Genomic DNA, 55937 nt, shown 5'->3' with positions numbered 1-55937 from the left:
GCCCCTCGGACCACAGTAATTTGGATGGCAATGTCATTGCATTCTCCATGTTGATCGTTGGAATCATGCTGCCTTGCCAGTGTGAGGTTGCCAGTTTGAAAGTTCTTGATGTTGCGCAGCAACCCTGCGCAATTGTTGCGCAAACGCAATTTACCTCTGAGCAAACGCTCGGATACTGGCCATTCCGCGTGAAGACACAGGAAAAGAGAGATGGAGGACTTGCTGCCGTATTTCGAACGCGAGCTGGTGATGCTGCGGCGACATTGCCGTGAGTTTGCCGAACGCTACCCGAGAATCGCCGGCAAATTGCACATGTCGGGCGAGTCTTGCGAGGATCCGCACGTCGAACACTTGATCGAATCGGTGGCCATGCTGGCGGCACGCATCTCGAAACGGCTCGACGACGACTATCCGCAATTTACCGAAGCCCTGTTCGAAGCCCTGTTCCCGCATTATCTGCGTCCCTTTCCATCGTGTACCATCGTGCATCAGCCCGCCCCAGCGGCTGGAGCGGGTGTATTGCACCTGCCTGCGGGCAGTGAAATGGACGCCACGCCGGTGCGCGGCGTGCGCTGCCGCTTCAAGACTGCCTACGGCATCACGACGGGAGCATCGGTACTGGAAAGTGCGGTGTTCGATGCGATGATCAAGCCGCCGGCAGGCGTACGTCTGCCGGCATCCGCCAGTTCCTCGCTGAACATCGGCATCCGGCATCTCGACACAGCGCCCGCGTCACTGCGCGTTTTCATCGATGGCGAAGCTTCTTTTTCCGCCGCCTTGCGCGATGCCCTGTTCATGCATGCGGTCTGCGCTTTTGTGTCCATCGACGCGGTGCAATGGATGACCTTGCCCGTCGTGCCGTTGATGCCCGTCGGCTTCGGCGACACGGATGCCTTGATACCTTTCGGTGCCCGTTCGCAGCCGGCCTACCGCATCCTGAGCGAGTATTTTGCATATCCGGAAAAATTCAATTTCTTCGACATCGATATCGCGGCGCTGAGTGCCGCGCTGCCGCCTGCTTGCCAGCGCTTTACCCTGCATCTGTGCATGGCCGGTTTGCGACCCGATTCCGCTGCGGCGCGCATGTTGTCCAGCATTTCCAGCGACAACTTAAGGCTGGGCTGCAGTCCGGCGGTCAATCTTTTCCGCCAGGAAGGCGTACCGATCGCCGTCACACGGCAGAAAACCGACTATTCCGTGCTGGCCCATGCTACCCATGCCCATGGTTACGAAGTCGTCACTGTCGACGCGGCGCGCTTATTGCGCCAACGCGGAGGGGAAAGCACGCTGACCGAATTTCGCCCGCTGTACAGCCTGCGCCATGGCGAAGGTGCGGCGCAACAAGGCCACTACTGGGTCGTGCGCCACGATACGGATTTAGCCATGAAAAGTCCCGGCCATGAAAAGAAAATCACGCTGGTCGATAGCGACTTCAATCCCCTTATCCACGAAAAAGCCAGCTTGTCGCTGTCGCTGACATGCAGTAACCGCGATCTTCCCCTGGCGCTCAAATACGGTCAGCCGCAAGGAGACTTGCAACCGTGCGGCGGCGGACCCGCACTGCACATGCTGCGACGACCCAGCCAGCCGCGACGCTTTTCGCCGGGCGCGGGCCTGCACTGGCGCCTGATTTCGCACCTGACATTGAATCATCACGCGCTGGTCCAGGAAGGCCTGCCGGCGCTGCGTGAACTGCTGACACTGTATGACTTGTCTCAATCGGCAAGCTCGCAACGCCAGATCCACGGTATCGTCGCGCTCGCGCACTCGCCGACCACGGCATGGCTGCGGCACAAGCGCGGTACCTCGATGGCGCATGGCGTGGAAGTGCGCATCACGCTGGACGAAGAAGCGTTCGTCGGCACCAGCATGCACCTGTTTGTGCAGGTGATCGATCACTTCCTTGGGCTGTATGTGCAAATCAACAGTTTCATCGAGCTGGTGGTGCTGTCAGGGCAAAGCGGAGAGGAGCTGATCCGATGCAAACCAAGAAGCGGCCTGCAGAATCTGGTGTAGTACAACACTTGCTGGCCGAGCCGTACCGCTACCAGTTCGTGCAGGCGGTGCGTATTCTGCTGTGCTGGCTACGCCAGCAGAACGTGTCCCATGCGAAAGCCTTAGGCCAGGTGTTGCGCTTCAAGAATAGCCTGTCCTTGAGTTTTCCTGCCAGTGAAATCGAACAGCTCTCGCTCGACGACAATGAACAGCTGACCTTGACACCCACGTTCATGCGTTTTCTGGGCGTCGGCGGCACCTTGCCCCTGCACCACTCGGAACGCATCGCCGCCTACCGCTTTTCGAGCAAAGACGCTGGCGTCTCGGCCTTTCTCGATATCTTTTCGCACCGCATGGTCGCACTGTATTACCAGGCGTGGGAAAAGTATCGACTGGAAGCCACGCTCCAGACCCAGACAAGGGATGCGCAACTGCCATTGCTGATGGCACTGGCCGGCGTGCGGCGCAATGCGCTGCCGCCGAGCGGAGAAACTGATGCCGTGACGCAGCACGTCGCGGCCTGGTACGCGGGTCTGCTGCGCTGCCGCCCCGTCTCCGCGCAAGCGATCGGCCCCGCGCTGGCCGAGTACTGCGGCGTCCCCGTCACCGTGCAGCAATTTGTCGGTGGCTGGGACTATCTGGAAAAAAACCGGCGCAGCCTGTTGGGCAGTGTCAACTTTACCCTGGCGCGCGGTGCAACGCTTGGCCTGCGGCTGTGGCGCCAGGACATGCGCGTCTGCCTGCATATCGGCCCGCTGGATCCCGCTGGCCTGCAACGCTTCCTGCCGCGCAGCACGGGCGCGGCGGCACTGGCAAAGATGCTGATGCTGTTTGGCGTACAGGACTTGCAATATGAAGTACGACTGATATTGAGTCCGCCATGTATTACCCCCCTGCTCCTGAGTTCCAACCCTTCAGAAAGACGGTGCCTGGGATGGACGACGTTCTTGCAGACAGCACAAGGCAAGGTGCGCGGCGCCGAAGTGCGTTATTTGCTGCCACTGGCTTGAGCAGTTCCTATCTGGAAAGCGAGGCAAACATGAAACATGCGGGACGCGGCGTCATCCGGCTCGGAGACGCAACCGATCACGGCGGCAAGGTCACCAGCGCCTCATCCGGCAGCACCGTGATGGGCAAGACAGCGGCACTGGCCGATGACACCACATTCTGCCCCAAGTGCAAGGGCAATTTTCCGATCATGCCGGATGGCGCCGGCGCAAGACACATGGGCAAGCCGTACGCCTATGACGGCGACGCCACCGCCTGCGGCGCCCACCTGATCACATCTTTGTAACGGAGGCAGGCCATGCATGCAAGCATCCAGGCGGCACTCTCGGCCTTCGACCTCGCCGCACAAGAACGGCGCCTGCTGAAGATCGAGTTCCCCCATGAAGATGGGCCTGCCGGCGCCATCCTGCTGGTCAATTCGCTCACCGCCAGGGAAGAGGTATCGCGCGACTTCCGTTTCGAGGCCGAATTGCTGTCCGATGACGCGCATATTGCGCTCAAGGCCATGATGGGCCGCATGGTGAGCATTTCCATGGTGCGCGACGATGGCACGCTGCGCTACTTTAACGGCTATGTGGGCGAGTTTTGCCTGCTGCGCGCCGATGGCGGCTTTGCGTGGTACCGCATGGTGCTGCAACCGTGGCTGGCCTTTGCCCGGCTGCGCCAGGACAACGTGTCCTTTCATGGCCAAAGCGTGATGCAGCTGACCGAAACGACGTTTGCCCACTACGAACAGCGCGACTGGAAAACCAGCATCCATGGCGACGATCCGCAAATCACCTGCGCCAACCAGCACAACGAAACCGACTACAACCACCTGCACCGGCGCTGGGAAGCGCTGGGCTGGCATTACTGGTACGAGCATCGCGCCGATGGCCATACGTTGTGGCTCGCGGACAATACCACCTTGGCTGACATGATCGCCACGGCGGCCGGCGACGGCGCCATGCGTTTTCACTCCGAGTCGGGTTCCATGGAAGACGATGGCTTGCGACAGTGGCAAGCCGTGCGCCGGATCGGCTCCGGGCAGCTGACCTTGGCCAGTTTCGACTATAAAAATCCGCAGCCACGCCTTGCCAGCGGCTACTCCCTGAACCGCCAGGGCGATGTATTTGCCCACGAACTGTACGAAAACACGGGTGCCTATGGCTACAAGAATGTCGATGATGGGGAAGCTCTGGCACAACGCCGCATGGAAGAAAGCGACCATCTGCGCCAGTATTTCGAGGCGGCCGGCAATCACCGTGGCGCACAGCCCGGCCTTTGCTTCCGGCTCGACGGCCATTTCAGCGCCGAGGAAAAACGCTGTCAGCCTGGTGAAGAGCGCCCGGACAGTATCGCCGGACGCGAATACCTGATCCTGTCAGTCGAGCATCGCGCCAGCAATAATTATCAGGTCGGCCCGAACGCCCCCTCCCACTACGTCAACAATATGCTGTGCGTGCGCCGGGACATCCGTTGGCGGCCGGGCCGTGGCTACAACAGCACGCCATGCATCGTTGCCGGCGTGCAGACGGCACTGGTGGTCGGGCCGGTCGGGGAGGAAATCCATACCGATGCGCTGGGACGCATCCGCCTGCAATTTCACTGGGACCGCCTGGGGACATTCGATGAGCGCAGCTCGCCATGGATACGGGTCATGATGCCGATGGCAGGCCCGCAAATGGGACAAATCGCCTTGCCCCGTGTAGGCCAGGAAGTCGTCGTGCAATTCCAGGACGGCAATATCGACCATCCCATCGTCATCGGCGTGGTCTACAACAGCGCCAATCCGCCGCCGTGGCAGCTGCCGCAGCAGCGTGCCCTGTCCGGCTTGCGCAGCCGCGAGCTGGGCGCCCGCAGCGCCAACCATCTCGTGCTCGACGATACCAAGGGGGCGATCCAGGCACAACTGCGCAGCGAGCACCACGATAGCCGGCTTTCGTTGGGCAACATCACCCGCATCGACGACCATGCCGGCCGCAAGGAAGCACGCGGTGTGGGCTTTGAATTGGCCAGCAACGCCTGGGGCGCCCTGCGCGCAGCCAAGGGCATGCTGATCACCACCGAAACATCAACTGGAACGGGATTAGTCAAACAGCTCGACGAAACACAAGCCCGCCTGGCGCAGGCACGCCAACTGCAGCAAGGCTTGGCCGGCATGGCCGTTGATGCGGGGGCGCAAGACAGCGCCGCACAACAGGGCGCCGTGGCCGATTCCATCCAGCGGCAAAACACTGCCATCAAGGGCGCCGGCGGCGATTTCCCGGAGCTGTCCGAAGCGCATCTGCTGCTGGCCAGTCCGGCCGGCATCGAGTTGAGCACGGCCCAGTCCATGCACCTGGCCGCCAGCGAGCATGTGGCGCTCAGCAGCAGCAAGCATGTTTCACTCGCCAGCGGCGACAGCATGTTTGCCAGCATCGCCAAGACCTTCAGCCTGTTCGTGCACAAGGCAGGCATGAAACTGATCGCGGCCAGCGGCAAGGTGTCCATCCAGGCGCAAAGCGACGAGGTGGAAATCCTCGCCCAGAAAGTCTTGTCGCTGATCAGCGAGGCGGACTGGGTCAACATCAAGGGCAAGAAAGGCATACGCCTGCACGGCGCCAACCATATGCTGGAAATCAGCGACAAGGTGCAGTTTTTCACCTCATCCCCCGTACTCTTCAACGGCAACCTGGAAACCCTGGCGCCGAAGAGCGTGTCGCAGGAATTTAATGAACGGCCACACAGCAGTTTTGATCAGGAAGTGTTGCTGGTGAACGCCGACGATACGCCAGCCGTTGGCGTTGCTTTTGAACTCCTGCGCGATGACGGCAACATGGCCGGCAAAAGCGCGGAAGACGGTTCCACGCAACTACAGAAATCCACCGGCATGGACAGCTACATCATTCGCTATAAGGGAGAACTGCCATGAGCAAATGTGATGACTTGAATAACCGCGGCAATCATCCTGCGAAGTTTGGTCAAGGCGTGGGAGGCTGGGCGGAACTCGCCGTTTCGATGACGGAAACAAAAGATACCGCCCGACACGACGTCACTGTGCCGCCAGGCAAGGTAATTCCTGTTATTTTCCTGCCAGGCGTGATGGGCAGCAATCTAAGGATGAGCAAGGTTCGCCAGGAAGAATTGCACCGTCTAGACAATCGGGCCTGGCGGCCAGACGATATGATGGGTGCGGGAGGCAAGGCCGCTGTCCTCACAAGCAATGGCCTGGGTGGCTGGTTCAAAGATGCATCGCCACGGCAGCGTCAATTAGTGTTTGACCCCACTGAAACCGAAGTCGAGTACTACCACTATACGGAAAGCAACAGCCGCTTCGATCCCGATGGTGCGGAAACCAAAGCTGCAGATGCACGGCATCAAAATGTGCCAGACAGCTTTACCCCCATTCCTCCTTTGATGGGAACGAACAGGATAGCGACAACATCACGCCCGATTCAAGGCAAAGCCTGTTCGTATCAAAGCCCAGCACAAATAGCTCGTTGGCGAGGATGGAGTGAAGTGTTATTTGCAGGTGCGTACGGAACAATGTTACGAACAGCCGAATTGCATCTCAATAACATGATTTCCGACGGCAAGCCACATCCTGTCTGGCGTCAAACAAGTGGCCTTGGCGCACTGCTTTTGCAAGACCCAACAAATTTTGGCGCGTCATCTGGCAAAGCCATTACCGTCAGCGATTTAAAGAAAATTTCTCCTTGCTGGTACCCAGTGCATGCGATGGGCTACAACTTTATCAAGAGCAATGGGGTATCCGCCGTCACTATTGCAGAGCGACTACGCGGCCTGGTCAAAGGCTACCAGCAACGCGGATTCAAATGTAACGAAGTCATCATCGTCACACATAGCATGGGGGGCTTGCTGGCCCGGGCATTGATACACCCCAGCTATGGAAAGATGCTTGATGATAAAGATGTGAAAATCCTGGGCATTTATCACAATGTGATGCCAACCATTGGAGCCGCAGGGGCGTATAAACGCATGCGTTTTGGCTTTCAGGAAAGAGAAGGTTCTATAGCAGAAATAGAAGCCAAAATTCTGGGCATCGACGGTATGCATGCTACCGCCATTCTGGCTAACGCACCAGCGCCACTGGAAATGTTGCCAGGTGCGGCATATGGCCAGAATTGGCTGAAAATTGTGGATGCACAGGATAAAGTTTTATGGAGCTGGCCTCGCGATAAGGCCACTGCACTGGAAAGCATTTACCTTCAACCCGCCAATGCATGGTGGAGGCTAATCAACCCAAAATGGGTAAACCCCGCCGACCTCCCTCGTGAAAAAGGTGGAGGTATAGAAGAAACAATGAAGCGCTTAAGAAAATCCTCAGAATTTTTATCATCCATAGAGAAAACGTTTCACCCAAACACTTATGCAAGCTATTGCGCATCGAGGAATTTTTTAAGTTATGGCGATGTCGTATTTAAATTAATTGACGGCCTTCACAGCGGCTCCAACGATCCATGGAATAAATTTGAACCGCTACCTGAAAAATGGAAGTTACTTGAAGATGATTGCAAGGGGCAACTCCTCGTCCAGGCCGGAGGAAAAAACTTAAAATTAAAGCTACAGTCAGCCAGTGCACGCGGTGATGGGACGGTACCGTCAGACCGTTCTGCAAGGCACATCACAGGCACACTTTTCGTACATGGCATGGCGGAAGCGAACGGTTATGACCACCAGAACAGTTATGCCGATACAAATGTAATGGCATCCATGCTGTATTCCATCGTACAAATTGCCAAGACGGCAAAATGGGATTAAGCCATGAATAATAACATAAAGAAAACAATTTTTCTCACGATTACATTTATTGCGATGGTATTTCTATCCGCCTATGCGAAAAAAAATTCAGCCAAGGAGATCATCATGCCTGAAAATTTCAAGCTCAGCAAACGCTTGGATGCGCTATTTTTAAAAACAAAAATTGTATGCTTCGGACGCTATGCCCTAGAGGTTCCGCAAGAAGCACAACTCATATCAGGAGGGACAACAATTCTTTCAGAAATTAAAACCATACCAGGCGGAACAACAGAAAAAAACGAACGAATAGCAGAAGAAATTGAAAAAATAAAAAAAAATGACCCAACCTCTGAAATTATATATGATGGAAAAGGGCCTATAGAAAATAGCTGGCAACTTCAATATTACGATGGGAAATTTTCCAAGGAAGATGGCGATCTATTCTTCAAGACCTACGCCATAAAAGGAAACCACATATTTATTCTTGACGGATCAAAAAGAAAAGATGAAACAATAGCAGACTCCAAACGAAATCAAATGGTCCGCGCCAATAACTTACGTCTGCGCGATGAAAATGAAGTTCCCAAGGAACCTGGCTATTGCGTAAAAAATGGTTTCATGAGCGACGACAAGTATGACAATCAAGAAATGGCGGACGCAGGTCTATATTTTCCCAGCCTGCCAGACGTGACATTTTCCATCACTGCGAACAAAGACGCCTACGGTGATTATCCTCCTGCTGAATATGACGCAAAAGTACGCGGGAAATTATCATTGCTTGCTCGTATCCAGGAAGCAAAAGACCAGCAAGGCAAGAACTACCCTCCTCGCACGCTGCTACGCGAAGGCAAGCGTGACGTGCAGCACTGGCATGGCGAGGAATCGTTGATACGGCGTACCGATGGCGTGCATGATTTTGAATGGACGCTGGTGGGTACGCCGCGCGATATCGCCTATCCAGCGGTATTGGAAGCATCCATGTACACCAAAGTCGCCCACAACATGGTCGGCGCCGCCGAAGCCGCGTCGCTGACGGACGAAGAGGCCATCGCCTTGTGGGACAAGCTGCTGTCGGGCTTGAAGTTCCGGGTGAAAGTGCCGGGTGCGCCGCCGGGCTCGTACTACATCGATCCGGACAAGCCGGCACAGTGACGGCTGGATAAGCTCAGGCTGGCGCCATGCCAGCCATTGCGCTAGCATGCTCCTTTTGCCTGGAAAGCTTCCATGCCCATCACCCTGCGCCCCGCCCTGCCCCTTGACATCGACGCCCTGTGGGCCCTGCGCACGGTGGCCGTGCGCGGCAGTTGCGCGACGCATTATGCGCCGGAGCAAATTGCTGTGTGGACGGCCTCGCCCGTGCCGGACGCATATGCCGCCATGCTGGTTGCGGGTAGCGGCATTGTGGCGATGCAGGACGAGGCCATTGCCGGCTACGCCATGCTGGATGTAGATAAACATGAAGTAGACGCTGTCTTTGTCGATCCCGCGCGCGCGGGACTCGGCATCGGCAAGCGCCTGCTGGCGGCGTTGGAAGACCTGGCGCGCGGGCGCGGCATTGCTCGCCTGCACCTGTCCGCGTCGCTGAACGCCGTGCCGTTTTACGCGTCGGCCGGCTTTACGGCCTTGCGCGAGGAAGCGTATGCACACCCCAGCGGCATCAGCCTGGCCAGCGTGGCGATGGAAAAGGCGCTGGCGGCGGCCTGAGCCGTCAATCGTCTGCCGCAGCCGCTTCGGACTCGGCCAAGCATTGCTGCAGCTTCGCGATCAGGGCACGCACTTCGTCGTCGCCCAGGTCCAGCGGGTCGCCCTGCGCGCCCACGGCGATCAGGCAGATGGCCGAGCCGTCGTACCAGGCGTCCAGGCGTTCCTTATCCTCATTCATATTGCTCTGACTCATGTTGCAAATCTCTCAGTAAATCAGCAGGCACCGCGATGCTGGCGCTGCCTTGCGGCACGGGAAACACGGAAGCCAGCTGGTCAATACTCATCATGCCAGGCAGCCATTTATGCAAAAAATCGCCGAGCGCGATGGCGCACGGCTGGAAATCCGCCCAGTCGCCGCTGGCGCACGCTTGCGCGTATGCGGCTTCCGGCCAGAACGGGATGGCGACGTGGCCATGGGCTTGCGCCGTAGCCCAGCCAGCATGGTACAAGCCCCACACTTCTTGTGTATCGGTGACCTTGCGCACGCAATAGTCGTAGCGCTGCTGCGCCGGCAACTGCATCACCTGTTTGATTTTTTCAGGATGCACGGTTTCCCCCTACCCCGTCCCAGACCCGTAACTCCGGCCCGCACCAGCCCGTCACCATGTCGAGGGCGTCCAGTATCGCGTCTTCCAGCGGCCCCTCTTGTGTGGCGAGACGCAGTTCCTGCAGCAAACTGGCCACTTGCGCCGCCGTCACGCCGCTGGCGTGGTAGCGCAGCAGGATGGTGCGCAGCGTCAATAAACCTGCCCTGGCGTCCAGCGCGGCCAGCAAATCCCTGTCGATGTCGGCAATGATGGTTTGCAGCATCAATCCGCCTCCCACGCGATGGCGTCCGGCCGCGCGCCGCCTGTCCTGAAAAACGCGAGGAAGGCACGCTGGCATTGTTCCACCTCCACGCACCACGCTTCCGGATACACGTCCACCTGGCCATTGGCCAGCAGGTAGCTGCATTCGCCCGTTTCCTCTTCGTCTCCCAAGGAGTGAAAACTCAGGTCGTCCTGTCCCGACAGATACATCAGCCAGGCATTTCCGCCATTGCGCAGCATGCACAGGGCCGGGCCCTGCTCCGCATCCGTGGCCATGGTCAGCCACAGCTCGCACTGGGCCAGCGCACGCGCTTCCAGCAACGCCTGTTCCAGCGCAGCGACGGTGTCAACAACACGCGCTTCGCCATGCAGATTCAATTCCATCGTCATGCTTTTTCTCCGCTCAGGTCATCCATGGCCAGCGCCGTGCTCAGGTACAGCTTGCCGCTCAGGTCGTGCAGCAGGCTGCTCTGGCGCAGGCGGTCCATCACGGGACCCTTTACTTCGGCCAGGTTCAGGCTGATGCCGCGCTTGGCCAGCGTGCTGTTGAGTTCGATCAAGCCCAGCAAGGCCGTGCTGTCGATCTGGTTGACGGCCGACAGCACCAGCACCAGGTGGCGCGCCGTCGGGTGTCCCCGCAGCTCGTCCTCCACCCTCTCCGTGACGGCTTCGACGTTGCCGAAGAACAGGCCCGCATCGATGCGCAGCAGCAAGACGTCCGGCAAGGTTTGCGCTTCATAGCGCTCCACGTTGCGGAAGTGCTCGCTGTTCGGAATACGCCCCAGCACGGCGATGTGCGGGCGGCTGGCGCGCCAGATCAGGGTGCCCATCGACAGCAGCACGCCGATCACGACGCCAGCTTCCACGCCCAGCACCAGCACGCCGGCCGTCGTCGCCAGCAGGGCCAGCGCATCGCTGCGGTCGTAGCGCCACGACAGTTTCAAGGTGTCCCAGTCCAGCAGGCTGCTGACGGCAAAGATGATGGTGGCCGCCAGCACGGGCAGCGGCAACAGGGCCAGCCAGCCCGTGGGCGCCACCAGCGCCAGCGCCAGTAGCCCCGCCGTGATGATGCTGGCCAGCGGCGTGTTGGCGCCCGCCTGGAAATTGACGGCCGAGCGCGAAATCGAGCCAGTGACGGGGAAGCCGCCCGACAGCGCACTGGCCACGTTGGCCGCGCCCAGGCCCAGCAGTTCGCGGTTCGTGTGCAGCTTTTCACCGCGCTTTTGCGCCAGGGTCTGGGCGGCGGACATGCTCATCAAGAAGATGATGAAGGCGATCAGCAGCGCCGGCGACAGCAAGGTGCGCCAGTGGGCGCTCGAGGTGGCCAGGTTCAGGCCGGGCAAGCCGCTGGGCACGTGACCCGTCGTCTGCACGCCCATCGCTTCCAGGCCTCCATAAGCGACCAGCGCGATGCCGGCCAGCACCAGCGCCATCGGCGCCAGGCGCGCGCCCACGTCGGCCGCCACCTTGCCCAGGCCGCAGCGTTGCAGCAGGCGCGACAGATAGCGCTTGGCCAGCCACAGGAACAGCAGGCCGGACAGTCCCAGCACGAGGCTGGGCGTATGCCAATGGGGCCAGGTGGCGCCCAGGAGCGGCGTGATCTGCCCCAAGATGATCAGGATCGCGGCGCCATTGCTGAAACCGCTGATCACGGGGCGTGATAAAAAACTGGCCATGAAGCCCAGGCGCAGCACGCCGCACAGCAGCAGGACGAGGCCGCTGATGAAGGCCAGCTGGGCGGCCAGCACGATGTACAGGGAGGAGCCGGGGTCGGCCAGCGGCGCCAGGGCGGCGGCCGTCATCAGCGAAACGATGGCCATCGGGCCCACCGATTGCGTCATGCTGCTGCCGAACAAGGCGTACAGCACGGGCGGCAGGATGCTGGCGTAGATGCCCACCACGGGCGGCAAACCCGCCACCAGGGCGTAGGCCATGCCTTGCGGCACCATCATCATGGCGACGACGATACCGGCAGTGATGTCTCCGGCCAACAGAGGACGCCGGTATTGCCTGAGCCAGAGCAGCATGGATGATCCCAAAATCTGAAAACCGAAGCCTATCATGCGACGAGGCCGGCTGACAGGGGGACGTGCTTACTCTTGCAGCAATTGCGCCTTCACGGCGTCGAGGATTTCCGCCGATAACACCTCGTCATCGACGCAGCGCGCCAGCACCATGGCGCCCACCATGGCGGCAAACGTCGAAATGGCCTGCTGACGTCGCGCTTCCGGTGCGCCTTCGGGCATCAAACCTTGCAGCAAGGCGAACTGCTGTTGCGTCGCCTTCGTAAACACGGGACGCGCGCCGGGCGACATGCGCGCCGCATCGACGCCCATGGCAGCCGCCGGGCAGCCGCCGCCGGGGTGGTCGCGGTGCCGGGTGGTCAGGTAGTTGTCGATAATCGCCGGCAGCGCCCGCTGCGGGTCGCTGGCGACTTTTGCCCGCCAGCCATCCAGGGATTTCTCCAGGGCATGCTGGCACGCCTCGATCATCAAGTCTTCCTTGGACGCGAAATGGCCATAGAAGCCGCCATGCGTGAGGCCCGCGTTTTTCATCAGGTCGGCCACGCCGATACCGTCGTAACCCTTTTCGCGGAACAATTTGGCCGCCACCTCCACGATGCGCTCGCGGTTCAGCGCCGCCTGCTCCCTGCTTACTTTCATGCTGCCCTCCTACATTTATGTCAACCATCATATAACTTTGCGCCCGTTTGCGCCACTCTGTTAGCAAGCGCACCGTTTGATGCGCATGCCGCGCCGATACTGGACCTTCGTTTACAAGGAGGCCAGCATGAACGAGAACAAGGACCAGTCCGCCGGTAATTTGCAGCGCACCATCCAACATGAGCAGGATCAGCACGACAGGCAGCGCGACGCCGCCAAGCCAGGCAAGGAAAGCAAGCAGCCCGTGCAGACGGGCCGCGACAGCCAGCCTGTCCCGCCCCTGCCCGCCCAGCATCTGGACAAGCCGGGCATCGAAGGACAGATGCAGCTCAGACCCCGCTTCCTGGCGCCCGACTACTGCGGCAGCGGCAAGCTGGCCGGCATGGTGGCCGTCATCACGGGCGGCGATTCGGGCATCGGCCGCGCCGTGGCCGTGCTGTACGCGCGCGAAGGGGCCGATGTCGCCATCATTTACCTGAACGAGCATGAAGACGCCCACGAAACCCGCCGCTACGTGGAAGCGGAAGGCCAGAGCTGCCTGCTGATTCCCGGCGACGTGCGCGACCAGGGCTTTTGCCAGCAAGCCGTCAGCCAGGTGATGGCCAAGTTCAACCATATCGACGTGCTGGTGAACAATGCCGCCTTCCAGGAACACGCGGAGTCCTTGCTTGACCTGAGCGAGGAACGCTTCGACCTCACCATGAAAACCAATGTCTACGGTTACTTTCACATGGCCAAGGCCGTGCTGCCTCATTTGCAGCGCGGTGCGTCCATCATCAACACCGGTTCCGTGACGGGCTTGCAAGGCTCGAAGCATCTGCTCGACTATTCCACCACCAAGGGCGCCATCCATGCATTTACCATGGCGCTGGCCGGCAACTTGCTCGACAAGGGCATCCGCGTCAACGCCATCGCGCCCGGGCCCGTCTGGACGCCGCTCAATCCGGCCGACAAGTCGCCGGAAGAGATCGAGACATTCGGTCAGGACACGGACATGCGCCGCCCGGCCCAGCCGGAAGAGCTGTCGCCCGCCTACGTCTTCCTGGCCTCGCCCGCCTGTTCCAGCTACATCAGCGGGATCGTCCTGCCCGTCACCGGCAGCGTGGGGGAATAGACGATGGCGCGCGCGCTGTGGAAAGGCGCCATCAGCTTCGCCCTCGTGCACATCCCCGTCGAGCTGGTTTCGGCCAGCCTCGACCATGAACTGGACTTGTCCATGCTGGACCGGCGCGACTTCGCCCCCATCGGCTACAAGCGCTACAACAAGCAGACGGGCAAGGAAGTCGAGTGGGACGACATCATCAAGGGCTATGAATACAAGACGGACGAGTACGTGGTGCTGTCCGATGAGGATTTACGGCAAGCCAATGTGAAAGCCACACAAACCATCGACATAGACACCTTTGTCGACGCAGCCGAAGTACCGCTGACCTTTTACGAGCACCCGTACTATCTGCTGCCCGCCAAGGGCGGCGAGAAAGTCTATGCCCTGCTGCGCGAAACCTTGCGCAAGGCCAACAAGGTGGCCATCGCCAGCGTGGTCATGCGCACCAAGCAGCATTTGTGCGCGCTCGTATGCGTGGGCAACGCCATCGTCCTCAACACCCTGCGCTATGCCGATGAAATCCGCCCCACGGATGATTTGGACTTGCCGCCCAACACCATGAGGGCGGCAGGTATTTCCGACAAGGAACTCAAAATGGCCCTGTCGCTGGTCGAAGGCATGAGCGAGCCGTGGGAACCCGCGCAATACCACGACAGCTACCGCGAAGACGTGCTGGCGCTGGTCAAGAAGAAAATCAAGGCCAGGCAGACCAAGACCATCACGCCGCCCGCGCCCGCGCCCGAAGAAGAGCAAGACAGCAACGTCATCGACCTGGTCGCCCTGCTGCAGCAAAGCCTGGGCAAGAAAGCGCCCGCCGCGCCGGCCCGCAAGCGCGCGGCCTCATCCAGCACGCGCAAATCGGCGCCCGCCAGGCGCAAGGCGGCCTGAACCACCGACGCGGTGCGGGAGAGTCTTCAATGATATAAATGCATTGACTTTGATCAAGCTTCTCGCTACGTTATGCACAGGCCTGCCAGCCGGCAAGCCCTGTCATGCGTGCGGAAAAAATGGATGCCGAGTTAGATCAGCTTATCCTCAGCGGCGCCCCGGGCGGCGTTGTCATCACGAACGAAGACCATGTCGTCGTGCGCTGGACGGTCGGGGCGCAGCGCATTTTCGGCTATGCCAGCGACGAAGCGCTGGGGCACACATTGTGGGAACTGATTTCTCTGCCGGGACAGGCCGAAGCGGCGCCGCTGATCGAGGAACAGCTGACCTTGCACGGCAGCTACGACCGCGAATCGCTGCGGCGGCGCAAGGATGGCGAACTCATCTACGTCGACGTGGCCTGCCAGACGGCACAGGCCGGGGCGGACGCTCCTCGCTACCTGATTTCCACCATGAAGGACACGACCTTGCTGAAGGCGGCGCGCGACGCCCAGTTCGTCGACGTGCGCTACCGCATGCTGTTCGAGTCGACGCCGGACAGTGTCATCATGGTCAATGCCACGGGCGCCATCGTGCTGGCCAACCAGCAGGCGCAGCGCCTGTTCGGCTACGCGGAAGGCGAATTGAATGGCAGGCAAATCGATAGCCTGCTGCCGCAACGGCTGCGCCATTCGCACGTGGCGCACCGTTCGCGCTATTTCGACCAGCCGCGCACGCGCACCATGGGCGCCGACCTGGAATTGCTGGGCTTGCGCAAGGACAACATCGAGTTCCCTGTGGAAATCAGCCTGTCGCCGATCCAGACGGAGATCGGCACCTTCGTCATCAGCGCCATCCGCGACGTCAGCGACCGCCGCCGTGCCGAGCAGAAGTTCCGCGGCCTGCTCGAATCGGCGCCGGACGCCATCGTCATCGTCAACGGCGATGGCGAGATCGTGCTCGTGAACTCGCAAACGGAACGCCTGTTCGGCTACTCGCGCGCGGAACTGCTCGGGCGCAACGTGGAAGTGCTGATCCCGGCCCGCTATGCACATGATCACCCGCGCCACCGCCAGTCCTTTTCCACGGCGCCGCGCGCCCGCTCCATGGGCGCCGGGCTGGAACTGTACGGCTTGCGCCGCGACGGCACCGAGTTTCCCGTCGAAATCAGCCTGTCGCCGCTGGAAACGGACGAAGGCGTGCTGGTCTCGTCGGCCATCCGCGACATCACGGAGCGCAAGCGCATCGAACGCACGCTCAACGAACAGAAGATCGAACTCGAGCGGGCCAGCCAGGCGAAGGACCGCTTTCTCACCAGCATGTCGCACGAGCTGCGCACGCCGCTGAACGCCATCCTCGGCTTTGCCCAGCTGCTGGCCAACGAATCCTTGCCCGCCACCGTGCCGCAAAAGCGCGCCTTCGTGCAAAACATCGTCACCTCGGGGCGCCACCTGCTCACCCTGATCAATGAAATCCTCGACCTGGCGAAGATCGAATCAGGCAGCCTGAGCCTGTCGATGGAAGCGGTGACGCTGCCCGCACTGATCGAGGAAGTGCGCGTGATGGTGGAAGAGCAGGCGCAGCAGCGCCAGATCCACCTGGTCTTTCCCGCCTGCGAGCCGCTGACCATCAGGGCCGACCATACGCGCCTCAAGCAAGTGCTGCTGAACCTGCTGTCTAACGCCATCAAGTACAACCGCCCGGCCGGCAAGGTGGAGCTGGAAATCTCGCAGCCCGATGCGCAACGCGTACGCATCGCCATCCGCGATACGGGCAAGGGACTGGACGAGGCGCAGATGGCCGAACTGTTCCAGCCGTTTAACCGCCTGGGACAGGAGGCGGGCAGCGAGGAAGGCACGGGCATCGGCCTGGTCGTCACCAAGCGCCTGGTCGAACTGATGGGCGGCTGCATGGGCGTGCACAGCTGTCTGGGCGTGGGCAGCGTGTTCTGGATCGAACTGGGCACCACGGCCGCGCCGCCCGCCAGCCGGCTACCGGAAACGGAATACCTGCCCGAGCCCGCCGGCGACGTGGACAACGACACCGGCCAGGCACTGCTGCTGTACGTGGAAGACAATCCGGCCAGCCTGCGCCTGGTGGAAGACATCGTCAGCTTCCTGCCCCACCTGCGCATGATCTCGGCCACCGACGCGCGCCAGGGCATCGCGCTGGCGCTGGCACGTCATCCCGATGTCATCCTGATGGATATCAACCTCCCCGGCATGAATGGCAACCAGGCGCAGCGCATCCTGCGCAACGATACGCGCACGGCGCACATCCCCGTCATCGCCCTGACGGCCAACGCCATGAAGGGCGATATCCGGCATGGCCTGGCCGCCGGCTTTTTCCGCTACCTGACCAAGCCCGTCGAGATTCCCCAGCTCAACGCCGCCATCGAGGAAGCCCTGCAGCTGGCGCGCGCCACCCTGCCGCTCAGGCCGGAGGAGTAAAGCCCAGCTTTTTCATCGCAGAGTCGAGGCCTTTCGCGCTGCGCGCATAGCCGTCCCACGGCGTATTGCCCACGTCGAGCCGGTCGTGCACATTGGCCACGTTCCACTGGTCGCCCGCCGTCAACTCGTCGAGTTCCTCCCAGGCCAGCGGCACGGAAATGCCCAGCCCGGAACGCGTGCGGGCCGACCATGCGCACACGGTGGTGGCGCCCCGGCCGTTGCGCAAATAATCGATGAAAATCTTGCCGACGCGGTTGGCCGGACCGCTCTTGACGACAAAACGCGCCGGGATGTGCTGCGCCATGTGGGCCACGATGGCTTGCGAAAACGCCTTTACCGTGTCCCAGTCATGTTTCGGACGGATCGGCACGACCACGTGCAAGCCCTTGCCGCCGCTCGTTTTCAGCCAGGCGGGCAAACCCAGCTCCGTCAGGAAGGCGCGCAGCAGCACGGCCGCTTCGCGGATGGCGGGCCAAGCCACGCCCTTGCCCGGGTCCAGGTCGAACACCAGGCGGTTCGGCGTGTCGTAGGCGCTGGCCAGCGCGTTTTGCGTGTGAAATTCCACCACGTTCCACTGCGCCGCCGACAACAAGCCCTGCAAGCTGGCCACTTCCAGCATGGGGGGATGTTCCGGGTCCAGCCGTGCATCGAGCTGTTTGACACCGGGCATGGTCGACGTATCGGCATGTTTTTGGAAAAACAGCTCGCCACCGACGCCGGCGGGGGCGCGTACGAGCGACACGGGCCGTCCGCGCAGGTGCGCGAGCATCAGCTTGCCCACCAGCGCGTAATAACAGACCAGGTCGATCTTCCTGGCGCCACTGTCCTTGTCGATCACGCGATCAGCATGGCTGACCTTGAAACTGGCCGGCAAGACGCTGTCCGGCATGGGTTTGCTCTCCATCCTCTTCTCCTTCTCGATGCGCCGCGCCCGCTCGCGCACGATGGCGGCCGGCTTTTTATCTTCGCGCAAGCCGTGAAACACGGCGTGGCGCACGGCGCCGCCGCTGGTCCATTGCGCAAAACTCACTTCGGCCACCAGCTGCGGCTGGACCCAGATGGGCCTGCGCACGCCGCCCGCCTTGCCCGCGAACGGACTCGTATCGGCAAGCAGTGCGTCGAGCCGGCGCCGCAAGTCGCGCAGGCTGGCGTCATCGAAGCCGCTGCCCACATTGCCCGTATAGCGCAGCTTGCCCTGGGCATCGTGCACGCCCAGCAAGAGCGAACCGATGCCCTCGCGCGCGCCCTGCGGCGCCGTATAGCCGCCGATGACGAATTCCTGGCGCAGCCCGCACTTGAGCTTGATCCAGTCGCCCGAACGCCGCGTGACGTAGGGTGAACCGCGCCGCTTGCCGATCACCCCTTCCAGCCCCAGGCGGCAGGCGTGGGCCAGCAGCTGCTGCGGCGCGGCATCGAGCGCGTCGCTGAAGCGCACCAGGGGCGACGCGGGAAAGCTCTGCAGCAGCTCTTGCAGCAGCGCCCTGCGCGCCTCGACGGGTTGGCCGCGCAGATCATGGCCATCGAAGTACGGCACGTCGAACAGGTAATACGCGATCTCGCTGCTTGTTTGCGCGTCGAACGCGCGCTGCAAGGCGCCGAAATCCGGGTGGCCGCTGGCGTCGTTGACGACGATTTCACCGTCGTACCAGCCCGGCGGCAAGCCCAGCTTTTCCAGCGCTTGCCGCAGCTTCGGCAATTTCGCCGTCCAGTCGTTGCCATTGCGCGTCATCAGGGCGACATGTTCGCCATCGCAACGGGCGAGGATGCGGTAGCCGTCGAATTTCACCTCGAAAATCCAGTCTTGCGCGTCCGGCGGCGGCGCATCGACGAGGGTGGCCAGCTGCGGCGACAGGGTAGCGGGCAACTCGGCGGCCGGCGCTGCGGAGCCGTCCGTCCTCTTCTTGCGCTTGGGCAAGGCCTTGCTCCTGACGCTGTCGGGGAACTCGTCGACCACAGAAAATTCCGCTGCCGGCCGCGCATACTCGTCTTTTTCCTTGATCAGCAGCCAGGCCGGCTGCTTTTCGCTGCGTTTGTCTGCCCGGCCTTTCATGCGCACCAGCACCCACTTGCCATGCATCTTGTGGCCATGCAGCGTGAATTTCAGCTCGCCGGCCGCCAGCGCCTTGCGCGCATCGGGCGTGGCGGGCTGCGGCTGCCACGTCCCCTTGTCCCAGATGATGACCTTGCCCGCGCCATACTGTTTTTCGGGGATCGTGCCTTCAAAACTGGCATACGCAATGGGATGGTCTTCCACCTGCACGGCCATGCGCTTGTCGCGCGGATCGTAGCTGGGCCCTTTCGGCACGGCCCAGCTTTTCATCGTGCCGTCCAGTTCCAGCCGGAAGTCATAGTGCAAACGGCTGGCCCAGTGCTTCTGGATGACGAAGGTGAGCGCATCGTTCGCGTCCTCGTCGCCACCCGCAGGCTCGGGCGTAACGGCGAAATTGCGTTTGGACCGGTAGGTTTTCAGGTCGGCTTTCATGGTGAACCCAGGCAATATGGATGACTTCGAGTCTAGGCCGCAGCGGACCGTGGCGCGGTACGCCAGCTAACAGAGCGCCTGCCCCGGCAAATGTAAGTGTTTGTAATTCGCAAAAAACGTGTCAACGGTATTGCCGTACGGCGCGTTTTTGGCTCAGTGACAGGGGATTGATCTCCTGAACTACAACCCCACTTCTCGAGGAACTGCACCATGAAAAAAGTAATCGCTACTCTGATCGCCGGCTTGTTCGCTACCGCAGCCTTTGCTCAAACGCCAGCCGCGCCTGCCAAGGCCGAAGCCAAGCACACCAAGGAAGTGGCAAAAGCGGAAGCCAAGGAAACCAAGGCTGTTGTCAAAGCCGATGCCAAGGAAGCGGCCGTCGTCGCCGATGCGAAAGCCGACGTAGCCAGCGCCAAGGCCGACGCCAAAGTCACCAAGGCAAAAGCCCATCACAAAGCGAAAAAAGCCAAGGCCAAGGCTGACGAAGCCAAAACTGAAGCGACCGCGGCAGCAGCCAAATAATTCGCTCCGCGCGTTTCATGCGCCACGCAAAAAGACAGCTTCGGCTGTCTTTTTGCATTTTCGCGCCGCCTTCTTCAATTAACGTCGCTTAAATCAGTCGATTGTAAGAAAGTGTAAACAAGGTCAACCGCAAGCTTCCGGGCCGCGTTTTCTGCTCAGTGACACGGGAATCATCCCGGCACCAACAGACATACCAGACAAACCACCACTGAGGACTGCACCATGAAAAAAGCAATTGTTACCCTGATCGCCGGCCTGTTCGCAACTGCAGCCTTCGCCCAAACCCCGGCAGCACCTGCAGCCGCTCCGGCAGCTTCGGTACCGGCGAAAGTGGAAGCGGCCCACACCAAGGCAGTCGTCAAGGCTGACGCCAAGGAAGCGCAAGCCGTCGTCGCCGCGAAAACGGAAGTGGCCAGCGCCAAAACGGAAGCAACGGCCACCAAAGCCAAGGCACACCACAAAGCCAAGCACACGAAAGCCAAGGCTGATGCAAAACTGGCTTCGGCCACCGCTGAAGCAGCGCCAGCAGCAGCCAAGTAATCCCTCACACAATCGCTTGTCACTCGCCAGGAAAATACAATGAAAAAAGTTATCGCCACCCTTATCGCCGGCCTGTTCGCTACCGCTGCCTTCGCCCAAACCCCTGCCGCTCCGGCAGCATCGGTTCCCGCCAAGGCGGAAGCGGCCCACACGAAAGCCGTGGCCAAGGCTGAAGCCAAGGAAACCAAGGCTGTCGTGAAAGCCGATGCGAAAGAAGCGGTCGTCGCCGCCGACGCGAAAGCCGACGTGGCCAGCGCCAAGGCCGACGCCAAAGCCAGCAAGGCAAAAGCCCATCACAAGGCGACCAAGGCCAAAGTGAAAGCGGATGCGGCCAAAGCGGCAGAAGCGGTTCCAGCAACGCCAGCCAAGTAATCGATCGCATTTCCAGAAAAGACAGCTTCGGCTGTCTTTTTTGCATTGCGGGACAACACAACTGAAAAGCATCGCCCGCCCTCCGCCGGCATCCACGTAAATCCATGTAAAGACAGGAAAAACGGCGCTTTCCAGTCACAAAGTATTTGCCATTCTGGCCATCGCTCAAATAGAATTGCGAATTATTCTCATTCTCATTCAAATTTCCAGGAGCCGTTTCATGCCAGGTCGCCCCCATTCATCTTCCCGCCCCACGCTGTCGCTGCACCCGCTGGCCCTGGCTATTTCGCTGGCGCTGGGCGCCGGCATGGCGCATGCCGCCGATGGCGCTGCGGCCGATGGCGCTGCCGCCGACGTGCCGGTGATGCAAACCATTACGGTTACGGGCAGCAGCGACGCCATCGCGTACACGACGCGCAAGAGCGCCTCGGCCAGCAAGTTCGACCTGTCGCTGCGCGATACGCCGCAAGCCGTCTCTGTTGTCACGCGCGCGCAGATGGATGATTTCAAGCTCGATAACGCCAGCAAGGTGCTGGCGCAAACCACGGGCGTGACGGTGGAGGCGGTGGAAACGGACCGCACCTATTACACGGCGCGCGGCTACGACGTCACCAATTTCCAGTTCGACGGCGTGGGCCTTCCTTTCGTCTTCGGCAACGTGATGGGCGACCTCGATACGGCGCTGTTCGAACGCGTCGACATCGTGCGCGGCGCGAACGGCCTGATTTCCTCCACCGGCAATCCATCGGCCACCGTCAACTTCGTGCGCAAGCGCCCTGGCGCCGGCCTGGCCGCTTCCGCCGGCGTCACCCTCGGTTCCTGGAACACGCGCCGCCTCGATGCGGACGTCTCCACGCCGCTCAGCGCCGATGGCAAGGTGGCCGCGCGCTTCGTCGTCGCGCATGAAGAAGGCGACTCCCACCTAGACCGCTACGCGCCGCGCAAGGATGTCGCCTACGCCATCGTCGAGGCAAAGCTGACGCCGGACACCAGCCTGAGCGTGGGCCACAGCTACCAGAACAACCTGGCCAAGGGCGGCATGTGGGGCGCCCTGCCCATCGCCTACACGGACGGCACGCCGACCAACTACCCGATTTCCACCTCGACCTCGGCCGACTGGTCGCGCTGGAGCATCCTCAACAACAGCACCTTCGCCGAACTGGCGCACCAGTTCAATGCCGACTGGCGCGTGAGCGCCACCGCCACCTACAACCGCTCCACCTCCGACTCGAAGCTGTTCTACGTCTACGGCACGCCGGACAAGGCCACGGGCGACGGCCTGTTCAGCTATCCGTCGCGCTATGGCTCGACCAACAAGCAGCGCCTGCTCGATGTCGCCGCCACGGGAAAATTCATGCTCGCCGGGCGCCGGCATGACCTCAGCATGGGACTGGCGTGGTCGAAATCCACGCTCGACGACGTGTCCCGCTATGGCCGCGGCATCGGCACGGCCCTGCCCGATGGCACGGCGTTCGACGGTTCCTACCCCGAACCGGCCTTTGATGCCTCGACCGACGGCAGCGCCTACAAGGATGAACGCAAGAACGCCTACCTGGCCGCCCGCTTCAACCTGGCCGACAACGCCAAGCTGCTGGCGGGCGTGAACACCGTCAAGGCCGACAGCACGGGCAGCGCGTATGGCGTCAGCCAGGCCAAGTCGCAAAGCGACACCACGCCGTATGTCGGCCTGGTGTACGACATCGGCCGCCATGTGTCGGCCTACGGCAGCTACACGGAGATTTTCAACCCGCAAAGCAGCATCGACGGCACGGGCCAGACCCTGTCGGCGGCCACCGGCAAGAGCCTGGAAGCGGGCCTGAAAAGCGAGTGGTTCGACGGCCGCCTGAACCTGTCTGGCGCGCTGTTCAAGACGCGCCAGAAGAACGTGGCGGAAGCGGCCGGCACCACGCCCGACCTCAAGACCTTCTACAAGGGCGTCGATTCGGAATCGCAGGGCTTCGAGCTCGATGCATCGGGCGAGCTGGCGAAGGGCTGGCAGGCGAACGCCGGCTATGCGCAGCTGCGCATCAAGGGCAACGACGGCAAGGATGCGCGCACCTTCATCCCGCGCAAGCAATTCCACCTGGCCACCACCTACCATGTGCCGGCCATGCCTGCGCTGAAAGTGGGCGCCAGCCTGAACTGGCAGGACGCCATCTACAACCGGATCGACGACACGACCACCCTGCGCCAGGGCGCGTATGCGCAGCTGGGCCTGATGGCCAGCTACGCCATCAGCCGCAACGTCAGCCTGGCGCTGAACCTGAACAATGTGACGGACAAGAAGCACCTGACCAGCTTGTACTGGACCCAGTCGCTGTACGCCGCCGGCCGCAATGGCAGCGCCACCCTGAGCTGGAAATACTAGGGAGCCGCCATGCGACTGCGTCCTTCGATGGTCGTCCTGCACCGCTGGTTCGGCCTGGCGGTAGCCCTCTTCCTGTTCGTCTCCGGCCTGACGGGCGCCGTCATCTCGTGGGATCACGAACTCGATGCCTGGCTCAATCCGCAGCTGTTCCACGCCGCCAGCGGCGCCGATGCGGGGCCTGCACGATCGGGCCTGGAACTGGCGCGCCAGCTCGAGGAGCAGGACCCGCGCCTGCGCGTCAACTACACGCTCACGGCGCTCGAACCCGGGCACGCGGCGCTGATCTCGGTGGAAGGCCGGCTGGACCCGGCCACCGGCAAGCCGTTTGAAACGGGCTTCAACCAGGTGGCCGTCGATCCCGCCACGGGCGCCATCCAGGGCACGCGCCAGTGGGGCGTCGTCTCGCTGACGCGCGAAAACCTGCTGCCCTTCCTGTACAAGCTGCATTACACCATGCACATCCCCGATGGCTGGGGCATCGAACTGGGCGTCTGGTTCATGGGGATCGTCGGCATCGTGTGGCTGTTCGATTGCGGCATCGCGCTGTACCTGTCGTTCCCGAACTGGCGCAGCTGGCGCAAATCGCTGGCCTTCCGCTGGCGCGAAGGCGGCCACAAGCTGAACTTCGACCTGCACCGCTCGGGCGGCGTGTGGGTCTGGCTGTTGCTGCTGGTGCTGGCCGTCACCTCCGTGTCGATGAATCTGCAAACCCAGGTGATGCGTCCCCTCGTGGCGAAGTTGTCCACCCTCAGCCCGAACGCCTTCGACAGCCGCTCGCCGCCGCCGCCCGACCACCCCATCGAACCGTTGCTGACGCGCGAACAGGCGGTGGCGCTGGCCAGGACGGAAGCGGCAAGGCGCGGCTGGGCGCTGCCGGCCGGCGGCGTGTTTTACTCGTCGAGCTACGGCCTGTATGGCGTGGGTTTCTTCGAGGCGGACAATGACCATGGCGACGGGGGCCTGGGCAACGCGTGGCTCTACTTCGATGGCCGCGACGGCAAGCCGGCTGGCGGCGTGGTGCCCGGCACGGGCAGCGCGGGCGATATCTTCCTGCAGGCGCAATTCCCGCTGCATTCCGGCCGCATCCTCGGCCTGCCCGGTCGCATCCTGATTTCCGCCATGGGCCTGGTGGTGGCGATGCTGAGCGCGACGGGACTGGTCATCTGGCTGCGCAAGCGCGGCGCGCGGGTGCGGCAAGCCGGCAAGGCTGCCCATGAAGCACACCAGCTTCATGCGACCTTCAGCAAATAGGCTCGGCAAACCGCCACAAGGCGGCGCAATTGGGCGACACTGGCCATCCGCCCATCGCCACGAAAGCCGTCCATGCGCCATCTGCTGCTGATTACCACCTTGTATCTGCCCTTCGCCGCCGGTGCGCAAGACAACCCCGCCACCCTAGAACAAGTCCTGCAAGCCCAGGACGACGACAGCCATGGCGACTTGCGCGCCGTCGTCGTGCTGCGCGACGGCGCCATCGTGGCCGAGCGCTATTACAACGGCGAGACGGCCGACACCCTGCACGACATCCGTTCGGCCGGCAAGAGCATCACCGCCTTGCTGGCAGGTGCGGCCGTGGCGCGCGGCCAGCTGGCGACGACAAAAACGGTGGGAGACTACTGGCCCGCAGTCGCCGGCAGCCCGGCGGGCAAGGTGATCCTCGACGACTTGCTGACCATGCGTTCGGGCCTGGCCGCCTTCGATGAAGACGAACAGTCGCCGGGCAATGAAGACAAGCTCGATGCGGCGCCCGACCCTGCCGCCTTCGTGCGCGGCGTGCCCGTCGCCACGGCACCGGGCAGCACGTACCGCTACAACTCGCTGGGAGCGTATATCGCGGGCAGAGTGGCGGAAAGCGCCAGCGGCGCCGACCTGGAAGATATCGCGGCCAAGGCGCTGTTCGCGCCGCTGGGCATCACGCGCTGGAGCTGGGGCCGCGACGTGGCCAACCATCTTAAAGGACAGGGCAATCTGTCGCTACGCGCACGCGACACGGCAAAAATCGGCCAGATGGTGCTCGACGGCGGCGTAGTTGGCGGCAAGAGGGTCATCGACATGAGCTGGCTGCAAGCCGCGCTGGCGCCACGCGTGGCCATCGGCGCCGTCGACCGTTACGCCGACAGCTACGGCTATTTCTGGTACGCGAAGACGCAGGATATCGGGGGCCACAAGATCGCCGTGCATTTCGCCTCGGGCAATGGCGGCAACAAGATCTACGTGATACCGGCGCGCCGCATGGTGGTGAGCATCGCGTCCAGCGCATATGGCAAGGGATATGGACAGCGCCGTTCGGAAGACATCCTGAAGGCCATCCTGAAGGCGGATGCAACGCAGATGTAAGCGTTTGTAATGACCGTCAACGGTAACGATCCGGGGCGCGTTTTATTCTCAGTGACACGGGAAACATCCCGGCACCAACAGACATACCAGACAAACCACCACTGAGGACTGCACCATGAAAAAAGCAATTGTTACCCTGATCGCCGGCCTGTTCGCAACTGCAGCCTTCGCCCAAACCCCGGCAGCACCTGCAGCCGCTCCGGCAGCTTCGGTACCGGCGAAAGTGGAAGCGGCCCACACCAAGGCCGTCGTGAAAGCGGACGCCAAGGAAGCGCAAACGGCCGTGAAAGCCGATGCGAAAGAAGCCAAGGCAGTCGTCGCCGCGAAAACGGAAGTCGCCAGCGCCAAAGCGGAAGCGGCTAGCACGAAAGCCAAGGCACACCACAAGGCCAAGAAAACCAAGGCCAAGGCCGACGAAAAGCTGGCATCGGCCACCGCCGAAGCAGCACCGGTAACGGCACCTGCAGCAGCCAAGTAATTCCGACACACTTTACCGACCACACATACCAAGGATTTCATCATGAAAAAAGTTATCGCCACCCTGATCGCCAGCCTGTTCGCCACCGCCGCTTTCGCCCAGGCGCCAGCGGCTCCTGCCGCCACCCCGGCCGCTCCTGCAGTGGCAGCCGCACCGGCAGCCAAGGCCGAAGCCCCGGCAGCCGCCGTCAAGCCGGCGACGCACAAGAAAGCCAAGCATCACAAGGCCAAGAAAGCCGCTCCAGCCGACAAGGCAGCACCGGCGGCGCCAGCAGCTTCCGCACCGGTAGCTTCCGCGCCAGCAGCAACGCCAGCCAAGTAATCGCGGCGGCATAAATGAAAAGACAGGGTACGCCCTGTCTTTTTTTTCGTCCGCTTATTTGGGCATCAGCACCGTGTCGATGACATTGATCACGCCATTCGACTGGTACACGTCATAGGTGCTGATGTTGGCGCTGTTGCCGCCTTCATCCATCACCACGATGTTGTGCATGCCGTTCATGGCGAACATCAGCTTGCCGCCGCTGGCCGTGGCCAAAGTGGCCTTGCCGTCATGCGTCTTGATTTCGTGGGCCAGCGCCTTGAAGTCGTATTTGCCGGGTACCACGTGATAGGTGAGGATTTTCGTCAGGGTCGCCTTGTTTTCCGGCTTGACCAAGGTATCGACGGTGCCGGCCGGCAGCTTGCCGAAGGCCGCATTCGTCGGCGCGAACACGGTAAATGGCCCCTTGCCTTTCAATGTATCGACCAGGCCGGCGGCCTTGACGGCGGCGACCAGGGTCGTGTGGTCGGCTGAATTGACGGCGTTGTCGACGATGTCCTTGGACGGATACATGCTCTGGCCACCGACCATGGTCGCCATGTCGGCGGCAAACGGGGCGCTGGCGGCCAGCATGGAAGCGAGGAACAGTGCTGCGGGAACGAAGGTGCGCATGATGGTATCTCCTGGATGACTGCGTTTGCGTGATTGCAGGAGTATTTACGCGTTGGGTCGGAGATTGGATTCAATTTATTTTTTGGTCTGGCCTTGATTGGGGGCGCGGGTGGTGTCGGCTTGCGCGCCATGCGCTAAGCCGACCTACCGCGCTACGGGCTAAGGCGACCTGCCGCGCCTCGCGCCACCAACGCCACCCCATAAAAAAACGGCGCCGTGCAAAGCACGACGCCGTTCTTGACAGGCTTGTCGCCGCGGATGGGGAACTAGTTGGCCGCGACCTGCGGCTCCGTCTCGCCCCAGCCGCCGCCCAGGGCGCGGATCAGCGCCACCGTGGTGACGGCGCGGTTGCCGCGCAATTGCACGGCGTTGCGCTCGATGGCCGCCAGGTTGCGCTGCGCGTCAAGCAAGTCCAGGTAGCTGGAACGGCCAGCGTCGTACAGCTTTTGCGCCAGGTCGGCCGAACGGCGCGCCGAGACGACGGCTTCGTCGATCTGCTGCGTCTGGCCCGACAGGATGCGCAGGCCGGCCAGGTTGTCTTCCACTTCGGCGAAGGCCACCAGCACGCTCTGGCGATACGTCGCCACCGACTCTTCCAGCTGCGCTTCGCTGCGGCTCACGGCAGCTTTATTACGTCCACCGTCGATGATCGGCATCGACATCAGGGCGCCCAGCAGCCAGGAACGGCTGCTCCACTTGAAGATGTCAGAGAACGTATCGGAGGCACCGCCGCCGGAAGCGTTCAAGGTCAAGGCCGGGAACATGGCCGATTTCGCCACGCCGATGCGCGCATTCGACGCTTCCATGGTGCGCTGCGCCGACGCGATGTCGGGACGGCGCTCCAGCAGCGAGGACGGCATGCCGGCCGGGATCACGGGAAGGAAGCCGCTATCCTGCAGCGGGTTGACGGTCGCCGTGAAGCTGGCGGCAGGTTTGCCCAGCAGGACGGCCAGCGCATGTTCGCTGGTTGCGCGCTGGCGCTGCAGGCCGATGGCTTCGGCGCGCGTCGTCGACAGCTCCGTGCGGGCACGGGACAGGTCGAATTCGCCGATGTCGCCCAGGTCATAGCGGCGCTGGTTCACATGCACGCTTTCCTCGCGCAGGCGCACCGTCTGTTCCAGGGTCGCCAGTTCGGCGTCCGTGGCGCGCAGCTGGAAGTAGGTCTGCGCCACGTCGGCCTGCAGGGACAGCAGCACCGAGCGGTAAGTCGCTTCCACGGCCAGCGCATCGCTGCGCGAGGCGCTGACGTTGGACGCCACGCGGCCGAACAGATCGACTTCATAGCTGGCCGTCAGGTTCGCCTGGTAGACGTTGGTCGCCGCCACCGGCGCGCCATTCGGCAAGCCGAGCGACACGGCGGAAACCCGGCTGCGCTGGCCGCCCACGTTTACGCCAACTTGCGGGATGCGGTCCGCTTCGGCGATGCCGGCAATCGCCCTCGCCTGCTTGACGCGGGCGGCGGCGACGGCCAGGTTGGCATTGGCCTGCGTGGCTTCGTTGATCAGGCTCGTCAAAGCCGGATCATTGAAGGCCAGCCACCACTCGCCGCGCGCCTGGCGCTCGGCTGGCACGCCCTGCTTCCAGCGCGTGCCGTCGGCCGCCGTCTGCACGGCAGGCACTTGCGCTTCCTTGAAGGCCACCGGCGTCTCGATCTGCGGCTGCTTGAACTCCGGCGCCGCGCACGCGGCCAGCAATACGGCCGCTGCCATGGCGGTCAGCACGGGCTTGACGCGCCAGATGATTTCCTTGGTTTTCAATATATATCTCCTTCCAGGTCCAGCGCTGGCGCGGCGACAGGCTTGGCGGCAGCGGCGGCTGGTTTTTTCTCAAAACGCTGCGCCAGGGTGCGCAGCAGTACGTAGAACACGGGCGTCAGGAACAGGCCGAAGAAGGTCACGCCCAGCATGCCGGCGAACACCGCCACGCCCATGGCATGGCGCATTTCCGAACCGGCGCCGTGCGAGAACACGAGGGGCACCACGCCCATGATGAAGGCGATCGACGTCATCAGGATAGGACGCAGACGCAGACGGCACGCTTCCAGCGCCGCTTGCACCACGGTGCGGCCATGCTCTTCCAGTTCGCGGGCAAATTCCACGATCAGGATCGCATTCTTCGACGCCAGTCCCACCAGCACGAACAGCGCGATCTGGGTAAACACGTTGTTGTCGCCACCGGTCAGCTTCACGCCCAACAGCGCGCACAGGATGGACATCGGCACGATCAGGATCACGGCCAGCGGCAAAGTCCAGCTTTCGTACTGGGCGGCCAGCACGAGGAACACCAGCAGCACGCACAGCGGGAAGACATAGATCATCGTATTGCCGGACAAGATGTCCTGGTAGGTCAGCTCCGTCCATTCATACGAAATCCCCTGCGGCAGCACTTCCTTGGCGATGCGTTCCAGCGCCGCTTGCGCCTGGCCGCTCGATACGCCAGGAGCTGCGCCGCCGTTGAAGTCGGCCGCCGAGTAGGCGTTGTAGCGCTGCACGCGGTCCGGGCCATAGGTATCCTTGACGCGCATCAGCGACGACAGTGGAATCATCTCGCCCTTGTCGCTGCGTACCTTCAACTGCGCGATATCCTGCGCATGCGAACGGAAGGAAGCATCGGCCTGCACGCGCACCTGGTAGGTGCGGCCAAACTGGTTGAAGTCATTCACGTACAGCGAACCGAGATTGATCTGCAAGGTCTGGTAAATCGTTTGCAGCTGCACGCCCATCTGCTTGGCTTTCACGCGGTCCACGTCGGCAAACAGCTGCGGCACGTTGATCTGGTAGCCCGAGAACACGCCCGCCAGTTCCGGCGTCTGGTAAGCCTTGCCGGCCAGCGCCTGCGTGGCGTTGTACAGCGCGTCGTAACCGAGGTTGCCGCGGTCTTCGATCATCATCTTGAAGCCGCCGATGGTACCGAGGCCGTTGACCGGCGGTGGCGGGAAGACCATGATGAAGGCGTCCTGGATGCCGCCCAGGCGCTTGTTGATCTCGGCCGCGATGGCGCCGCCCGACAGTTCCTTGCTGGTGCGTTCGTCGAACGGTTTCAAGGTGGCGAAGACGATGCCGGAGTTCGGCGCATTGGTGAAGTCGTTGATCGACAGGCCCGGGAAGGCGATGGTCGATTCGACGCCAGGCACCGACTTGATCACGTCCGACATGCGGCGCACGACATCTTCCGTGCGGTCCAGCGAGGCGGCGTCAGGCAATTGGGCAAAACCCACCAGGTACTGCTTGTCCTGCGCTGGCACGAAGCCGGCCGGCACGGCCTTGAAGGTGAAGATGGCGGCAACGACCAGCAGCGCATACACGCCCAGCGAAGCGCTCTTGCGGCCCAATACCCCTTTCACGCCCGCTTCATAACGGTGCGAAGCGCGGCCGAAGAAGCGGTTGAACCAGGCGAAGAAGCGGCCGAAGACCATGTCCATGCCACGCGTCAGCGCGTCTTTCGGCGCATCGTGCGGTTTGAGCAGCGCGGCCGACAGGGCTGGCGCCAAGGTCAACGAGCTGAATGCGGAAATCACGGTCGAAATGGCGATGGTCAGCGCGAACTGGCGGTAGAACTCGCCCGACAAACCAGGCACGAAGGCGATCGGCACGAACACGGCGCACAGCACCAGGGCGATGGCGACGATAGGACCGCTGACCTCTTTCATGGCCTGGATGGTGGCGTCGCGCGGCGACAGGCCTTCCTCGATGTTGCGCTCGACGTTTTCCACCACGACGATGGCGTCATCGACGACGATACCGATGGCCAGCACGAGGCCGAACAGCGACAGGGTGTTGATCGAGAAGCCAAAGCCCAGCATCACGGCAAAGGTGCCGACGATGGAGACGGGTACGGCCAGCAGCGGAATGATCGATGCGCGCCAGGTTTGCAGGAAGATGATCACCACCAGCACCACCAGGGCGATCGCTTCGAGCAAGGTATGGATCACGGCTTCGATGGACGAGCGCACGAACTGCGTGGGGTCGTACTCGATCCGGTATTCCACGCCTTGCGGGAAGTCTTTTTTCAGTTCTTCCATCTTGGCGCGCACGTCGGAAGACAGTTGCAGCGCGTTGGCGTTCGGCGCTTCGAAAATACCCATGCCGACGGCCGGATTATTGTTCAGCAGCGAACGCAGCGAGTAGCTGTTGGCGCCCATTTCCACGCGCGCCACGTCCTTCAGTTGCGTCACGGCGCCGTCGGCATTCGTGCGCACGATGATGGCGCCGAATTCCTCTGGCGTCTGCAGACGGCCCTGGGTGTTGACGGTCAGCTGGAAGTCCGAGTTCTTCGCTGGCGAGGCGCCGATCACGCCGGCGGCCACCTGCACGTTTTGCTCGCGGATCGCGTCGACGACGTCATTGGCCGTCATGCCGCGTGCCGCTACTTTCTGCGGGTCGAGCCAGATGCGCATGGCGTAGTCGCCGGCGCCGAAGATCTGGATGTCGCCCATGCCGGGCAAACGTGCCAGCTGGTCCTTGACGTTCAGCACCGCGTAATTACGCAGGTACATATCGTCATAGCGCTTGTTCGGCGAAACCAGATGCACCACCATGGTCAGGTTGGGCGACGACTTGACGGTCGTCACGCCGATCTGGCGCACTTCCTCTGGCAGGCGCGGCAAGGCGCGCTGCACGCGGTTCTGCACCTGCGTTTCAGCCTGCTCGACGTTGGTGCCGATCTTGAAGGTCACGGTCAGCATCATCGCGCCATCGGACGTGTTTTGCGAGGACATGTAGAGCATGTTCTCGACGCCGTTGATCTGCTCTTCGAGCGGCGCGGCCACGGTTTCGGCGATCACTTTCGGGTTGGCGCCCGGGTACTGGGCGCGCACCACCACGGATGGCGGCACGACGTCGGGATATTCGGAGATGGGCAGGCCGAAAATCGACAGCAGCCCGGCCACGAATATGACGATCGACAGCACCGCCGCGAAAATCGGCTTGTCGATGAAAAAGCGGGAAAAGTTCATGTTTATTCCTTGGAAGTCGATGCTGCTTTCGCGGCGATCTTGGCATCTTTTGCTTCAGGTTTTGCAGGAGCGACAGGCGCGGTCGGATCGAAATCCATGGCCACGATCTGCGGCGTCACGGGGGCGCCGGGGCGCACGCGCTGCAAGCCGTTGACGACGATTTTTTCGCCCGCCTTCAAGCCTTCGCGCACCACGCGCAAGCCGTCCGAGGTCGGGCCCAGCTTGACGGCGCGGTATTCGGCCTTGTTATCCGAACCCACCACGTAGACGTATTTGCGGCTTTGATCCGTGCCGACGGCGCGGTCGCTGATCAACAGGGCCGTGCTTTGCGCCTGCGGGCCATTGCCACCGTCGAGCTGGATGCGCGCGAACAGGCCGGGCACCAGCTGGCGCTCGGCGTTGGCAAAGGTGGCCCGCATGCGCACGCTGCCTGTGGCCGGGTCGAGCTGGTTGTCGACGAATTCCAGCTTGCCTTCGTGCGGGAAGCCCGTTTCGTTGGCCAGGCCTACCTTGACGGTGACGGGCGTGCCCTTTTGCGCCGTGCCGGCCACGCGCAGATACGTATCTTCATCGCCGTCGAAGCTGGCGTAGATGCGGTCCGTCGACACCACCGAGGTGAGGATGGCGGAAGCGTCGATCAGGTTGCCGACGGTGATTTCCGCCTTGCTGACGCGGCCGCTGATCGGCGCCTGCACCTGCGTGTACGACAGGTTCAGTTTCGCCGCTTCATACGCGGCTTGCGCCGAGCGGACATTCGCGTCCAGCTCTTTCAGGCCCGAAGCCTTTTCATCGAATTCGCGCTGGGCGATGGCTTTTTCGGCCAGCAGCTTTTCAGCGCGCGACAGTTCCAGCTTGGCCAGTTCCGCCTTGGCGCGGGCCGAGGCTGCCGTGCCTTCGGCGCGCGACACTTCGGCCTGGAACGGGCGCGGATCGATGACGAACAGCACGTCGCCCTTTTTCACTTCGCTGCCCGGCTTGAAATTGACGGCCGTGATGAAGCCGCCGACGCGCGAGCGGATTTCCACGCGCTCGATCGCTTCCAGGCGGCCCGAGAATTCCTGCGTTTCCGTGATCTGTTTTTCAACGACGGCGGCGGCCGAGACGGGCGGGCCGCCGGCCGCTGGCGCGTCGGGCACCTTGCTATTGGCCGAATCGCAGCCGGCCAGGCTCACGGCCACCAGTCCTGCCAGCGCGAGTGAGGCAGCCAGGGGCTTGAGCAGAGTGGAAAATTGTTGAACGTTTTTCATTTTACTTCCCTGTTTTATGAAAATTTCTAATGGTATGGGCGGCAGGAAGCAACCCAACTGAAAAAGTGAATGGTGGTGCCATGGCGCCCGACGGCGCTCGATCAAAGATAAACAGGCCGCCAGCCTGGTAAAAGCGGACGGGGACGACGAAGCTGGCTGTGCGAACGCACAACTCAGGCAAGATGGGAACTACACTGCATAGTGTAGCAACCGAAACTCAAAAAGTAAACTGATTAGTGTAAGTTTTTTTGCGGTACTGCGGATAGCGGCGTCATGACTCGGGCTCCTGCCCCAGTCCAGCGACAAAACTGGCGATTTCACTCAATACCTGCACCTTGCAGGCACACTCATTGCGGGCGCCAGCATCTTGCAGCGGCGCGGCGGCCATGCGCCGCACGGTGGTCTTGATGCCGCAGGCGATCAATTTGCTGCCGTATTGTTCAGCCTCGTCGCGCAATGGGTCGTCTTCGCTGGACAGGATGAGCGCCGGCGGCAGGTTCTTCAATCGGCTCGACTGCAATGGCGACGCGTACGGATGAGTACGATCAGCGGCATTCGGCAGGTAGCCACGGTAGGCGGCGGCGCATTGGTCGGCCACTTCCGCCAGGTCCGGGCAGGTCGGCAAGTTGCGCATCGAGCAGGTCGACAGGCCGGGGTCGAGCATGGGCATGATCAGCACCTGGCCCGCGAGGGGCGGTCCGCCCCGGTCGCGCGACATCATGGCGCACACGGCGGCCAGATTGGCGCCCGCTTCGATGCCCGACACCAGCATCTGCTTGCCCGTCCAGCCCAGCTTGGACTTGTTCTTTTTTGCCCACAGCAGCACGGCATGCGCGTCTTCCACGGCGGCGGGAAATGGCCGCACCTTCGCCAGGGTGTAGTTTGCCGCCAGCACCACGTGGTCGGGGTTGCTCAGCACGAGGCAGCGCAGGAAGTCGTCCGCATCGTCGAGGTCGCCGTCGACGAAACCGCCGCCATGGAAGAAGACGATCAGGCTGGCCTGCTTGGCGCCCGGCACACCGGCCGTGTAGACGCGCGCGCCGAGCGCATCCTGCGCGCCCTGCACCTGGATGTCGCGTATCTTCAGCGCCTGGCCAGGTGCCAGTTCGGCCACAGTGCCGGCAACGCTCATTGCGCCACCACCGGCTGCACCGCAGCATCGAGTACCGTGTCGTTCAGGCACAACAGGGCGATGCCGCCCACTTCATGGGTCAGGGCGCTATAAGCACTGGCTTCGCTTTGCGCCGCCAGTGAATACGCATCCGTCGATACCATCGCGGCCAGAGCGAGCGAGCTCATAGCGAGAGCGAGCACTGCAAAGATTCCATTCCGATGACCCATGATATTTCTCCTGTGAACTTCCTGCGGCAATCACATTTATGCTGCAGTACAACAACTATAGACTTGATCTACAATCTGATAAAGAGTGCAATGACGAATTGATTGTTCAGGATTCTGAATAATCGCGTCTAAAATGATAGGAATTCAAGTGAACAAGCTGCAAGCAATGGAAGTTTTCATTCAAGTCGTCGATGCGGGCGGCTTTACGCGCGCGGCGGAAAACATGCAGCTGCCGAAAGCCACCGTGTCGACCCTGATCCAGTCGCTGGAAGCGAGCCTGTCGGTCAAGTTGCTCAACCGCACCACGCGCCACGTCAGCATCACGTCCGACGGCGCCGCCTATTACGAACGCTGCGTGCGCATCCTGTTGGACGTGCGCGAAGCCGAGGAATCGCTGTCGCGCACGCGATTGAGCCCCAGCGGGCGGCTGCGCGTGGATGCGCCCACGGCCCTGGCAAGCGAACTGATCATCCCCGCCCTGCCCGACTTTTTCGCCCGCTACCCGGACATCTCGCTGGAACTCGGTTGCAGCGACCGCCCCGTCGACCTGATCGAGGAAGGCGTCGACTGCGCCGTGCGCGGCGGCGAACTGGGCGACCTGAACCTGATCGCGCGCCGGGTCGGCGTGCTGCACTTCATGACGTGCGCCTCGCCCGGCTATCTGGCGCACCACGGCACGCCGCTGCATCCGAACGACTTGCCGCGCCACCGGGGCGTGAATTTTTTCTCCGCCAAGACGGGCAAAACGTTTGACTGGGATTTCACGCGCGCCGGCGAACGCATCCAGATCGCCATGCCCAGCCATATCGCCCTGAACGACTCGAACGCCTACACGGCCGCCGGCCTGGCGGGCCTGGGCATCGTGCAAATGACGCATTTCATGCTTGCGCCGCTGCTGGAACAGGGCAAAATGGTGGAATTGCTCAGTGAATGGGAATCCGACCCGCTGCCCATCCACGTGATCTATCCGCCCAACCGCCATCTGTCCGCCAAGGTGCGCGTGTTTGTCGAATGGGTTGCGGACATGTTTACCAACCACCCGGCCACGCAACTGAAGGGCAAGAGCAGCCTGCCCAGCGCGCGCGCCACCCAGACCGAGGCCCAGCCATGACCGCAGCAAGCACGTCGCAGCACCCGCACCGCATCGTCTTTCTCGACCGCGACAGCCTGATCGCCACCGTGCGCCCGCCCGCCTTCGCGCACAGCTGGGAAGAGCATGCGCACACCAGGGGCAGCGAACAGACGGTATCCCGCCTGCAAGGCGCCACGATCGCCATCACGAACAAAGTGCCGCTGCGTGCGGCCGAGCTGGCGCAGCTGCCCGGGCTGAAAATGATCGCCGTGGCCGCTACCGGCACGGATATTGTCGACCTGGCCGCCTGCCGCGAACGGGGCATCGTCGTGGCCAACATCCGCGACTATGCGCGCGCCACCGTGCCCGAACATACCTTGGCCCTGATGCTGGCCCTGCGCCGCCAGTTGATCGCCTACCGAGCGGACGTGGAAGCGGGCCTGTGGCAGGCATCGGACCGCTTCTGCCTGTTCGGCCACCCGATCCGCGACCTGGCCGGCAGCCGCCTGGGCTTGCTCGGCTACGGCGCGCTGGGCAAATCCGTGGCGCAGCTGGGCCGCGCCTTCGGCATGCAAGTCATCGTACATAACCGCTCGCCCATCGAGGACGACGGCGTGACGCAAGTGACGTTCGACGAGCTGCTGGCCACGTCCGACGTGCTGAGCCTGCACCTGCCCTTGACAGACAAGACGCGCAACATCATCGGCGCGCAAGAACTGGCGCGCATGCAGCCGACCTCGCTGCTGATCAACACGGCGCGGGGCGGCCTCGTCGATGAAGCGGCGCTGGCCGATGCATTGACCCGTGGCGTAATCGCCGGCGCCGGTTTCGACGTGTTGTCGAAAGAGCCGCCCCTGCCCGACAACCCGCTGTTGAACTTGCGCCTGCCCAACTTCATCCTCACGCCGCACACGGCCTGGGCCAGTGGCGAAGCCATGCAAAAGCTGGCCGACATCCTGATCGGCAACGTGGAAGCATTCGAACGGGGCGCGCCCACGAACGTGGTGGCATGAGCGTATTGCACGACCTCGATGAACTGCTGTGCGGCGACGACGAGGAATATGACCGCCTCGACCTGTTTGACGAAGCGGACAAGCTGATCGGGCAACTGCGGGCGGCCGACGTGCCGGCGCTGCTTGCCCTGTGGCAAGCGCGCAGCCTGTGCTGGCAACAGCGCTACACGCAAGCGAGCGGCTCCATCGACGGCGCCGTGCTGCGCACCCTGCTGTCCGGTTTGCTGCAGATCAAGGAGACGCCTCACGGCGTGTTCGAATTGATGACTCGCCTGCCTGCGACAGCCGACGCCTCCCCGCTCAGCGACGCCTTGCTCGATTACGCCGAGCAAGCCTGGCATGCGAACCCGGCACGGCAACGGCAAATCCAGATCAGTTGCTGGAGCTGCGGGCTGTCGGGCCGGCTGCTGAAACGGCTGGGGTTTTCCGCCTGGAAGGAAGCGGGACTGTAGTTCTTACGACGCGGCCGGCGTTTCGAATGAAAATCCCGGCGCATACGCATGATAGCCGTCGAAATCGCCCTTGCCGATGGCCGCGCCGGCGCTGCGGGCAATCGCATACGCCATGCCGAAGTGAAAGTAAAAATTCGGCAGGATGTACAAATTCAGGTAGTCACCGGCCGGCAGCGCGATGTCGGCAAAGCCGGCGCGGTCGCGGCAGATGCGTTCGGGCGGCCCGTCAAAACGCTCCACAGGTATGTCCTTGAGATAGAGCATGGTCTGCGCGATCTGTTCCTGCAGGCTGGCGGCGGCGCTGAAATCGGCCACGTCCAGCCCCGCCAGCGGGCAGCAGCCGCGCAGGGAAAAGCTCACGGCCGCGCGCACCTGCTGGGCGAATGGCAGCATGTCCGGGTGCAAGCGCGCCGCCAGCATGGGCGGCGCGGTGCCGGTCTTGTCGAGCATGGCGGAGAGCTGCGCCAGCGAGCGGCAAAAGATGGTGACGGGACTGATCTGCATGAGGTTCTCTTCCAGTTGAAAATGCTGTGCAAAACCTTGGCTCATGGCACGCCGGCAATGCGCGCATACAGCCAGAAATTGCCGGACCTTCCGCGAATTTGCCGGTAGCAGCGCAGATAGCCTTCGCGCTCGAAACCGCAGCGTTCGAGCACGCGGATCGAACGTTCATTGCTCTCCAGCACAGTGGCCTGGATGCGCAGGAAGCCCAGGCGCTGGAAGCCCCAGTCCACGGCCGACGCGGCGATGGACGTGGCCACGCCCTGCCCCCATACGGCGGGAGACAGATCGTAGGCGATTTCCGCCGTGCGGTGTTGCGGGGAAATGGCATTGAAGCCGATCGTGCCCACCAGCTGGCCGCCCGCGCGCAGCACGACGGCCAGGCGGATGGACGACGCTGCCTGGGCCGATGCGTAGTCATCGAAGTTGCCCTGCAGATCGTCGATGCAACGCAAATCCCAGCTCGTGTGCTCCACGACAACCGGGTCGGACAGATAGGCATACCAGGCGGATGCGTCGCCGGGTTCCAGGTGACGAAAAGCTACCAGTGGATGGGCTGAAACGGGTAAGTCGGCAGTCATCATCGCTTGGCATGCTCCTCAATCCAGCGGGCAATCGGCGGCCAGCCAGGATGTAAAGTCATCGGCAAGCCGCTCGAAATCGTCGCGTTGCATGGAACCATGCCCGACCAGGTACACGGCGCGGTCGCCATCATCGAGTGCCAGCATGACGGCGCGCCCGCCGCTGTCGTCGCCGATGGTGATGTAAGCGGGGCAGGATTGCAGCGTGTCATATGTCTCGTTGCGTTCGATCAGACTGTCTGCGCCGTACAGCAATACCTGTTCACCGCGCATGCCTTCTTGCCAGTCCTGCAGAAAACGCAGGTAGTGCGCCGGCAAGGCGCGGCCCAGCCAGCGCTCGAGCGCTTCGGTTTCATGCTGGCTCACGCGGCGCCCTTGCGCCGTGCTTCCCACGTACGCCGCAGCAAGCCGTACAGGGCCGTATCGCTGACGTGGCCCCCGACGATCCAGCGTTCCGGCAAGAAACCTTCCTTGTTGAAACCCTGGCGTTCCAAGGCGCTGGCCGACGCCGTGTTGAGTGGGTCGATATCGGCTTCCAGGCGGTTCAGGTCGCGCTCGATGAACGCGTATTCCAGCAATGCCGACAAGGCTTCCTGCATATAGCCCTTGCCCCAATGCGGGCGCGCCAGCGCATAGCCGATTTCGGCACGGCGGTTCTGACGGTGCTCGGAAAACAGGCTGCAGCTGCCCATGTATTCGCCCGTCGCCTTCAGCGTGACGGCGAAGCGGAAGAATTCCTCGCTCTCGAAAGCGGCGATGTCCTCGGCAAGCTTGCGCGCGGCGATGCTGGCATCCTGCCATGGCGGCTCGCTGAAATAGCGCATCACTTCGGGATCGGCATGCATGGCGAAGAAGTCCGCTTCATCCGATGGTTGCGGTTTGCGCAGGATCAGGCGTTCAGTGGTGATGGTTTTCGTGTAGGCCATGCGACTCCAATCAAAGGTTCAAAGGGCAATGCTTATTATTCCATGCAACTATAACGATGTGGCAACTTTGTGACTTTGCTTTTTAATGTAGTATGGCAATATTTCACCATATCATAGATGCAACTTCATGATCCGCCTATGCACGCCGTAAAAGAAGCAGCACATACCGACGCCGTCCCGGCGCAGCCGGAAGTCTTGAGCAAGCACAAGCGGCCAGTGATCGTCTGGGCCAGCATCGCCTTCTTTTGCATGTGCGCCATGCTGCTTGGCATGACCATCTGGATCGTCTGGTCTTCGCGCGAAGTGCGCTTGCACGAAGCGCAGGCGACGACGGAACACATGGCGCGCACCCTGGCGACCCAAGCGTACATGGAACTGGAAGTGGCCGATGTGATGCTGGAAGATATCGTCGAGCACATCCGTAACGAAGGCAATAATGACGCTACCGGCGAGCGGCTGCAATCGCATCTGCAGCAGTTGTCGAAGAATATCGTGGAAATTGCCGGCGTCTTCATTTTCGACAGCCGCGGAGACTGGCTGGCCAGCTCGTCCGGCGCCAGGCAGGACGGCAACAATGCGGACCGCGACTACTTTACTTATCACAAGACGCATGCGCAGCTGGGCAGCCGCATCAGCGCGCCCGTGCGCAGCAAATCCAGCGGGCAATGGGTCTTGCCCGTATCGCGCCGGGTGGAATTGGCGGACGGCTCGTTTGCCGGCGTGGTGCTGGTCACCCTGGGGCTTGCCTCCTTCGAACGCATCTACGATAGCCTCAACCTTGGCAATACGGGCACGGCCTTCTTTGCCCTCGATGACGGCACCTTGATCTACCGTCGGCCATTCCAGAGCAATGTCATCGGCATGGATATTTCGTCGGGCGCAGTCCTGCGCGCCTACCGCGAAAAAGGGCCGGTCGGCACGGCCATGATGACGGCGAAGGTGGACGAGATCGAACGGCTGTACAGCTATCGCCACCTGCAGCGCTTTCCCGTCATCGTGGCGGCGGGGCTATCGGAGGAAGATATTTTCGCCGAATGGCAACGCTTGAGCATGCAAATCGTGCTGGCGTCGCTGGCGGCAGGCGCGGCGCTGATCTACCTGTTCCGCAAGCTCATGCGGCAGATTGCCATACGCGACCGTATCGAGGCCAGCCTGCGCCTGGCCAGTACGCAATTGCAGCGCGCCAATGCGGACCTGGCGGCGCGGGCGTCGCAAGACGGCTTGACGGGACTGGCCAACCGCCGCTGTTTCGACGAAACCCTGGCGCATGAACTCAAGCGCGCCCAGCGCGACGGACACGCAGTGTCGCTGATCATGCTGGACGTGGATTTCTTCAAGAAATTCAACGACCAGTATGGTCACGTGGCGGGCGACGCCTGCCTGCAGGCAGTTTCCGGCGCCGTGGCGCGCAGCGTCGGCCGGGCCGAAGACCTGGCGGCGCGCTATGGCGGCGAAGAATTCGCCGTGATCATGCCCGGCACGGACGCGGCTGGCGCCCTGGAAGTCGCGGAAACCATCCGCTCGGCAGTGGAAGCGCTGCAGATACCCCACGCGGCCAGCGCGAACGGCGTCGTGACCGTCAGCCTGGGCGCAGCCACAGTCCAGTCCAGCCAGGTACATTGCACGGATAGCAGCGAACTGATACGCCAGGCAGATACCTTGCTGTACCAGTCGAAAAACACGGGCCGCAACCGCGTCAGCGGCGGCGGACCTGCAACATGAAGCCGCCCATGTCCGGAAACAGAATCGCCCTCACCATGCCGCTGTCCCTCATCGCGCTGGCCGTCTGGCTGGGCTTGAGCATGGGCGGCCGCTGGCTGGAAGCCGCCGGCTACGCCTTGCCGGGCGCAGCCGTCACCGGCCGTATCGGCCTGTCTTGGGCGCTGGCCGCCCTGTTCGCGCTGGCGCTGCTGCTGGCGTCAAGCGGACGCCGCGAAGCGGGCCTGGGCGCGCCGCAGCCCTGGAAATCGCTGTGGCTCGTCTGCCCTCCCCTGCTGTATGCGCTGCTGATGCTGTTGCTGGCCTGGGCCGGCGGCTGGCCGCAGCCGCGCGTGCTGCTGATCGTCGCCTGCAATGCGGCGCTGGTGGCCATCTCGGAAGAACTGATGTTCCGCGCCATCTTGCTGCAAGGCATGCTGAACCGCTACGCCGTCTGGCCGGCCGTATTGATGTCATCGGCGCTGTTCGGCCTGGCCCATACGGCCAACGGCCTGGCCACGGGCGACGTCAGCGGCGCCTTGTGGCAAGCCTTGGCCGCCGCCTTGCAGGGCGTCGGCTATGCGGCCATCCGCCTGCGCACCCGCTCGGTATGGCCCATGATCGTCGTGCATGGCCTGTGGGACTACGCGCTGGTGACGGCCACCTTGCCCAACCCGGCCGAAGACGGCGCATCGATCCTGCCGTACATCGCCCTGCTGGCCGTGCTGCCCCTGTGCCTGTACGGCGCCTACCTGCTGCGCCCCAGCCAGCGCGCGGCCATCTTGCAAGCATAAGGAATCCGCATGGCGTTTTTTTCACGTGACTACGCAGTATTCCTGCTGCTGGCCGCGCCCGATGCGGCGCCGCTGTGGCAGGCGGCGCAATGGACGCGCATCGAATTGACGCCACAGCTATCCTGATCGGACTCCCATGCGACACCTGCTTTGCGCCACCCTGCTCTGCTTCAGCAACCATGCGGGCGCCTTTGAACTGAGCGGCGCCATCCGCAGCAACGGCGCGCCGCTGCCGCCCGCCATCAGCATCATTGCCGAGCGCATGCACGGCGAGCCGCAGATACATGGCACGGTCGAGAACGGCCGTTACCGCATCGACGTGCCGGAAAACACCTTGCTGGCGCTGGTCGTGCGGGCGCCGCAATGGGAGGCGGAACCGAGACTCATCCACGACGCTGCCACGGCAGGCGCGCCGAACATCCTGCTGTATCGGACGGCGGTGCCGGAAGCGGCGCTGGCGCAGGAATTGCTGGCCATGGAAAAGGAAGACGTGGCCGCACGCACGGATTGGCCGGCGACAGGTGTCGACCTGCAGGCACGGCAGCGCATGCGCGAGACGGATGCGAGGAACGAAGCGCGGCTGCGCCACATCATCGCCAGCAAGGGATGGCCCACGCAAACAATGGTCGGTTACAAGGCGGCGGCCAGCGCATGGCTGATCGCCCAGCATGGATCAAGTGCCTTCCTCAAAAGCAGCCTGGTGCTGATGCGCACGGCGGCCGCGCAAGGTGAAATCACGCCGTCCAGGCTGGCCCTGACGATCGACCGCGACTTGACCAATGACAAACTGCCGCAGCTGTACGGCAGCCAGTTCCAGACGGGCAGCGACGGCAAGAGCGTCGCTTTCCCCATCGCCGATCCGCAGCATCTGGAGCAGCGCCGCGCCAGCGTGGGACTGGAGCCGTTTGCACAGTACCGGCAATTCTTCGAATAGGCACCGGCATTGACAAGGCCGCCCATCGCATGGCATCGTAACGCCATGCAATCGCCATTCCCTCCCCTGCCCACCATTATTGCCGCCATTCCAACAATGGTGGCTTAGCAGCAGTGTGATTGCCAAAGCCGCCTGCAAGGCGGCTTTGATGTGCAGTCACTGGTCAAACCGTCTCGCAGGCTTCATTTCTTTTTTAGCGAGCGACCATGACCCCGACTTCCAGCACCAACGCTTCCCCCACCCTGCACCTCGTCTGCGGCAAGATAGCCTCCGGAAAATCCACTTTGACCAGCCAGCTTGCGCACGCGCCGCACACGGTGCGCATCAGCGAAGACACTTTATTGGCGCAGCTGTATCCGGGCCAGATCGGCAGCCTGGCCGATTACGTGGCGTGCGCGGCGCGGCTGCGCGCGGCCATCGCCCCCTTGGCCCTGCAGATGCTGCGGGCGGGCGTGTCCGTCGTGCTCGACTTCCCGGCAAATACGCCGGCCAGCCGCGCCTGGATGCGCGCACTGTTCCAGCAGGCGGGCACGCCGCATGTGCTCCATTACCTCGACGTTTCGGACGAAGAATGCAAGGTGCGCTTGCGCCAGCGCAATGAAAGCGGGCTGCACCCGTTTTTTACCAGCGACGCGCAATTTGATGACATCACGCGCCACTTCGTGCCGCCCGACTCTTCGGAAGGCTTTCACATCGTGCGGATTGCCGCTTAAAACGTCCCCGGCAGCAGGATCTTTTTATCCACCTGCTGCAAGTCGCGCAAGCCGCAGAACGCCATCGTCAAGTCGAGCTCGTTGCGGATGATGTCCAGGCATTTGCTCACGCCCGGCCCGCCCATGGCGCCCAGGCCGTATAGGAACGGGCGGCCGATGTACACGCCTTTCGCGCCCAGGGCCACGGCCTTGATCACGTCCTGGCCCGAGCGGATGCCGCCATCCATGTGCACTTCGATCTGGCTGCCGACGGCGTCGACGATGGCGGGCAAGGCTTCGATCGACGATTGCGCGCCGTCGAGCTGGCGCCCGCCGTGGTTCGAGACGATCAGCGCGTCGGCGCCGCTTGCCACGGCCAGGCGCGCGTCTTCCGGGTCCATGATGCCCTTGATGATGAGCTTGCCACCCCAGCGCTGCTTGATCCATTCCACGTCCGCCCACGACAGGCTCAGGTCGAACTGCTGCTGCGTCCAGGCCGACAGCGACGACATGTCGGAGACGGACGTGGCGTGGCCGACGATGTTGCCGAAACCGCGGCGCTTCGTGCCCAGCATGCCCGCCACCCAGCGCGGCTTGGTGGCCATGTTGAGGATGTTGGGAATGGTCAGTTTGGGCGGCGCCGACAGGCCGTTGCGCAAGTCCTTGTGGCGCTGGCCCAGCACCTGCAAGTCCAGGGTCAATACCAGCGCACCGCACTTGGCCGCCTTGGCGCGGTCGATCAGGCGGTTGATGAATTCGCGGTCCTTCATCACGTACAACTGGAACCAGAACGGTTTCGTCGTGTTCGCCGCCACGTCCTCGATCGAGCAGATGCTCATGGTCGACAGGGTGAACGGCACGCCGAAGCGCTCGGCCGCCTGGGCCGCGAGGATTTCGCCATCCGCATGCTGCATGCCCGTCAGGCCCGTGGGCGACAGGGCTACCGGCATCGATACGTGCTGGCCCACCATGGTCGAAGCCAGGCTGCGGTTTTCCAGGTTGACGGCCACGCGCTGGCGGAATTTGATCTTCGCGAAATCGCTGTTGTTGGCGCGGTACGTCGATTCCGTCCAAGAGCCGGAATCGGCGTAGTCGTAAAACATGCGCGGCACCCGTTTCTGGGCCAGCACGCGCAAGTCTTCGATGCTGGTGATGATACTCATGCGTTTCCTCGGTCGATGGCAAGTCAAGCCATGATCGTGCATTTGCCTGTAATTGTCTATCCGGCAGGCAATGCCACCACGCTTACCAGGCGCGCGCGCCGAGGATCTTCTCGCCCAGTTCCGTCAACTGCGCCTGCGGATAGCGCAGTTTTTCCTTTTCCTCGGGGTCGCCGGGAAACGCATAGCCTTGCGGCGCGCTGCGTTCGCGCCAGCTTTGCACGCGCCAGTCGCGCAGCGACTGATTGTCTTCCTGCGCCGGCGTAAAGGAGATGTATTGCGCCAGGCGCACCTGATCCGTCGACGTGTTCGGGCGGATGCCGTGTGCCAGCAGGCTGTTGAAGATCAGCAGCTCGCCTTTCTTCATGGCGATGAATTCCATCGGATACGGCACCGTCGCCAGGTCCGGCTGCCATGGATTGCGGTCCGCCGGCACGGTCTTGCGCCACGCCAGCAAGTTGTTGAACAGTTCCGGGTAGCATTGAAAACCGCCGCTCTCGGGCGAGGTATCGGACAGGGCCAGCACGCCTTGCACGTTGACGGGCAGCGGGTCGAGCGTCGTGTCGGCATCCCAGTGGATGAAGCCGCCAAACTTGCGCTTGCCATTATTGGGCGTGTTCAGGTTGGCGCGGTCGATCGTCACCCACAAATCCTGACGGTCCCAGATGTCGACAAAGGCATCGTAGACGCGCCGGGTCTGGCGGTTATCCCACAGGGTCTGGTTGTGATAGGCCTCGACCATGCCGGAACCGTTGAGTTCCTTCATCGCGTGGTCGCGCAGCTGGTCCCGGTTCCAGGTGGAAGCATCGTGCTGGTCGAGTCCCTGAAATTCCCACAGGAAATCGGTCGTGCGGCGCACCTGCTCTGGCGAGACGGCATCCTTGACGATGACGTAGCCGTAGGTTTGCCAGTGCAAGAAGTCGCTGTCCGACAGCACGCGCAGGGGCAGCTGTTTCCGGATGTCGCGCAACTGGGTTTGTTCCGTGTAGGCCACGGACGGGTTGCCGGGACGGTCTTCGCCGTACTGATATCGGTCTTGCATCGCTGTCTCCTGTGTTGGTGTGAGACAGATTGTGCGACGGAAGATTAAAGGGAAATGCGTGCGCAGCGACCAATACTGATACTATTTTGACTATCCATCACCTTAAAACGTCACGATGACGCCTTTATTCGAACAAGTCACGATCCCGACGGGCCACTCCTGGGGCTTGCTGTGGCGCGAACTCGATGCCATTCCCTTCATCTGGCATTACCACCCGCAATTCGAGCTGACCCTGACCGTGAATGCGCGGGGGCAACGCTACATCGGCGACCACCTGGGGGACTTCGAACCGGGCGACCTGGTGCTGCTGGGGCCAAATTTGCCGCACACGTGGTCAGCCAGCGAGCGCATCGACAGCGCGCAACCGATGCTGGCCGTCGTCGTGTGGTTTTCGCTCGAGTGGGTGGAACAGCTGGCCGCCTGTTTTCCGGAATTGCACAGCGTGCGGCAGCTGGCGGCCCGCGCCGGCCCGGCCCTGCATTTTTCAGCGGACACGAGCGCGCGCTGCGCCCATCAACTGCTGCAGCTGAATGCCCTGCCCGTGCCGCAGCGCCTGCCGCTGCTGCTCGACGTGCTGCTGGACCTGGCGGGCGATGGCGCCGCGCGGCCGTTGGCCTCGACAGCGCAGGCGCCGGTGCATGCCGATGGGCAGCAAAAGCGCATGGCAATCGTGTTTGACTTCATGCACGCGCATTTCCGGGAAGAGATCGCACTGGAAACCCTGGCGCAGCGGGCGGCCCTGTCGCTGGGCGCGTTTCACCGCTGTTTCAAGCGCCACGCGCATTGCACGCCGGGCGAGTATCTGGCGCGGCTGCGCATCGGGCGCGCCTGCCAGCAGTTGATCGAGAGCAATCTCGCCATTGCCGTCATCGCGCAAGAGGCGGGCTACCGCAACCTCGCGCATTTCAACCGCCAGTTCCGTGCCGCCAAGCACGTGACGCCGCGCGCGTTTCGCCTGCAATACCGGCGCGGTCCCAACGACCTGTCGTAAAGGCGTTCGGAAACGAAAAAGGGGATCAGATTTTACAATCTGACCCCCAATATTCTGGTGCGGCTGGCAGGAATTGAACCCACGACCCCTTGGTTCGTAGCCAAGTACTCTATCCAGCTGAGCTACAGCCGCCTAAGACAAGATTATAGCAGGGCTTTGCAGAATGGCAAAGGGCGTCGTGCGGATATTTCACAATTACCCAGGCTGCCAGCGTGGTCGCTGCCAAGGCACCGTCTGGACGAAAAAAAACCCGGAAAGCGAACTTTCCGGGTTTTTTTCACTACTGCTGATACTGGTGCGGCTGGCAGGAATTGAACCCACGACCCCTTGGTTCGTAGCCAAGTACTCTATCCAGCTGAGCTACAGCCGCAAACTCTGACACACTTCGCCGGACGGCGCGAAGCTTGAAACTTTCATCAAGACGAAGCGAACTTCATCTTGGCAATACTGGTGCGGCTGGCAGGAATTGAACCCACGACCCCTTGGTTCGTAGCCAAGTACTCTATCCAGCTGAGCTACAGCCGCGCAGGCAAACATTATAGCGTATTCATTTCGCTTTGAAAAGTTCGATTTTTCAATCGCTTAGCTGATTTTGCAGAATACCGCCCCGCATGATCGACTACCTTTTCACTGCCAAAAAGCTTGCGCCTTTTTATCGGTGGACACTTCCGCTTTCACGGTGACGCCCAGCGAATCGAGAAGTTGCTGTCTCGAAAGAAGCGGGATTATAGGGACTGCTTTCCCGCCTGTCCAGTGCTATCTGCAGGCGGCGCGCAAGCGTGCGGTGGCGGTACGCCGCTTGGGGCTACAATACCAGCCAGACGGGGGCGCTTGTGCCCCCCCCCTGATGCATGACGGCGGGCACTTCCATCATGACCCATTTAACTGAGCTTAGCGGCGGCGGCCCGGCGGGGCAAGAGCCCGTGCGGCAGACTCACTGTTGCAGGATTTCCGATGGCCAAGCATGACCGCAAGCAATATCTGCTGCCCCCATCAGCGCCGCTGAGCCTGTCGGACGAGCGCCTGACCAACTTGTTGGACAGCATTACCGACGGCTTTTGCCTGCTCGACCGCGACTGGACCATCCGCTACCTCAATCCGCGCGGCGCCGACATGCTGGCGCCGCAGCACCCGTCCGGCGTCAGCCTGGCGGGCAAGAACCTGTGGCAAGCCTGCCCCGAACTGCCGGGCACGGACCTGGAAACGCAGTGCCGGCGCGCCATGGCGCAGCAGCAAAGCTGCAGTTTCGAGCTGCTGTATCCGCCGCTGGGGCGCTGGCTGGAAGTACGCATCTTTCCTTCCAGCGACGGCTTGACCACGTATATCCAGGACATCACCCAGCGCAAGGCGGACGAGGAAAGCTTGCGCCACAGCGAAGAAGACTTGCGCGCGCTGGCCAATTCCATCCCGCAACTGGCCTGGATCGCCAGTTTCGACGGCACCATAGCCTGGTACAACCAGCGCTGGCACGACTACACGGGCACCAGTCCCGAACAGATGGCGGGCGATGGCTGGAGCATCGCCTATGACGTGCGGCATTTGCCGTCCATGCTGCAAGCGTGGAAAGCCGCCCTGCACGACGGCACGCCTTTCGAAATGGAGTTTCCCATCCGTGGCGCCGACGGCCAGTACCGCTGGTTCCTGACGCGCGCCAATCCCGTGCGCGACCGGGGCGGCCAGCTGCTGCGTTGGTTTGGCACGAGCACCGACGTCGACCAGGTCAAGCGCGCGCAGGAAGCCTTGCGCGACGAGACGCGCGTGCTCGAATTGCTCAACAATACGGGCGCGGCCCTGGCCGGCACGCTCGACTTGCCGGCCCTGCTGCAGGAAACCGTCGATGCGGCCACGCGCATCAGCGGCGCGCGCTTCGGCGCCTTTTATTATGACGATGCGGGCGAGATCCACGACAGCGCCGCGCCCCTGCCATCGGCGCGCGCCGTCAACGGCATCAGCCTGCGCCAGGCCGACGCCATCGCGGCGGAACTGCGCCAGGGACCGGCCATGCGCCAGAACGACTTGCTGGCCGCGCCCGATGCCAGCGCCGGCGGCGCGCCGCCGCTGCGCAGCTGCCTGAGCCTGCCCGTCAGCTCGCGCTCGGGCCTGTTGCTGGGACGCCTGCTGCTCGGCCATCCGCAGGCGGGCATGTTCAGCGCGCGCAGCGAACGCATCGTGTCGGCCATCGCGGCGCAGGCTGCCGTCGCGCTCGACAATACGCGCCTGTACGCGGCCGCCACGCGCGCCGCCGAAGAGCGCAAGGTGCTGCTCGACAGCGAACGCGAAGCGCGCGCCGAGGCCGAGCGCACGAACCAGCTGAAAGACGATTTCCTCACCACCCTGTCGCACGAACTGCGCACGCCGCTGTCGGCTATCCTGGGCTGGGCGCAGGTGCTGCGGCGCGGCACGCGCGACCAGGCAGACCTGCACCGCGGCCTGCAAAGCATCGAACGCAATGCGCGGGCGCAGGCGCAACTGATCGAGGACTTGCTCGACATGAGCCGCATCACTTCCGACAAGGTGCTGCTGGACCTGCAAACCATCGTGCCTGCCAGCATCATCGCCTCGGCCATCGAAACCCTGCGCCCGGCGGCCGACGCCAAGCACATCGCCGTTCACAGCGACATCGCCAGCGATGCGGGCACCATCACGGGCGACCCCAGCCGCATCCAGCAAGTGATCTGGAACCTGCTGTCGAATGCCCTGAAATTCACGCCGCAAGGGGGACGGGTCGACATCGGCGTGCGCCGCGAGGCGAGCCGGCTGGCCATCACGGTGGCCGACAACGGCGTCGGCATCAGGAAAGACTTCCTGCCCCACGTGTTCGACCGCTTCCGCCAGGCCGACGCCTCCACCACGCGCCGGCATGGCGGCCTGGGGCTGGGACTGGCGATCGTCAAGCACCTGGTGGAGCAGCATGGCGGCACGGTCACGGCCAGCAGCGCCGGCGACATGCAGGGCGCGAGCTTTACAGTGCGCCTGCCCCTGGGAACGCGGTCCGCGCCGGCGCGCCCCAAAGGTGGCGACCTGTCCGCCGGCCATGACTTGCGCGGCGTCACCGTGCTGCTGGTCGATGACGAGGCCGATGCGCGCGAACTGACGGCGCGCATCCTGCGCGAGCACCACGCCGAAGTGCATGGCGCCGGCAGCGTGGCGCAAGCGCTGCAACTGCTGGAGCAAGTAAGCCCGCACGTGCTGGTCAGCGACATCGGCATGCCCGACGCCGACGGTTTCGACTTGCTGGCGCGCATACGCGCGCACGCTTCCCCCGATGCGGCCAGTCTGCCCGCGCTGGCGCTGACGGCGTTCGCGCAACCACAGGACCGCCAGCGGGCGCTGGCCAGCGGCTTCCAGGCCTGGGTCTCGAAACCGCTGGACCCGGCCGAACTGCTGGCGGCCGTGGCGCAGCTGGCTGCCCCGCGCCGTGACCCCGGCCGCAAGGCAGCTCCCTGAAAAGATGATGCAAAGAAATAAATAGTGCAGTACAAAATGACTATTTCATGGGTTAGCCTTCCTACTTGCAGACGCGGCACTGTCCTACAAGCAACTAAGCTGAAGTTTGCTACACTGAAATGGAGAAGCACACCTGCAAGGCATGCTGGAGACGGCGGCCCTGCCCGACGAGATGCAAAAAGCAAGCTCATGCGCTGTTGTGCGCCCTATCTTGTTGCAAGGCGCTACACTCGCTCCGATCACCGTCAGCCCATCATCTGCGGTAGAAGCCAGCGTTGCATAGACCGTATAACCGAGACCCTACATGCCCAGCCAAGATGAGATTTTGAAAGCCAAAATTTTGGTCGTTGACGATTCCCCCGACAATGTTGACCTGATGCTGGAAATCCTGCGCGATGCAGGCTATACCAACGTCACGGCCACCATGCGTCCGGCCCAGGTCTGCCCCCTGCACCGGGAACATTGCTACGACCTGATCTTGCTGGATCTGCAAATGCCGGAGCTCAATGGTTTCCAGGTCATGAAAGGCTTGAAGGAAATCGAGCATGGCGGCTACCTGCCCGTGCTGGCCCTGACGGCACAGCCGAGTTTCAAGATCGCCGCCCTGGAAGCAGGCGCGCGCGACTTCATCAGCAAGCCGTTCGACCTGATGGAAGTGCACAAGCGCATCCACAACATGCTGGAAGTGCGCCTGCTGTACAAGGAGCTGGCCCAATACAGCAAGCAGCAGCAGGAACTGGCCTTGCACGACCCGCTGACGGGCTTGCCGAACCGCCGCCTGCTGGAAGACCGCATCGAGCATACCCTGCAGCAATCGGCCCGCAGCCGCGGCAAGTCGGCCATCCTGTACCTGGACCTGGACGGTTTCAAGGCCATCAACGACAGTTACGGCCACGGCTATGGCGATGAAATCCTGAAAATGGTGGCGGCCCGCCTGGTGGGCGCCTCGCGCAAGGAAGACACGGTGGCGCGCATCGGCGGCGACGAATTCGTCATCGTGCTGGGCAACCTGGCCGGCAAGGGCGACGCGCGCGAGCCGGCCGCCAAGCTGATCGAAGTCATTTCCGAGCCGTATTTCATCAACGACCTGACCCTGCGCCTGTCGACCAGCATCGGCATCGCCATCTATCCGGACGATGCCAGCACCGTCGAATCGCTGCTGGGCTCGGCCGACACGGCCCTGTACGAAGCCAAGCGCGCCGGCAAGAACCGCTTTTGCTGCATTCCGCACGAGGTGATCGCTTCGCAGGTCAACGTGCAGAAAAGCAGCATCCCGTCGATCGCCTGATTTTTACGCCGCGCGGCGCATAAAAAAAACCGGCAAGCCGGTTTTTTTTGCATGGGCCATCTTATTTCTTGCCAGTGGCCGCCTCATGCTGGCCCGCATGCTGGTGGTCCGTTTGCGCATCGACCGTTTCGGGCGGCACCTCGATGCGCGTGATGCCGGCATCGACGGAAATCGGATCGCTGGCGGGGAAGGTCATTTCCACGGCGTCATCGAGCAATTCCTCCTTCGCCCGCTCTTCGCCGCTCATGCCCTCTTCATCGGCCAGGATGGCCAGCGCGCTGGCCCATTTGACGAAATTGAGATTGGCCAATTCGCGCACGGTGTGCACGCCAAACGCCTGCTGCAAGGCCTTGGCGTCCTTCGGGCTAACGCCGCGCAGGGCGCTGATGGGCGCATTGACGATGTCGCGGAAGCTTTTGTCGGCGTATTCCTGGTCGACGATGGTATCGATATTCATGGCATGTCCTTTCGTTTCGGTAAGCGGGCCTGTACTGCATGGAGAAATGCATGACGCCACTATGGCAGCGTGCGGCGCCCCGGTATGTGCGCAGCCGTACGTAACGACGGGAACGGGGCTTGCTGGTGCAAACGATAATATTGCCTGGCATATAAAAAATGATGGAAGGAGATTAAAATTGCCGAAAAGACAGAAATTTTCCATCCATGCGCCCCGCGATGAAATCATCATGTATGATCCACAACTTGAATTTGGTCCACCTTTCACCATTCACGGGGCGCTATGTCCGCACAAACAGATCCGAACAAGGAAACGGCCCAGGCCGATGCGGAACGCGCCGCCGACCTCAGCGAGTTGCTCGGTCACGTCAACACCAGCTGGGACAATGAACGGCGCGCCCTGTCGCGCCAGCTGCACGACAGCCTCGGCTCGTCGCTGACGGCGCTGACCATGCATTTGTCGCTGCTGACGCAAAAAATGCCGCAGGAAGCGGCCCTGCTCGACCGCGCGGCGACCATGAAGCAATTGCTGCTCAATGTGATCGAAACCAACCGCCAGATGCAGATGAAGCTGTGGAACGACAAGCTCGAGTTTCTCGGCGTCAATGTCGCGCTGGGCGAACTGGCCACGCAATTTGCCGAACAGCACAAGATCACCGTGCGCTGCAGCCTGCCCGAAGATGAATTGATTTGCCCCCGCAACGTGGGCGTGGCCTTGCTGCGCACCCTGGAAGAAGCGCTCGGCAACATCGCCGCGCACGCGCACGCCACGCAGGTGGACATCATCATCGACGACAATGACGAAGCGCTGATGATGACCGTCAAGGATGACGGCGTGGGCTTGCCGGCGAGCGAACCCGTCGAAATGAGCAAGCACGGCCTGCGCGCCGTGCGCGAGCGCGTGCACTACCTGGGCGGCACCCTGAACCTGGCGGCCAATCCGCAAGGCGGCACGGCCCTGACCGTCGTCTTGCCGCGTATTGCCCCGAAAGAATAATCTTTGCCCGGCCGGGGCGCCCCGGACCGCCGAACGATCCGACGACAGGAGACCGCATGCGAGGACTGATCCCCACCCTGCTGGCAGCGTTGCTGGCCATGGGCGCCGCCAGGGCCGCCGACAAGACCGTGCCGCCGCCGGAAACCGTGGACAAGCTGGCCTGGCTGGCCGGCTGCTGGAACGTCGACGGCGCCGAACCCGGTTCCGGAGAACAATGGAGCACGGCCGCCGGCGGCACCCTCCTCGGCACCAGCCGCACCGTCAAGGGCGGCAAGACGACGGCCTTTGAATTCGTGCAGATCCGCCTCACCGAGCCGGGCCAGCTGGCCTACATCGTGCAGCCGTCAGGCGAGCCGCCCGTGATCTTCAACCTGCTGCGCCAGGACAAGCCGAACGAGTTCATCTTCGCCAACCTGGACAATGACTTTCCCAGCCGCATCATCTACCGCCGCGACAGCGAGCGCATCTTGCACGCCAGCATTACCGGCACCTTGAAGGGCAAGCTCACCACCATCGCCTTCCCCATGACGCGGGGCCGCTGCGAAGCGGCGCCAATTACGCGCAACAAATAACAACCGGCGTCAAGGCAGGAACCAGGGCCGCATCTTGCGGCCCTTCTTGCGTCAAGGCTGCAAGCGAATGCCCACACCCGCAGGAGGAAGCATGGTGAAGGCGGCGGCCATGCCCAGCCAGCCAGCGAACCAGGCAATGAAAGCCGCCACGTGGCCATACTCCCAGCGGGCACGCAGGCGCGCATAGGCTGCGGCGAACTCCGCCTGGCTCACGTCGACGCTACTCCCCCACTCCCCATTGACGGGGGCGACAAGGAAAGCCCACAGCAGCAAGGAAGCAAGCAGTGCGGCTGCCGACGCGGCCAGCAGGCGGCCCTGGGGCAGGCGCCTGGAGCGAAATGCCAGCACGGCCACGGTCACCATGGCGGCCATTTGCACGGCGCCCCCTACCGGGCCAAACAGGGCATACAGCGTGCTTGTCACCTGCGCATACAGCGCTGGCGGATACGCCAGCTTGACGGGCAGTTCCAGCAGATGTGCGGCACCCGGCGCGAGCCCCAGGGCCGTCAAGGTCAGGGCAATGACTTGCAGTAAGCGTGATGGCATGCCTGCCTCCCCTCATCAAGCTGTCCGCTCATGGCGCGCGTGCTTGCCCTTGCTATGACCGCGGGACGGCGCTGCGGTTCCCGGCCCACGCCACTCGCGCAATGCGTACGCTGCCATAAAAAACGGGGCCTTGCGGCCCCGTTGGATTTCCTTACTTACCACACATCAATGCAGCTTGACCTGCGGCGTGCTGCGCTTAATCAGGAAACGGCCCATGGCCATGACGGCCGTGCGCACGCTGCCCAGCACGGCGTTGTGGTGCATCAGGTGCAGGCTGACATACATCATGCGCGCGACAAAGCCTTCGACGAACCAGCTCAGGCCCTTCAGCGAACCCATCAGGGTGCCGACCGAGGTGGTGCGGCCGAACGACACGAGCGAACCGTAGTCCAGGTATTCGTACGGCTTGGTCTGCGGCGGCTTGCCCTTCGCTTGCAACAGGAAGGTTTTCAGCAGGTAATCGGCTTGCTGGTGGGCAGCCTGGGCGCGCGGCGGCACCAGCTTGCCGTCCGGCCCCGTGCAGGCGGCACAATCGCCCAGCGCGTAGATATTCGCATGGCCCTGCACGTTGAGCATGCCCGTCACTTCCAGCTGGCCGGCGCGGTTGGTCGGCAAGCCCAAGGTGGCGAGGAATTCCGGCGCGCGGATGCCGGCGGCCCACACGCAGATGTCGGCCGCATAGCTGGTGCCGCTGGCGACCGTCACCTTGTCCGCCTCGATCGAGGTGACGCGCGTCTCGGTCACCACGGTGATGCCATGCTGGTGCAGCAGTTTCGAGGCGGCGATCGAGACGCGCTCGGGCAGCGGCGCCAAAATGCGCGGCGCCCCTTCGAGCAGGGTGATGCGCACATCCTTGATGGCGTTGAGATTCTGGAAACCATACGCGGCATACACGCCGCTCGCTTCGCGCAATTCCGCCGCCAGCTCCACGCCCGTGGCGCCGCCGCCGATGATGACGATATCGACGCCGGGATGGCCCGCGTCGCTCTGGCGCTGCTCGGCCATGGCCAGCAGTTTCAGCAGGGTCAGACGGAAACGTTCGGCGTCTTCCGTGGCGTTCAGGGAAATCGTGTTTTCCTGGGCGCCGGGCACGCCGAAGTAATTCGACGTGCTGCCCACGGCCAGCACCAGCTGGTCGTAACGGACAGTGCGCTGCGGCAAGAGCTGTTCATCCTTATCCGTGGCGATGGCGCCCACGGTAAGGCTGTTCGACGCGGCGTCGAGCGCGATCAAGGGGCCATAGACATAGGTAAAACCATTGTCATGCGCCAACATCTGGTACGACAGGCCCTCTTGATGAATGTCCAGGGTGCCGGCCGCCACTTCATGCAGCGACGGCTTCCAGATATGGTACAGACGGCTGTCGACCAGGGTGACCTGGCCGGGGCCGAGCTTGCGGCTGAGTTTGCAGGCCAGCTCCAGGCCGCCTGCACCTCCTCCTACGATAACGATTTTACTGTGCAAAGATCCTCCTGCTTGTTAATCCCTGTGCCCGTTGCCGTTGCCATTCCCGCGACCATTGCCATGGCCCTTGCCCGGATGGTCATCATGCTTGTCGCGCTTGCCTTCATGCTTGTCGCGCCTGTCATCATGGCGGTCGTCATGACGGCCGCGGTCGCCGTAATCGGGCCGGCCATGGTCGCCATGCTGCTGGCGGTAACGGGGCACATATTGGTTGTTATACCAATTATCTTGAACGAAATATACCTCTTGGTTACAGGCATTATACTTGCGGCAGTGCTTGGACCAGTGTTTGGCATGGCCGGGCGGTACGCGCAGGTAGATCGGGGCGGCCGAATAGTACTGGGGGCGTTGCACGATGACGGGCTGGGCATAGATCAATTGCGGCGCGGGATAGTCGCCGATGTCGAGGCGTCC

54 protein-coding genes and 3 tRNA genes (2 of these 57 only partly in view) are annotated in these 55937 nt (G+C 62.5%); 30 read left to right on the top strand and 27 right to left on the bottom strand.

The features are described 5' to 3' along the window. Positions 1-67 carry the 5' end (the start) of a type VI secretion system baseplate subunit TssK gene (gene tssK / locus BLU39_RS15590; RefSeq protein WP_314606617.1) on the bottom strand. Its footprint begins 1310 nt before the window's first position, so the window shows 67 of its 1377 coding nt (coding positions 1-67); its start codon is at positions 65-67; the stop codon falls past the left edge of the window. Between the two features lie 143 nt (positions 68-210). Between tssK and tssF the strand changes: the two genes are divergently transcribed. The 7 genes from tssF (at position 211) to BLU39_RS15555 (ending at position 9429) form a co-directional block, all read left to right on the top strand. Continuing rightward, positions 211-2016, top strand: coding sequence for a type VI secretion system baseplate subunit TssF (gene tssF / locus BLU39_RS15585; protein ID WP_092714490.1), 1806 nt, complete (start codon positions 211-213; stop codon positions 2014-2016). Beyond that, a complete protein-coding gene (tssG, locus tag BLU39_RS15580) occupies positions 1980-3005 on the top strand; it encodes a type VI secretion system baseplate subunit TssG (protein WP_092714488.1) in 1026 nt (341 codons plus the stop codon). Before tssF ends, tssG begins: the two co-directional genes overlap by 37 nt. Before the next feature lie 29 nt (positions 3006-3034). Beyond that, positions 3035-3289, top strand: a complete 255-nt coding sequence (locus BLU39_RS15575) for a PAAR domain-containing protein (protein WP_092714486.1) — start codon at positions 3035-3037, stop codon at positions 3287-3289. A 12-nt stretch (positions 3290-3301) separates the two neighbouring features. Continuing rightward, positions 3302-5896 (top strand): type VI secretion system Vgr family protein, encoded by a 2595-nt coding sequence (locus BLU39_RS15570; RefSeq protein WP_092714484.1) that lies wholly within the window; start codon positions 3302-3304, stop codon positions 5894-5896. After that, the gene (locus BLU39_RS15565; RefSeq protein WP_092714482.1) at positions 5893-7746 is read left to right on the top strand and encodes a hypothetical protein; all 1854 of its coding nucleotides are present in this window, start codon (positions 5893-5895) and stop codon (positions 7744-7746) included. The genes BLU39_RS15570 and BLU39_RS15565 overlap by 4 nt, the downstream gene beginning before the upstream one ends. Positions 7747-7749: 3 nt before the next feature. After that, positions 7750-8877 (top strand): T6SS immunity protein Tli4 family protein, encoded by a 1128-nt coding sequence (locus BLU39_RS28645; protein ID WP_254788988.1) that lies wholly within the window; start codon positions 7750-7752, stop codon positions 8875-8877. 72 nt (positions 8878-8949) lie between these two features. Continuing rightward, entirely contained in the window at positions 8950-9429 is a 480-nt protein-coding gene (locus tag BLU39_RS15555; RefSeq protein ID WP_092714480.1) for a GNAT family N-acetyltransferase, read from the top strand. Between the two features lie 4 nt (positions 9430-9433). Here BLU39_RS15555 and BLU39_RS28640 read toward each other — a convergent pair whose 3' ends face one another. From BLU39_RS28640 to BLU39_RS15530, 6 genes are all read right to left on the bottom strand, one after another. Beyond that, positions 9434-9607, bottom strand: a complete 174-nt coding sequence (locus BLU39_RS28640) for a hypothetical protein (protein WP_157808776.1) — start codon at positions 9605-9607, stop codon at positions 9434-9436. Next, on the bottom strand, positions 9600-9977 hold the full coding sequence (locus BLU39_RS15550) for a DUF2750 domain-containing protein (RefSeq protein ID WP_100427649.1): 378 nt from the start codon (positions 9975-9977) through the stop codon (positions 9600-9602). Before BLU39_RS15550 ends, BLU39_RS28640 begins: the two co-directional genes overlap by 8 nt. Continuing rightward, positions 9967-10239 carry a hypothetical protein gene (locus BLU39_RS15545; RefSeq protein ID WP_092714475.1) on the bottom strand — a complete coding sequence of 91 codons (273 nt, stop codon included), beginning with the start codon at positions 10237-10239 and terminating at the stop codon, positions 9967-9969. Before BLU39_RS15545 ends, BLU39_RS15550 begins: the two co-directional genes overlap by 11 nt. After that, positions 10239-10628: an Imm1 family immunity protein gene (locus tag BLU39_RS15540; RefSeq protein WP_092714473.1), complete on the bottom strand. Its 390-nt coding sequence runs from the start codon at positions 10626-10628 to the stop codon at positions 10239-10241. The genes BLU39_RS15545 and BLU39_RS15540 overlap by 1 nt, the downstream gene beginning before the upstream one ends. Further along, entirely contained in the window at positions 10625-12265 is a 1641-nt protein-coding gene (locus BLU39_RS15535; protein ID WP_092714471.1) for a SulP family inorganic anion transporter, read from the bottom strand. The genes BLU39_RS15540 and BLU39_RS15535 overlap by 4 nt, the downstream gene beginning before the upstream one ends. A 66-nt stretch (positions 12266-12331) precedes the next feature. Continuing rightward, positions 12332-12901, bottom strand: a complete 570-nt coding sequence (locus tag BLU39_RS15530) for a TetR/AcrR family transcriptional regulator (RefSeq protein WP_092714468.1) — start codon at positions 12899-12901, stop codon at positions 12332-12334. Positions 12902-13028: 127 nt separating this feature from the next. Here BLU39_RS15530 and BLU39_RS15525 point away from each other — a divergent pair, with 127 nt between their 5' ends. From BLU39_RS15525 to BLU39_RS15515, 3 genes are all read left to right on the top strand, one after another. Continuing rightward, positions 13029-14015, top strand: coding sequence for an SDR family oxidoreductase (locus BLU39_RS15525; RefSeq protein WP_092714730.1), 987 nt, complete (start codon positions 13029-13031; stop codon positions 14013-14015). Positions 14016-14018: 3 nt separating this feature from the next. Beyond that, complete coding sequence (locus tag BLU39_RS15520) at positions 14019-14894, top strand: non-homologous end joining protein Ku (RefSeq protein WP_092714466.1); 876 nt, start codon at positions 14019-14021, stop codon at positions 14892-14894. A 104-nt stretch (positions 14895-14998) separates the two neighbouring features. Further along, positions 14999-17323 carry a PAS domain S-box protein gene (locus tag BLU39_RS15515; RefSeq protein WP_092714464.1) on the top strand — a complete coding sequence of 775 codons (2325 nt, stop codon included), beginning with the start codon at positions 14999-15001 and terminating at the stop codon, positions 17321-17323. Here the strand turns inward: BLU39_RS15515 and ligD are convergent. Continuing rightward, entirely contained in the window at positions 17307-19805 is a 2499-nt protein-coding gene (gene ligD, locus BLU39_RS15510) for a DNA ligase D (protein ID WP_092714461.1), read from the bottom strand. The two genes, BLU39_RS15515 and ligD, sit on opposite strands and share 17 nt — an antisense overlap. Positions 19806-20015: 210 nt before the next feature. Here ligD and BLU39_RS15505 point away from each other — a divergent pair, with 210 nt between their 5' ends. The 8 genes from BLU39_RS15505 to BLU39_RS15470 all read left to right on the top strand — a co-directional run bounded on the left by BLU39_RS15505 (position 20016) and on the right by BLU39_RS15470 (position 26743). After that, positions 20016-20327 (top strand): hypothetical protein, encoded by a 312-nt coding sequence (locus BLU39_RS15505; protein WP_092714459.1) that lies wholly within the window; start codon positions 20016-20018, stop codon positions 20325-20327. A 222-nt stretch (positions 20328-20549) separates the two neighbouring features. Next, the gene (locus BLU39_RS15500) at positions 20550-20867 is read left to right on the top strand and encodes a hypothetical protein (RefSeq protein ID WP_092714457.1); all 318 of its coding nucleotides are present in this window, start codon (positions 20550-20552) and stop codon (positions 20865-20867) included. Positions 20868-20906: 39 nt separating this feature from the next. Next, on the top strand, positions 20907-21239 hold the full coding sequence (locus tag BLU39_RS15495; protein WP_092714455.1) for a hypothetical protein: 333 nt from the start codon (positions 20907-20909) through the stop codon (positions 21237-21239). A gap of 220 nt (positions 21240-21459) precedes the next feature. After that, positions 21460-23607 carry a TonB-dependent siderophore receptor gene (locus BLU39_RS15490; RefSeq protein ID WP_092714454.1) on the top strand — a complete coding sequence of 716 codons (2148 nt, stop codon included), beginning with the start codon at positions 21460-21462 and terminating at the stop codon, positions 23605-23607. A gap of 15 nt (positions 23608-23622) precedes the next feature. Further along, complete coding sequence (locus BLU39_RS15485) at positions 23623-24858, top strand: PepSY-associated TM helix domain-containing protein (RefSeq protein ID WP_175539335.1); 1236 nt, start codon at positions 23623-23625, stop codon at positions 24856-24858. Positions 24859-24930: 72 nt separating this feature from the next. Further along, the gene (locus BLU39_RS15480) at positions 24931-25944 is read left to right on the top strand and encodes a serine hydrolase domain-containing protein (RefSeq protein WP_092714451.1); all 1014 of its coding nucleotides are present in this window, start codon (positions 24931-24933) and stop codon (positions 25942-25944) included. A gap of 115 nt (positions 25945-26059) precedes the next feature. After that, entirely contained in the window at positions 26060-26422 is a 363-nt protein-coding gene (locus tag BLU39_RS15475) for a hypothetical protein (RefSeq protein WP_092714449.1), read from the top strand. 42 nt (positions 26423-26464) lie between these two features. Further along, positions 26465-26743, top strand: coding sequence for a hypothetical protein (locus BLU39_RS15470; RefSeq protein WP_092714447.1), 279 nt, complete (start codon positions 26465-26467; stop codon positions 26741-26743). 54 nt (positions 26744-26797) lie between these two features. Here the strand turns inward: BLU39_RS15470 and BLU39_RS15465 are convergent, their stop codons facing one another. The 6 genes from BLU39_RS15465 to BLU39_RS28635 form a co-directional block, all read right to left on the bottom strand. Continuing rightward, complete coding sequence (locus tag BLU39_RS15465) at positions 26798-27355, bottom strand: fasciclin domain-containing protein (RefSeq protein WP_198511173.1); 558 nt, start codon at positions 27353-27355, stop codon at positions 26798-26800. 266 nt (positions 27356-27621) lie between these two features. Next, entirely contained in the window at positions 27622-29064 is a 1443-nt protein-coding gene (locus tag BLU39_RS15460) for an efflux transporter outer membrane subunit (protein ID WP_092714726.1), read from the bottom strand. A 44-nt stretch (positions 29065-29108) separates the two neighbouring features. Then, the gene (locus tag BLU39_RS15455; RefSeq protein ID WP_092714445.1) at positions 29109-32309 is read right to left on the bottom strand and encodes an efflux RND transporter permease subunit; all 3201 of its coding nucleotides are present in this window, start codon (positions 32307-32309) and stop codon (positions 29109-29111) included. Between the two features lie 2 nt (positions 32310-32311). Continuing rightward, entirely contained in the window at positions 32312-33556 is a 1245-nt protein-coding gene (locus tag BLU39_RS15450) for an efflux RND transporter periplasmic adaptor subunit (RefSeq protein ID WP_092714443.1), read from the bottom strand. Between the two features lie 271 nt (positions 33557-33827). Further along, positions 33828-34688 (bottom strand): alpha/beta hydrolase, encoded by an 861-nt coding sequence (locus BLU39_RS15445; RefSeq protein ID WP_092714441.1) that lies wholly within the window; start codon positions 34686-34688, stop codon positions 33828-33830. Continuing rightward, positions 34685-34855: a hypothetical protein gene (locus BLU39_RS28635; RefSeq protein WP_157808778.1), complete on the bottom strand. Its 171-nt coding sequence runs from the start codon at positions 34853-34855 to the stop codon at positions 34685-34687. The genes BLU39_RS15445 and BLU39_RS28635 overlap by 4 nt, the downstream gene beginning before the upstream one ends. Positions 34856-35045: 190 nt before the next feature. Between BLU39_RS28635 and BLU39_RS15440 the strand changes: the two genes are divergently transcribed. Genes BLU39_RS15440 through BLU39_RS15430 form a run of 3 tightly spaced genes read left to right on the top strand, consistent with a single transcriptional unit; the run spans position 35046 to position 37434 of the window. Next, positions 35046-36008, top strand: coding sequence for a LysR family transcriptional regulator (locus BLU39_RS15440; RefSeq protein WP_092714439.1), 963 nt, complete (start codon positions 35046-35048; stop codon positions 36006-36008). Continuing rightward, the gene (locus tag BLU39_RS15435) at positions 36005-36982 is read left to right on the top strand and encodes a D-2-hydroxyacid dehydrogenase (protein ID WP_092714437.1); all 978 of its coding nucleotides are present in this window, start codon (positions 36005-36007) and stop codon (positions 36980-36982) included. Before BLU39_RS15440 ends, BLU39_RS15435 begins: the two co-directional genes overlap by 4 nt. Beyond that, positions 36979-37434 (top strand): hypothetical protein, encoded by a 456-nt coding sequence (locus BLU39_RS15430; RefSeq protein ID WP_092714435.1) that lies wholly within the window; start codon positions 36979-36981, stop codon positions 37432-37434. Before BLU39_RS15435 ends, BLU39_RS15430 begins: the two co-directional genes overlap by 4 nt. Before the next feature lie 3 nt (positions 37435-37437). Here the strand turns inward: BLU39_RS15430 and BLU39_RS15425 are convergent, their stop codons facing one another. From BLU39_RS15425 to BLU39_RS15410, 4 genes are read right to left on the bottom strand one after another with little or no spacing between them, the layout of a single operon-like run. Next, on the bottom strand, positions 37438-37983 hold the full coding sequence (locus BLU39_RS15425) for a DUF1993 domain-containing protein (protein WP_254788987.1): 546 nt from the start codon (positions 37981-37983) through the stop codon (positions 37438-37440). Continuing rightward, positions 37980-38519: a GNAT family N-acetyltransferase gene (locus BLU39_RS15420; protein WP_092714433.1), complete on the bottom strand. Its 540-nt coding sequence runs from the start codon at positions 38517-38519 to the stop codon at positions 37980-37982. The genes BLU39_RS15425 and BLU39_RS15420 overlap by 4 nt, the downstream gene beginning before the upstream one ends. A gap of 15 nt (positions 38520-38534) precedes the next feature. Further along, positions 38535-38882 carry an SMI1/KNR4 family protein gene (locus BLU39_RS15415; protein WP_092714431.1) on the bottom strand — a complete coding sequence of 116 codons (348 nt, stop codon included), beginning with the start codon at positions 38880-38882 and terminating at the stop codon, positions 38535-38537. Beyond that, positions 38879-39442, bottom strand: a complete 564-nt coding sequence (locus BLU39_RS15410; RefSeq protein WP_092714429.1) for a GNAT family N-acetyltransferase — start codon at positions 39440-39442, stop codon at positions 38879-38881. The genes BLU39_RS15415 and BLU39_RS15410 overlap by 4 nt, the downstream gene beginning before the upstream one ends. A gap of 138 nt (positions 39443-39580) precedes the next feature. Here BLU39_RS15410 and BLU39_RS15405 point away from each other — a divergent pair, with 138 nt between their 5' ends. From BLU39_RS15405 to BLU39_RS15390, 4 genes are all read left to right on the top strand, one after another. Beyond that, complete coding sequence (locus BLU39_RS15405) at positions 39581-41164, top strand: sensor domain-containing diguanylate cyclase (RefSeq protein ID WP_175539326.1); 1584 nt, start codon at positions 39581-39583, stop codon at positions 41162-41164. 8 nt (positions 41165-41172) lie between these two features. Beyond that, the gene (locus BLU39_RS15400; RefSeq protein WP_175539325.1) at positions 41173-41934 is read left to right on the top strand and encodes a CPBP family intramembrane glutamic endopeptidase; all 762 of its coding nucleotides are present in this window, start codon (positions 41173-41175) and stop codon (positions 41932-41934) included. A 136-nt stretch (positions 41935-42070) separates the two neighbouring features. Further along, positions 42071-42868, top strand: a complete 798-nt coding sequence (locus tag BLU39_RS15395; protein WP_092714423.1) for a DUF6624 domain-containing protein — start codon at positions 42071-42073, stop codon at positions 42866-42868. 206 nt (positions 42869-43074) lie between these two features. After that, positions 43075-43581 carry a P-loop nucleotide/nucleoside kinase family protein gene (locus BLU39_RS15390; protein ID WP_092714421.1) on the top strand — a complete coding sequence of 169 codons (507 nt, stop codon included), beginning with the start codon at positions 43075-43077 and terminating at the stop codon, positions 43579-43581. On the opposite strand, the gene BLU39_RS15385 is transcribed toward BLU39_RS15390, so the two are convergent. Together BLU39_RS15385 and BLU39_RS15380 are read right to left on the bottom strand one after the other, a co-directional pair. After that, positions 43578-44723, bottom strand: coding sequence for an alpha-hydroxy acid oxidase (locus BLU39_RS15385; RefSeq protein ID WP_092714418.1), 1146 nt, complete (start codon positions 44721-44723; stop codon positions 43578-43580). The two genes, BLU39_RS15390 and BLU39_RS15385, sit on opposite strands and share 4 nt — an antisense overlap. Before the next feature lie 82 nt (positions 44724-44805). Then, a complete protein-coding gene (locus BLU39_RS15380) occupies positions 44806-45762 on the bottom strand; it encodes a phytanoyl-CoA dioxygenase family protein (protein WP_092714416.1) in 957 nt (318 codons plus the stop codon). A gap of 115 nt (positions 45763-45877) precedes the next feature. Between BLU39_RS15380 and BLU39_RS15375 the strand changes: the two genes are divergently transcribed. Next, on the top strand, positions 45878-46753 hold the full coding sequence (locus tag BLU39_RS15375) for a helix-turn-helix domain-containing protein (protein ID WP_092714414.1): 876 nt from the start codon (positions 45878-45880) through the stop codon (positions 46751-46753). A gap of 55 nt (positions 46754-46808) precedes the next feature. On the opposite strand, the gene BLU39_RS15370 is transcribed toward BLU39_RS15375, so the two are convergent. The 3 genes from BLU39_RS15370 to BLU39_RS15360 all read right to left on the bottom strand — a co-directional run bounded on the left by BLU39_RS15370 (position 46809) and on the right by BLU39_RS15360 (position 47278). Further along, a tRNA-Arg gene (locus tag BLU39_RS15370) sits at positions 46809-46885 on the bottom strand. 161 nt (positions 46886-47046) lie between these two features. After that, positions 47047-47123, bottom strand: a tRNA-Arg gene (locus BLU39_RS15365). A 78-nt stretch (positions 47124-47201) separates the two neighbouring features. Continuing rightward, positions 47202-47278 (bottom strand) — tRNA-Arg (locus BLU39_RS15360). Between the two features lie 429 nt (positions 47279-47707). Here BLU39_RS15360 and BLU39_RS15355 point away from each other — a divergent pair. Next, entirely contained in the window at positions 47708-50200 is a 2493-nt protein-coding gene (locus BLU39_RS15355; protein WP_092714412.1) for a hybrid sensor histidine kinase/response regulator, read from the top strand. 304 nt (positions 50201-50504) lie between these two features. Further along, a complete protein-coding gene (locus BLU39_RS15350) occupies positions 50505-51488 on the top strand; it encodes a GGDEF domain-containing response regulator (protein ID WP_092714410.1) in 984 nt (327 codons plus the stop codon). Between the two features lie 61 nt (positions 51489-51549). On the opposite strand, the gene BLU39_RS15345 is transcribed toward BLU39_RS15350, so the two are convergent. After that, positions 51550-51945 (bottom strand): hypothetical protein, encoded by a 396-nt coding sequence (locus BLU39_RS15345; RefSeq protein WP_092714408.1) that lies wholly within the window; start codon positions 51943-51945, stop codon positions 51550-51552. A gap of 282 nt (positions 51946-52227) precedes the next feature. Between BLU39_RS15345 and BLU39_RS15340 the strand changes: the two genes are divergently transcribed. Both BLU39_RS15340 and BLU39_RS15335 read left to right on the top strand, forming a co-directional pair. Next, positions 52228-52941, top strand: coding sequence for a sensor histidine kinase (locus tag BLU39_RS15340; RefSeq protein ID WP_092714406.1), 714 nt, complete (start codon positions 52228-52230; stop codon positions 52939-52941). Between the two features lie 56 nt (positions 52942-52997). Continuing rightward, a complete protein-coding gene (locus BLU39_RS15335) occupies positions 52998-53513 on the top strand; it encodes a DUF6265 family protein (protein ID WP_092714404.1) in 516 nt (171 codons plus the stop codon). A gap of 51 nt (positions 53514-53564) precedes the next feature. Here BLU39_RS15335 and BLU39_RS15330 read toward each other — a convergent pair whose 3' ends face one another. The 3 genes from BLU39_RS15330 to BLU39_RS15320 all read right to left on the bottom strand — a co-directional run. Then, positions 53565-54059 (bottom strand): hypothetical protein, encoded by a 495-nt coding sequence (locus tag BLU39_RS15330; RefSeq protein ID WP_092714402.1) that lies wholly within the window; start codon positions 54057-54059, stop codon positions 53565-53567. A 165-nt stretch (positions 54060-54224) separates the two neighbouring features. Then, positions 54225-55523 carry an NAD(P)/FAD-dependent oxidoreductase gene (locus BLU39_RS15325; protein WP_092714400.1) on the bottom strand — a complete coding sequence of 433 codons (1299 nt, stop codon included), beginning with the start codon at positions 55521-55523 and terminating at the stop codon, positions 54225-54227. Between the two features lie 15 nt (positions 55524-55538). Beyond that, a protein-coding gene (locus BLU39_RS15320; RefSeq protein ID WP_092714398.1) for a hypothetical protein crosses the window boundary here: on the bottom strand, positions 55539-55937 show its 3' portion. Its footprint extends 99 nt past the window's final position; only the last 399 of its 498 coding nucleotides appear in the window; its start codon lies off the right edge, out of view; the stop codon is at positions 55539-55541.

It is taken from the genome of Janthinobacterium sp. OK676 (assembly GCF_900103595.1).
Classification (GTDB): Bacteria; Pseudomonadota; Gammaproteobacteria; order Burkholderiales; family Burkholderiaceae_D; genus Janthinobacterium.
This window is presented reverse-complemented; position numbering and strand designations above follow the sequence as displayed.

Bases quoted from the DNA above. Each gene is read 5' to 3' on its own strand.
- BLU39_RS15340 (WP_092714406.1), top strand. From the start codon at position 52,228: ATGTCCGCACAAACAGATCCGAACAAGGAAACGGCCCAGGCCGATGCG.
- BLU39_RS15335 (WP_092714404.1), top strand. From the start codon at position 52,998: ATGCGAGGACTGATCCCCACCCTGCTGGCAGCGTTGCTGGCCATGGGC.
- BLU39_RS15355 (WP_092714412.1), top strand. From the start codon at position 47,708: ATGGCCAAGCATGACCGCAAGCAATATCTGCTGCCCCCATCAGCGCCG.
- BLU39_RS28640 (WP_157808776.1), bottom strand. From the start codon at position 9,607: ATGAATGAGGATAAGGAACGCCTGGACGCCTGGTACGACGGCTCGGCC.
- tssG (WP_092714488.1), top strand. From the start codon at position 1,980: ATGCAAACCAAGAAGCGGCCTGCAGAATCTGGTGTAGTACAACACTTG.
- BLU39_RS15480 (WP_092714451.1), top strand. From the start codon at position 24,931: ATGCGCCATCTGCTGCTGATTACCACCTTGTATCTGCCCTTCGCCGCC.
- BLU39_RS15380 (WP_092714416.1), bottom strand. From the start codon at position 45,762: ATGCAAGACCGATATCAGTACGGCGAAGACCGTCCCGGCAACCCGTCC.
- BLU39_RS28645 (WP_254788988.1), top strand. From the start codon at position 7,750: ATGAATAATAACATAAAGAAAACAATTTTTCTCACGATTACATTTATT.
- BLU39_RS15570 (WP_092714484.1), top strand. From the start codon at position 3,302: ATGCATGCAAGCATCCAGGCGGCACTCTCGGCCTTCGACCTCGCCGCA.
- BLU39_RS15520 (WP_092714466.1), top strand. From the start codon at position 14,019: ATGGCGCGCGCGCTGTGGAAAGGCGCCATCAGCTTCGCCCTCGTGCAC.
- BLU39_RS15545 (WP_092714475.1), bottom strand. From the start codon at position 10,239: ATGCTGCAAACCATCATTGCCGACATCGACAGGGATTTGCTGGCCGCG.
- BLU39_RS15470 (WP_092714447.1), top strand. From the start codon at position 26,465: ATGAAAAAAGTTATCGCCACCCTGATCGCCAGCCTGTTCGCCACCGCC.
- BLU39_RS15475 (WP_092714449.1), top strand. From the start codon at position 26,060: ATGAAAAAAGCAATTGTTACCCTGATCGCCGGCCTGTTCGCAACTGCA.
- BLU39_RS15535 (WP_092714471.1), bottom strand. From the start codon at position 12,265: ATGCTGCTCTGGCTCAGGCAATACCGGCGTCCTCTGTTGGCCGGAGAC.
- BLU39_RS15390 (WP_092714421.1), top strand. From the start codon at position 43,075: ATGACCCCGACTTCCAGCACCAACGCTTCCCCCACCCTGCACCTCGTC.
- BLU39_RS15435 (WP_092714437.1), top strand. From the start codon at position 36,005: ATGACCGCAGCAAGCACGTCGCAGCACCCGCACCGCATCGTCTTTCTC.
- BLU39_RS15540 (WP_092714473.1), bottom strand. From the start codon at position 10,628: ATGACGATGGAATTGAATCTGCATGGCGAAGCGCGTGTTGTTGACACC.
- BLU39_RS15490 (WP_092714454.1), top strand. From the start codon at position 21,460: ATGCCAGGTCGCCCCCATTCATCTTCCCGCCCCACGCTGTCGCTGCAC.
- BLU39_RS15375 (WP_092714414.1), top strand. From the start codon at position 45,878: ATGACGCCTTTATTCGAACAAGTCACGATCCCGACGGGCCACTCCTGG.
- BLU39_RS15505 (WP_092714459.1), top strand. From the start codon at position 20,016: ATGAAAAAAGTAATCGCTACTCTGATCGCCGGCTTGTTCGCTACCGCA.
- BLU39_RS15425 (WP_254788987.1), bottom strand. From the start codon at position 37,983: ATGAGCCAAGGTTTTGCACAGCATTTTCAACTGGAAGAGAACCTCATG.
- BLU39_RS15460 (WP_092714726.1), bottom strand. From the start codon at position 29,064: ATGGCAGCGGCCGTATTGCTGGCCGCGTGCGCGGCGCCGGAGTTCAAG.
- BLU39_RS15500 (WP_092714457.1), top strand. From the start codon at position 20,550: ATGAAAAAAGCAATTGTTACCCTGATCGCCGGCCTGTTCGCAACTGCA.
- BLU39_RS28635 (WP_157808778.1), bottom strand. From the start codon at position 34,855: ATGAGCTCGCTCGCTCTGGCCGCGATGGTATCGACGGATGCGTATTCA.
- BLU39_RS15575 (WP_092714486.1), top strand. From the start codon at position 3,035: ATGAAACATGCGGGACGCGGCGTCATCCGGCTCGGAGACGCAACCGAT.
- BLU39_RS15350 (WP_092714410.1), top strand. From the start codon at position 50,505: ATGCCCAGCCAAGATGAGATTTTGAAAGCCAAAATTTTGGTCGTTGAC.
- BLU39_RS15345 (WP_092714408.1), bottom strand. From the start codon at position 51,945: ATGAATATCGATACCATCGTCGACCAGGAATACGCCGACAAAAGCTTC.
- tssF (WP_092714490.1), top strand. From the start codon at position 211: ATGGAGGACTTGCTGCCGTATTTCGAACGCGAGCTGGTGATGCTGCGG.
- BLU39_RS15330 (WP_092714402.1), bottom strand. From the start codon at position 54,059: ATGCCATCACGCTTACTGCAAGTCATTGCCCTGACCTTGACGGCCCTG.
- BLU39_RS15525 (WP_092714730.1), top strand. From the start codon at position 13,029: ATGAACGAGAACAAGGACCAGTCCGCCGGTAATTTGCAGCGCACCATC.
- BLU39_RS15405 (WP_175539326.1), top strand. From the start codon at position 39,581: ATGCACGCCGTAAAAGAAGCAGCACATACCGACGCCGTCCCGGCGCAG.
- BLU39_RS15450 (WP_092714443.1), bottom strand. From the start codon at position 33,556: ATGAAAAACGTTCAACAATTTTCCACTCTGCTCAAGCCCCTGGCTGCC.
- ligD (WP_092714461.1), bottom strand. From the start codon at position 19,805: ATGAAAGCCGACCTGAAAACCTACCGGTCCAAACGCAATTTCGCCGTT.
- BLU39_RS15430 (WP_092714435.1), top strand. From the start codon at position 36,979: ATGAGCGTATTGCACGACCTCGATGAACTGCTGTGCGGCGACGACGAG.
- BLU39_RS15495 (WP_092714455.1), top strand. From the start codon at position 20,907: ATGAAAAAAGTTATCGCCACCCTTATCGCCGGCCTGTTCGCTACCGCT.
- BLU39_RS15445 (WP_092714441.1), bottom strand. From the start codon at position 34,688: ATGAGCGTTGCCGGCACTGTGGCCGAACTGGCACCTGGCCAGGCGCTG.
- BLU39_RS15410 (WP_092714429.1), bottom strand. From the start codon at position 39,442: ATGGCCTACACGAAAACCATCACCACTGAACGCCTGATCCTGCGCAAA.
- BLU39_RS15385 (WP_092714418.1), bottom strand. From the start codon at position 44,723: ATGAGTATCATCACCAGCATCGAAGACTTGCGCGTGCTGGCCCAGAAA.
- BLU39_RS15555 (WP_092714480.1), top strand. From the start codon at position 8,950: ATGCCCATCACCCTGCGCCCCGCCCTGCCCCTTGACATCGACGCCCTG.
- BLU39_RS15515 (WP_092714464.1), top strand. From the start codon at position 14,999: ATGCGTGCGGAAAAAATGGATGCCGAGTTAGATCAGCTTATCCTCAGC.
- BLU39_RS15420 (WP_092714433.1), bottom strand. From the start codon at position 38,519: ATGATGACTGCCGACTTACCCGTTTCAGCCCATCCACTGGTAGCTTTT.
- BLU39_RS15400 (WP_175539325.1), top strand. From the start codon at position 41,173: ATGTCCGGAAACAGAATCGCCCTCACCATGCCGCTGTCCCTCATCGCG.
- BLU39_RS15465 (WP_198511173.1), bottom strand. From the start codon at position 27,355: ATGCGCACCTTCGTTCCCGCAGCACTGTTCCTCGCTTCCATGCTGGCC.
- BLU39_RS15455 (WP_092714445.1), bottom strand. From the start codon at position 32,309: ATGAACTTTTCCCGCTTTTTCATCGACAAGCCGATTTTCGCGGCGGTG.
- BLU39_RS15565 (WP_092714482.1), top strand. From the start codon at position 5,893: ATGAGCAAATGTGATGACTTGAATAACCGCGGCAATCATCCTGCGAAG.
- BLU39_RS15395 (WP_092714423.1), top strand. From the start codon at position 42,071: ATGCGACACCTGCTTTGCGCCACCCTGCTCTGCTTCAGCAACCATGCG.
- BLU39_RS15530 (WP_092714468.1), bottom strand. From the start codon at position 12,901: ATGAAAGTAAGCAGGGAGCAGGCGGCGCTGAACCGCGAGCGCATCGTG.